The sequence below is a fragment of the Streptomyces sp. IMTB 2501 genome (assembly GCF_001953885.1).
In the GTDB taxonomy this organism is placed as follows: Bacteria; Actinomycetota; Actinomycetes; order Streptomycetales; family Streptomycetaceae; genus Streptomyces.
Window position 1 is genome coordinate 1 of sequence record NZ_MQUS01000048.1, and the last position, 49939, is coordinate 49939.

58 protein-coding genes, 1 tRNA gene and 2 pseudogenes are annotated in these 49939 nt (G+C 67.3%); 9 read left to right on the forward strand and 52 right to left on the reverse strand.

The window, feature by feature from the left end; translation table 11 throughout:
* Positions 1-212: 212 nt before the first annotated feature.
* From rpsK to AV521_RS43045, 33 genes are all read right to left on the reverse strand, one after another.
* On the reverse strand, positions 213-617 hold the full coding sequence (gene rpsK / locus AV521_RS42880; protein WP_003956432.1) for a 30S ribosomal protein S11: 405 nt from the start codon (positions 615-617) through the stop codon (positions 213-215).
* Positions 618-683: 66 nt separating this feature from the next.
* Positions 684-1064: a 30S ribosomal protein S13 gene (gene rpsM, locus AV521_RS42885; RefSeq protein ID WP_031167100.1), complete on the reverse strand. Its 381-nt coding sequence runs from the start codon at positions 1062-1064 to the stop codon at positions 684-686.
* A 191-nt stretch (positions 1065-1255) separates the two neighbouring features.
* Entirely contained in the window at positions 1256-1369 is a 114-nt protein-coding gene (rpmJ, locus tag AV521_RS42890) for a 50S ribosomal protein L36 (RefSeq protein ID WP_003998809.1), read from the reverse strand.
* Positions 1370-1428: 59 nt separating this feature from the next.
* Entirely contained in the window at positions 1429-1650 is a 222-nt protein-coding gene (gene infA / locus AV521_RS42895) for a translation initiation factor IF-1 (protein ID WP_003948620.1), read from the reverse strand.
* Positions 1651-1790: 140 nt separating this feature from the next.
* Positions 1791-2627, reverse strand: a complete 837-nt coding sequence (map, locus tag AV521_RS42900) for a type I methionyl aminopeptidase (protein WP_076097127.1) — start codon at positions 2625-2627, stop codon at positions 1791-1793.
* Positions 2628-2726: 99 nt separating this feature from the next.
* Positions 2727-3389, reverse strand: a complete 663-nt coding sequence (locus tag AV521_RS42905) for an adenylate kinase (protein ID WP_076097130.1) — start codon at positions 3387-3389, stop codon at positions 2727-2729.
* Positions 3389-4702, reverse strand: a complete 1314-nt coding sequence (gene secY / locus AV521_RS42910; protein ID WP_076097132.1) for a preprotein translocase subunit SecY — start codon at positions 4700-4702, stop codon at positions 3389-3391. The genes AV521_RS42905 and secY overlap by 1 nt, the downstream gene beginning before the upstream one ends.
* A 242-nt stretch (positions 4703-4944) precedes the next feature.
* Positions 4945-5400, reverse strand: a complete 456-nt coding sequence (rplO, locus tag AV521_RS42915) for a 50S ribosomal protein L15 (RefSeq protein WP_076097135.1) — start codon at positions 5398-5400, stop codon at positions 4945-4947.
* A 2-nt stretch (positions 5401-5402) separates the two neighbouring features.
* On the reverse strand, positions 5403-5585 hold the full coding sequence (rpmD, locus tag AV521_RS42920) for a 50S ribosomal protein L30 (protein WP_004984515.1): 183 nt from the start codon (positions 5583-5585) through the stop codon (positions 5403-5405).
* A gap of 2 nt (positions 5586-5587) precedes the next feature.
* Positions 5588-6193 (reverse strand): 30S ribosomal protein S5, encoded by a 606-nt coding sequence (gene rpsE, locus AV521_RS42925; protein ID WP_019753099.1) that lies wholly within the window; start codon positions 6191-6193, stop codon positions 5588-5590.
* Positions 6194-6229: 36 nt separating this feature from the next.
* Entirely contained in the window at positions 6230-6613 is a 384-nt protein-coding gene (gene rplR / locus AV521_RS42930) for a 50S ribosomal protein L18 (protein WP_014674380.1), read from the reverse strand.
* 3 nt (positions 6614-6616) lie between these two features.
* Positions 6617-7156, reverse strand: coding sequence for a 50S ribosomal protein L6 (gene rplF / locus AV521_RS42935; RefSeq protein WP_023547374.1), 540 nt, complete (start codon positions 7154-7156; stop codon positions 6617-6619).
* Between the two features lie 24 nt (positions 7157-7180).
* On the reverse strand, positions 7181-7579 hold the full coding sequence (gene rpsH / locus AV521_RS42940) for a 30S ribosomal protein S8 (RefSeq protein WP_004984520.1): 399 nt from the start codon (positions 7577-7579) through the stop codon (positions 7181-7183).
* A 214-nt stretch (positions 7580-7793) separates the two neighbouring features.
* Positions 7794-7979, reverse strand: coding sequence for a type Z 30S ribosomal protein S14 (locus AV521_RS42950; RefSeq protein WP_003948630.1), 186 nt, complete (start codon positions 7977-7979; stop codon positions 7794-7796).
* Positions 7980-7984: 5 nt separating this feature from the next.
* A complete protein-coding gene (rplE, locus tag AV521_RS42955; protein WP_061920719.1) occupies positions 7985-8542 on the reverse strand; it encodes a 50S ribosomal protein L5 in 558 nt (185 codons plus the stop codon).
* Positions 8542-8865, reverse strand: a complete 324-nt coding sequence (gene rplX / locus AV521_RS42960; RefSeq protein WP_076097138.1) for a 50S ribosomal protein L24 — start codon at positions 8863-8865, stop codon at positions 8542-8544. Before rplX ends, rplE begins: the two co-directional genes overlap by 1 nt.
* A gap of 2 nt (positions 8866-8867) precedes the next feature.
* Complete coding sequence (gene rplN / locus AV521_RS42965; protein ID WP_003998823.1) at positions 8868-9236, reverse strand: 50S ribosomal protein L14; 369 nt, start codon at positions 9234-9236, stop codon at positions 8868-8870.
* A gap of 130 nt (positions 9237-9366) precedes the next feature.
* Positions 9367-9651: a 30S ribosomal protein S17 gene (gene rpsQ / locus AV521_RS42970; RefSeq protein WP_018543912.1), complete on the reverse strand. Its 285-nt coding sequence runs from the start codon at positions 9649-9651 to the stop codon at positions 9367-9369.
* On the reverse strand, positions 9651-9875 hold the full coding sequence (rpmC, locus tag AV521_RS42975; RefSeq protein WP_023547377.1) for a 50S ribosomal protein L29: 225 nt from the start codon (positions 9873-9875) through the stop codon (positions 9651-9653). Before rpmC ends, rpsQ begins: the two co-directional genes overlap by 1 nt.
* The gene (gene rplP, locus AV521_RS42980) at positions 9875-10294 is read right to left on the reverse strand and encodes a 50S ribosomal protein L16 (RefSeq protein ID WP_030788270.1); all 420 of its coding nucleotides are present in this window, start codon (positions 10292-10294) and stop codon (positions 9875-9877) included. Before rplP ends, rpmC begins: the two co-directional genes overlap by 1 nt.
* 5 nt (positions 10295-10299) lie before the next feature.
* Positions 10300-11124, reverse strand: a complete 825-nt coding sequence (gene rpsC, locus AV521_RS42985; protein ID WP_067045333.1) for a 30S ribosomal protein S3 — start codon at positions 11122-11124, stop codon at positions 10300-10302.
* On the reverse strand, positions 11124-11471 hold the full coding sequence (rplV, locus tag AV521_RS42990) for a 50S ribosomal protein L22 (RefSeq protein WP_023547379.1): 348 nt from the start codon (positions 11469-11471) through the stop codon (positions 11124-11126). Before rplV ends, rpsC begins: the two co-directional genes overlap by 1 nt.
* Positions 11472-11516: 45 nt before the next feature.
* Complete coding sequence (gene rpsS / locus AV521_RS42995; RefSeq protein WP_076097140.1) at positions 11517-11798, reverse strand: 30S ribosomal protein S19; 282 nt, start codon at positions 11796-11798, stop codon at positions 11517-11519.
* Positions 11799-11810: 12 nt separating this feature from the next.
* Positions 11811-12647 carry a 50S ribosomal protein L2 gene (gene rplB, locus AV521_RS43000; RefSeq protein ID WP_018543909.1) on the reverse strand — a complete coding sequence of 279 codons (837 nt, stop codon included), beginning with the start codon at positions 12645-12647 and terminating at the stop codon, positions 11811-11813.
* A 40-nt stretch (positions 12648-12687) separates the two neighbouring features.
* The gene (gene rplW / locus AV521_RS43005) at positions 12688-13107 is read right to left on the reverse strand and encodes a 50S ribosomal protein L23 (protein WP_076097142.1); all 420 of its coding nucleotides are present in this window, start codon (positions 13105-13107) and stop codon (positions 12688-12690) included.
* Positions 13107-13760: a 50S ribosomal protein L4 gene (gene rplD / locus AV521_RS43010; protein WP_076097145.1), complete on the reverse strand. Its 654-nt coding sequence runs from the start codon at positions 13758-13760 to the stop codon at positions 13107-13109. Before rplD ends, rplW begins: the two co-directional genes overlap by 1 nt.
* An 8-nt stretch (positions 13761-13768) precedes the next feature.
* Positions 13769-14413 carry a 50S ribosomal protein L3 gene (rplC, locus tag AV521_RS43015; protein WP_067045344.1) on the reverse strand — a complete coding sequence of 215 codons (645 nt, stop codon included), beginning with the start codon at positions 14411-14413 and terminating at the stop codon, positions 13769-13771.
* Between the two features lie 16 nt (positions 14414-14429).
* Positions 14430-14738 carry a 30S ribosomal protein S10 gene (gene rpsJ / locus AV521_RS43020; RefSeq protein WP_003948644.1) on the reverse strand — a complete coding sequence of 103 codons (309 nt, stop codon included), beginning with the start codon at positions 14736-14738 and terminating at the stop codon, positions 14430-14432.
* Between the two features lie 454 nt (positions 14739-15192).
* The gene (locus tag AV521_RS43025; RefSeq protein WP_143658749.1) at positions 15193-15786 is read right to left on the reverse strand and encodes a hypothetical protein; all 594 of its coding nucleotides are present in this window, start codon (positions 15784-15786) and stop codon (positions 15193-15195) included.
* On the reverse strand, positions 15783-17570 hold the full coding sequence (locus AV521_RS43030) for an alpha/beta hydrolase (RefSeq protein WP_076097149.1): 1788 nt from the start codon (positions 17568-17570) through the stop codon (positions 15783-15785). The genes AV521_RS43025 and AV521_RS43030 overlap by 4 nt, the downstream gene beginning before the upstream one ends.
* 7 nt (positions 17571-17577) lie before the next feature.
* Positions 17578-18003, reverse strand: coding sequence for a hypothetical protein (locus AV521_RS43035; protein WP_079249697.1), 426 nt, complete (start codon positions 18001-18003; stop codon positions 17578-17580).
* Positions 18004-18116: 113 nt separating this feature from the next.
* A complete protein-coding gene (locus tag AV521_RS43040; protein WP_076097151.1) occupies positions 18117-18320 on the reverse strand; it encodes a DUF397 domain-containing protein in 204 nt (67 codons plus the stop codon).
* Complete coding sequence (locus AV521_RS43045; protein WP_076097153.1) at positions 18317-19165, reverse strand: helix-turn-helix transcriptional regulator; 849 nt, start codon at positions 19163-19165, stop codon at positions 18317-18319. Before AV521_RS43045 ends, AV521_RS43040 begins: the two co-directional genes overlap by 4 nt.
* A gap of 137 nt (positions 19166-19302) precedes the next feature.
* Between AV521_RS43045 and AV521_RS43050 the strand changes: the two genes are divergently transcribed.
* From AV521_RS43050 to AV521_RS49875, 3 genes and pseudogenes are all read left to right on the forward strand, one after another.
* The gene (locus AV521_RS43050) at positions 19303-19791 is read left to right on the forward strand and encodes an ATP-binding protein (protein WP_076097155.1); all 489 of its coding nucleotides are present in this window, start codon (positions 19303-19305) and stop codon (positions 19789-19791) included.
* A 198-nt stretch (positions 19792-19989) separates the two neighbouring features.
* A pseudogene (locus AV521_RS43055) lies at positions 19990-20870 on the forward strand (helix-turn-helix domain-containing protein).
* Between the two features lie 40 nt (positions 20871-20910).
* Positions 20911-21108, forward strand: a complete 198-nt coding sequence (locus AV521_RS49875) for a hypothetical protein (RefSeq protein ID WP_179023830.1) — start codon at positions 20911-20913, stop codon at positions 21106-21108.
* A 224-nt stretch (positions 21109-21332) separates the two neighbouring features.
* Here the strand turns inward: AV521_RS49875 and tuf are convergent, their stop codons facing one another.
* From tuf to rpsL, 4 genes are all read right to left on the reverse strand, one after another.
* Positions 21333-22526, reverse strand: a complete 1194-nt coding sequence (gene tuf, locus AV521_RS43065; RefSeq protein ID WP_076097159.1) for an elongation factor Tu — start codon at positions 22524-22526, stop codon at positions 21333-21335.
* Positions 22527-22680: 154 nt separating this feature from the next.
* Entirely contained in the window at positions 22681-24807 is a 2127-nt protein-coding gene (gene fusA / locus AV521_RS43070; protein ID WP_076097162.1) for an elongation factor G, read from the reverse strand.
* Between the two features lie 39 nt (positions 24808-24846).
* Complete coding sequence (gene rpsG, locus AV521_RS43075; protein ID WP_003998848.1) at positions 24847-25317, reverse strand: 30S ribosomal protein S7; 471 nt, start codon at positions 25315-25317, stop codon at positions 24847-24849.
* 2 nt (positions 25318-25319) lie between these two features.
* The gene (gene rpsL, locus AV521_RS43080) at positions 25320-25691 is read right to left on the reverse strand and encodes a 30S ribosomal protein S12 (protein WP_003948652.1); all 372 of its coding nucleotides are present in this window, start codon (positions 25689-25691) and stop codon (positions 25320-25322) included.
* Between the two features lie 607 nt (positions 25692-26298).
* On the opposite strand from rpsL, the gene AV521_RS52455 reads away from it, so the two are divergent.
* The 3 genes and pseudogenes from AV521_RS52455 to AV521_RS43100 all read left to right on the forward strand — a co-directional run bounded on the left by AV521_RS52455 (position 26299) and on the right by AV521_RS43100 (position 28287).
* Positions 26299-26529: a hypothetical protein gene (locus tag AV521_RS52455; protein ID WP_076097164.1), complete on the forward strand. Its 231-nt coding sequence runs from the start codon at positions 26299-26301 to the stop codon at positions 26527-26529.
* Positions 26530-27034: 505 nt separating this feature from the next.
* On the forward strand, positions 27035-27283 hold the full coding sequence (locus AV521_RS43095) for a hypothetical protein (protein ID WP_076097168.1): 249 nt from the start codon (positions 27035-27037) through the stop codon (positions 27281-27283).
* Between the two features lie 174 nt (positions 27284-27457).
* Positions 27458-28287: pseudogene (locus AV521_RS43100) on the forward strand (M48 family metalloprotease).
* 56 nt (positions 28288-28343) lie between these two features.
* Here AV521_RS43100 and AV521_RS43105 read toward each other — a convergent pair.
* The 10 genes from AV521_RS43105 to AV521_RS43155 form a co-directional block, all read right to left on the reverse strand.
* Entirely contained in the window at positions 28344-32243 is a 3900-nt protein-coding gene (locus tag AV521_RS43105) for a DNA-directed RNA polymerase subunit beta' (protein WP_076097171.1), read from the reverse strand.
* A 102-nt stretch (positions 32244-32345) separates the two neighbouring features.
* Complete coding sequence (gene rpoB, locus AV521_RS43110) at positions 32346-35834, reverse strand: DNA-directed RNA polymerase subunit beta (protein ID WP_076097174.1); 3489 nt, start codon at positions 35832-35834, stop codon at positions 32346-32348.
* Positions 35835-36429: 595 nt separating this feature from the next.
* Complete coding sequence (gene rplL / locus AV521_RS43120) at positions 36430-36819, reverse strand: 50S ribosomal protein L7/L12 (RefSeq protein WP_076097176.1); 390 nt, start codon at positions 36817-36819, stop codon at positions 36430-36432.
* A 116-nt stretch (positions 36820-36935) separates the two neighbouring features.
* Positions 36936-37466, reverse strand: coding sequence for a 50S ribosomal protein L10 (gene rplJ, locus AV521_RS43125; protein ID WP_076097178.1), 531 nt, complete (start codon positions 37464-37466; stop codon positions 36936-36938).
* A 314-nt stretch (positions 37467-37780) separates the two neighbouring features.
* Positions 37781-38743: a hypothetical protein gene (locus tag AV521_RS43130; RefSeq protein ID WP_076097180.1), complete on the reverse strand. Its 963-nt coding sequence runs from the start codon at positions 38741-38743 to the stop codon at positions 37781-37783.
* Between the two features lie 201 nt (positions 38744-38944).
* The gene (gene rplA, locus AV521_RS43135) at positions 38945-39670 is read right to left on the reverse strand and encodes a 50S ribosomal protein L1 (protein ID WP_023547414.1); all 726 of its coding nucleotides are present in this window, start codon (positions 39668-39670) and stop codon (positions 38945-38947) included.
* Between the two features lie 99 nt (positions 39671-39769).
* A complete protein-coding gene (rplK, locus tag AV521_RS43140) occupies positions 39770-40204 on the reverse strand; it encodes a 50S ribosomal protein L11 (RefSeq protein WP_023547415.1) in 435 nt (144 codons plus the stop codon).
* A 168-nt stretch (positions 40205-40372) separates the two neighbouring features.
* On the reverse strand, positions 40373-41242 hold the full coding sequence (nusG, locus tag AV521_RS43145; protein WP_076097182.1) for a transcription termination/antitermination protein NusG: 870 nt from the start codon (positions 41240-41242) through the stop codon (positions 40373-40375).
* An 80-nt stretch (positions 41243-41322) separates the two neighbouring features.
* Complete coding sequence (gene secE / locus AV521_RS43150) at positions 41323-41610, reverse strand: preprotein translocase subunit SecE (protein WP_023547417.1); 288 nt, start codon at positions 41608-41610, stop codon at positions 41323-41325.
* Positions 41611-41716: 106 nt separating this feature from the next.
* Positions 41717-41789: transfer RNA gene (locus tag AV521_RS43155), tRNA-Trp, on the reverse strand.
* 262 nt (positions 41790-42051) lie between these two features.
* On the opposite strand from AV521_RS43155, the gene AV521_RS43160 reads away from it, so the two are divergent.
* Positions 42052-43278, forward strand: coding sequence for a pyridoxal phosphate-dependent aminotransferase (locus AV521_RS43160; protein ID WP_076097184.1), 1227 nt, complete (start codon positions 42052-42054; stop codon positions 43276-43278).
* A gap of 133 nt (positions 43279-43411) precedes the next feature.
* Positions 43412-44452, forward strand: a complete 1041-nt coding sequence (locus AV521_RS43165; RefSeq protein WP_076097187.1) for an adenosine deaminase — start codon at positions 43412-43414, stop codon at positions 44450-44452.
* 120 nt (positions 44453-44572) lie between these two features.
* Here AV521_RS43165 and AV521_RS43170 read toward each other — a convergent pair whose 3' ends face one another.
* Positions 44573-45184: a TetR/AcrR family transcriptional regulator gene (locus AV521_RS43170; protein WP_076097188.1), complete on the reverse strand. Its 612-nt coding sequence runs from the start codon at positions 45182-45184 to the stop codon at positions 44573-44575.
* A 103-nt stretch (positions 45185-45287) separates the two neighbouring features.
* Between AV521_RS43170 and AV521_RS43175 the strand changes: the two genes are divergently transcribed.
* Positions 45288-45920 (forward strand): NAD(P)-dependent oxidoreductase, encoded by a 633-nt coding sequence (locus tag AV521_RS43175; protein WP_076097190.1) that lies wholly within the window; start codon positions 45288-45290, stop codon positions 45918-45920.
* A 19-nt stretch (positions 45921-45939) separates the two neighbouring features.
* On the opposite strand, the gene AV521_RS43180 is transcribed toward AV521_RS43175, so the two are convergent.
* The 4 genes from AV521_RS43180 to AV521_RS43195 all read right to left on the reverse strand — a co-directional run bounded on the left by AV521_RS43180 (position 45940) and on the right by AV521_RS43195 (position 49784).
* Positions 45940-46995 (reverse strand): UDP-N-acetylmuramate dehydrogenase, encoded by a 1056-nt coding sequence (locus AV521_RS43180; RefSeq protein WP_076097192.1) that lies wholly within the window; start codon positions 46993-46995, stop codon positions 45940-45942.
* Positions 46996-47146: 151 nt separating this feature from the next.
* Positions 47147-47527, reverse strand: a complete 381-nt coding sequence (locus AV521_RS43185) for a DUF3291 domain-containing protein (protein ID WP_076097198.1) — start codon at positions 47525-47527, stop codon at positions 47147-47149.
* A 68-nt stretch (positions 47528-47595) separates the two neighbouring features.
* Positions 47596-49131, reverse strand: a complete 1536-nt coding sequence (locus AV521_RS43190) for an MFS transporter (protein WP_076097194.1) — start codon at positions 49129-49131, stop codon at positions 47596-47598.
* An 83-nt stretch (positions 49132-49214) separates the two neighbouring features.
* Positions 49215-49784: a TetR/AcrR family transcriptional regulator gene (locus tag AV521_RS43195; RefSeq protein WP_079249698.1), complete on the reverse strand. Its 570-nt coding sequence runs from the start codon at positions 49782-49784 to the stop codon at positions 49215-49217.
* Positions 49785-49939 lie beyond the last annotated feature (155 nt).

Genomic DNA, 49939 nt, shown 5'->3' on the forward strand with positions numbered 1-49939 from the left:
GTCGACGACCTCTTCGGTCAACGAGGGACGCTGAGCGATCAGCATGTGTGGATCAGATCCTTCATTCGTGGACGCCCGCTATTTGACGTCCGACGGAAACCGCACCTGTGAAAAGTGCGGGTACTGCAAGGGTACGGGCGGTACGGCTCGGTTCACCTCCGCTTACGCGGAGAACAGAGCCGTACCGCCCGCAACCGGCGACCGGGGAAGCGTCAGACGCGGCGACGCTTCGGCGGACGGCAGCCGTTGTGCGGGGTCGGGGTGACGTCCTGGATGGAGCCGACCTCGAGGCCCGTGGCCTGCAGGGAGCGGATCGCGGTCTCACGACCGGAGCCCGGGCCCTTGACGAACACGTCGACCTTGCGCATGCCGTGCTCCTGGGCGCGGCGGGCGGCCGACTCGGCGGCCATCTGCGCGGCGAACGGCGTGGACTTCCGGGAGCCCTTGAAGCCGACGTGGCCGGCGGAGGCCCAGGAGATCACGTTGCCGGACGGGTCCGTGATCGAGACGATCGTGTTGTTGAACGTGCTCTTGATGTGCGCGTGGCCGTGAGCGACGTTCTTCTTTTCCTTGCGGCGCACCTTCTTGGCAGCGCCCTGACGACCCTTGGGGGGCATCTATAACTCCTACGGGAGGTGGTCGGTCCTACAGCGAAGACCGCTGGACGGCGAGTCCGCTGCGGACTACTTCTTGCCCGGCTTCTTCTTACCGGCGATGGCGCGACGCGGGCCCTTGCGGGTGCGAGCGTTGGTGCTGGTGCGCTGACCGCGGACGGGCAGACCGCGACGGTGACGGAGACCCTGGTAGCAGCCGATCTCGACCTTGCGGCGGATGTCGGCCTGGATCTCGCGACGGAGGTCACCCTCGGTCTTGATGTTGTTGTCGACGTACTCGCGGATCGCGACCAGCTGCTCTTCGGTCAGGTCACGAACACGGGTGTTCGGGTCGATGCCGGTCTCGGCCAGCGTCTGCTGGGAGAGCGTCCGGCCGATGCCGAACACGTAGGTGAGGGCGACCTCCACGCGCTTTTCGCGCGGGATGTCAACACCGGAAACGCGTGCCATTCAATGGCTCCTGGTGATCTTTCGGAGGTCTTCCGCAGAACCGGATCCCGGCCGCCGTACCAGGTACGAACCGGGTCCCCGGCCTCCGAACCGGGGGTGTCGAGCTGGATGGCTCGGATTCTGCGTATGAACAAATTCAGCTCGCGTCGCGCGAATCTCTGCGATAGAGGTGCAGAGGGTGTGGTCGTGCGTCAGCCCTGGCGCTGCTTGTGGCGCGGGTTCTCGCAAATGACCATGACCCGGCCGTGACGGCGGATCACCCTGCACTTGTCGCAGATCTTCTTGACGCTCGGCTTGACCTTCATGGGATTGAGGTTCTCCGGGTCAGTGCCACCACCCCGCCGGAACGGGATGCGGGCAAGATCTACTTGTACCGGTAGACGATCCGGCCACGCGTCAGGTCGTACGGAGACAACTCCACCACGACCCGGTCGTCAGGGAGGATACGGATGTAGTGCATACGCATCTTGCCGCTGATGTGTGCCAGGACCTGGTGGCCGTTCTGGAGCTCGACCTTGAACATGGCGTTCGGCAGAGACTCGACGACAGTGCCCTCGATCTCGATGGCACCTTGCTTCTTGGCCACGCTTCGCCCTTCGAATCGACTACCTTGATCGACTCTCCCGCGAGCATGCGGACATGCGGATGCACGAGAGCCGACGAGTCAGTCTACGTCGGCGTACCCGGAAAGGCGAATCGAGAGAGTCTGCCCCACTGGCGAGATCACTAAGCGAGCGGATCGGGAGCGGCGGTGATGCCGTACTCGGCCAGCTTGGCCTTGCCGCCGTCGGGCGCGGTCAGTACCAGCGGGCCCTCGGTGGTCAGGGCGACCGAGTGCTCCCAGTGGGAGGACCAGGTGCCGTCGGTGGTGATGACCGTCCAGTCGTCGGAGAGGACCTCGGTCTTCGCGGTGCCGAGGGAGACCATCGGCTCGATCGCGAGGCAGAAGCCGGGCACCAGCTTGGGGCCCTTGCCGCGGCGGCGGTCGACGTAGTTCAGCAGATGCGGGTCCATGTGCATCTCGGTGCCGATGCCGTGGCCGCCGTAGTCCTCGATGATCCCGTACTTGCCGCCGCCCGGCTTCGGCTGGCGGCGGATGTACGTCTCGACGGCGCGGGAGATGTCGACCAGACGGTTGCCCTGCTTCATGGCCGCGATACCGGCCCACATCGACTCTTCCGTCACCCGGGACAGCTCGATCAGCTCCGGAGCGTGACCGGAGCCCACGAACGCCGTGTAGGCGGCGTCGCCGTGCCAGCCGTCGATGATCGCGCCGCAGTCGATGGAGATGACGTCGCCGTCCTTGAGGACGACGTCGTCGGAGGGGATGCCATGGACGACCACGTCGTTGACCGACGTGCAGATCGTCGCGGGGAAGCCGCCGTAGCCCAGGAAGTTCGACCTCGCGCCGTTCTCGGCGAGGACCTTGCGGGCGACCTCGTCCAGGTCCTTGGTGGAGGCGCCGGGCACCGCCGCCTCCCGGGTGGCCGCGTGGATGGCGGCTACGACCAGGCCCGCCGCACGCATCTTGGCGATCTGCTCGGGGGTCTTGATCTGCACCATGGGGGCCTGCGCTCTCCGTCACTCACGTCGGCTGGTTTACCTGTACAACACTACGGCCGCGGCGCCCGGGGAGGGCACCGCGGCCGGAAGGGCCGGACTCTACTGCTCGGCCTTCTCGCGCTTGAGTGCCTCCAGCGCCCGCTGCGTGATCTCGTCCACGGGGCCCAGGGAGGAGATCGTCACGACCAGGCCCTGCGCCTTGTAGTAGTCGATGATCGGCTCGGTCTGCGTGTGGTAGACCTCCAGCCGCGTGCGGACGGTCTCCTCGCGGTCGTCGTCGCGCTGGTACAGCTCACCGCCGCAGACGTCGCACACGCCCTCTTTCTTCGCCGGGCTGTACGTCACATGGAAGACGTGCGACGAGTCGTTGCGGCAGATGCGCCGGCCGGCGATCCGCTTGACCACCTCGTCCTCCGGGACCTCCAGGTCCAGGACGGCGTCCAGCCTGATGGCCTCGGTCGTGAGCAGCTCGTCCAGCGCCTCGGCCTGCTCTACGTTCCGCGGGAAGCCGTCGAGCAGGAAGCCGTTCTCGGCGTCCGGCTGCTCCATGCGGTCCTTGGCCATCGCGATGGTGACCTCGTCCGGGACCAGGTTGCCGGCGTCCATGTAGGACTTCGCGAGCTTGCCCAGCTCGGTCTGCTGGCTGATGTTGGCCCGGAACAGGTCGCCCGTGGAGATGTGCGGGATGGCCAGCTCCTTGGCGAGCCGGACGGCTTGCGTTCCCTTACCGGCACCCGGCGGCCCGACGAGGACGATACGCATCAGCGGAGGAACCCTTCGTAATTGCGCTGCTGGAGCTGGCTCTCGATCTGCTTCACCGTCTCGAGACCGACACCCACGATGATCAGGATGCTGGTACCGCCGAACGGGAAGTTGTTCGTCGCCCCGAACCCGACCAACGCCATTGTTGGCACGAGAGCAATCAGACCCAGATACAGCGAACCCGGCCAGGTGATCCGGTTGAGCACATAGCTGAGGTACTCAGCGGTCGGTCGGCCAGCCCGGATGCCCGGGATGAAGCCACCATACTTCTTCATGTTGTCGGCGACTTCCTCGGGGTTGAAGGAGATCGCCACGTAGAAGAACGCGAAGAAAACGATGAGCAAGAAGTACAGAGTGATGTAAAGCGGGTGGTCGCCCTTGGTCAGGTTGTTCTGGATCCACTGCTTCCAGTTCGAATTACCGCCCGCGAACTGCGCCACCAGTGCCGGGATGTAGAGCAGCGACGAGGCGAAGATGACGGGAATCACACCCGCCTGGTTCACCTTGAGCGGGATGTACGTGGACGTACCACCGTAGGAACGACGGCCGATCATGCGCTTCGCGTACTGCACCGGGATACGGCGCTGGGCCTGCTCGACGAAGACCACGAGCGCGACCATGACCAGGCCGACCAGGATCACCGTGCCGAACTCGATCCAGCCGCCGGCCAGCGTGCCCTGCTTCTTGATCGCCCACAGAGCGGACGGGAAGGTCGCCGCGATCGAGATGAACATCAGGATCGACATGCCGTTGCCGATGCCGCGGTCGGTGATCAGCTCACCGAGCCACATGACGACACACGTACCGGCGGTCATGCAGACGACCATCGTGATCGTCGTGAAGATCGCCTGGTTCGGGACGATGCTCGACGCGACCGAGCACCCGTTGAAGAGCGCGCCGCTGCGGGCGGTGGCGACGAGGCCGGTGCCCTGGAGGATGGCGAGCGCCACGGTGAGGTAGCGGGTGTACTGCGTGATCTTCGCCGTGCCGGCCTGGCCCTCCTTCTTCAGGGCTTCCAGACGCGGGATGACCACGGTCAGCAGCTGAAGGATGATGCTGGCCGTGATGTACGGCATGATGCCGAGCGCGAAGACCGTGATCTGCAGCAGCGCGCCACCGCTGAACATGTTCACAAGGCCGAACAGGCCCTGGTTGGCCCCCGCCTCGCTCACACACTGCTGGACGGCCTTGTAGTTGACGCCGGGGATCGGGATGTGGGTACCGACGCGGTAGACCACGATGATGGCCAGCGTGAAGAGCAGCTTCTTGCGCAGGTCGGGCGTCCTGAACGCCCGGGCGAACGCGGTGAGCACGGTGCCTCCTGCGACCCCCGCGCAACTGCGTCAAGGGTGACGGTCTTGAGGTTCGACGAATGGACGAATGGATAACGGTCAACTGCCGCTCAGGGTGCCCCATGGGAAGCACCCGATGAAAGTAGGCAGTGCTGGCCACCTTACCGGCGAGAGCACCGCCCTAGGAACGACCAACCGGGGATACCCCTTTTGTGGGGTATCCCCGGTCGGGATCGTTCACGTCATCGAGGGACCTGAGGGGCTCAGATCAGCTCGGTGACCGTACCGCCGGCGGCGGTGATCTTCTCCTTGGCGGAGCCGGAGACGGCGTCGACCGTCACCTGCAGCGCCACGGAGATCTCGCCCTGGCCGAGGACCTTGACGAGGCTGTTCTTGCGAACGGCACCCTTGGCCACCAGACCCTCGACCGTGACCTCGCCACCCTCGGGGTAGAGCGCGGCCAGCTTGTCGAGGTTCACGACCTGGTACTCGGTCTTGAACGGGTTCTTGAAGCCCTTCAGCTTCGGGAGGCGCATGTGCAGCGGCATCTGGCCGCCCTCGAAGCGCTCCGGAACCTGGTAACGGGCCTTCGTACCCTTCGTACCACGACCGGCCGTCTTACCCTTCGACGCCTCACCACGACCGACACGGGTCTTGGCGGTCTTGGCGCCCGGGGCGGGACGGAGGTTGTGGATCTTCAGCGGGTTCTGCTCCGCCATGATCAGTCGACCTCCTCGACCGTCACGAGGTGGCGGACGGTGTGCACCATGCCGCGGAACTCGGGGCGGTCCTCCTTGACGACCACGTCGTTGACCTTCTTCAGGCCAAGCGAACGCAGGGTGTCACGGTGGTTCTGCTTGCTGCCGATGTAGGACTTGACCTGCGTAATCTTGAGCTGCGCCATGATTACGCACCCGCCCCGGCACGCGCACGAAGCAGGGCCGCGGGCGCGACGTCCTCGAGCGGCAGACCACGGCGGGCCGCGATCTCCTCGGGACGCTGCAGACCCTTCAGGGCCTCCACGGTCGCGTGCACGATGTTGATGGCGTTGTCGGAGCCGAGCGACTTCGACAGCACGTCGTGGATACCGGCGCACTCGAGCACGGCACGCACCGGACCACCGGCGATAACACCGGTACCCGGGGACGCGGGCTTGAGCAGCACGACGCCGGCAGCCTTCTCACCCTGGATCGGGTGCGGGATGGTGCCCTGGATCCGGGGGACCTTGAAGAAGTGCTTCTTGGCCTCCTCAACGCCCTTGGCGATGGCGGCCGGCACCTCCTTGGCCTTGCCGTAACCGACACCCACGGTGCCGTCACCGTCGCCCACCACGACCAGCGCGGTGAAGCTGAAGCGACGACCACCCTTCACAACCTTGGCGACGCGGTTGATCGCGACAACGCGCTCAACGTACGCGGTCTTCTCGGCGGCAGCAGCGCCGCCGTCACGGCCCTTCCGGTCCCGCCGCTCGCCGCCACCGGCACCGCTGCCGCGGCGCTGGGGTCCAGCCATTGGATTACCTCTCTCTTTCCGCTAGCTACAAGCGGCTCAGAACTTGAGCCCGGCTTCGCGGGCGGCGTCCGCCAGGGCGGCGATGCGCCCGGCGTACTGGTTGCCACCACGGTCGAACACGACGGCCTCGACACCGGCGGCCTTGGCACGCTCGGCGACCAGGGCACCGACCTGCTTGGCCTGCGCGGACTTGTCGGCCTCGCCACCACGGATCGACGCGTCCAGCGTGGACGCCGACGCCAGGGTGTGACCCTTCAGGTCGTCGATCACCTGCGCCACGATGTGGCGGTTGGAGCGGGTCACGACCAGACGGGGGCGCTCCGCCGTACCGGAGATCCGCTTGCGGATCCGGATGTGACGGCGCTTGATCGCGGCGCGCTTGTAGGCGTCGCCCTTGAGGATCTTCTGCCCGTATGCCATGGCTTACTTACCCGCCTTTCCGACCTTGCGGCGGATGACTTCGCCCTCGTACTTGACGCCCTTGGCCTTGTACGGGTCGGGCTTGCGCAGCTTGCGGATGTTGGCCGCAACCTCGCCGACCTTCTGCTTGTCGATGCCCTCGACCGAGAAACGGGTCGGGGTCTCCACCTTGAAGGTGATGCCCTCGGGGGCCTCGACCAGGATCGGGTGGCTGTAACCGAGAGCGAACTCCAGGTTCGAACCCTTGGCGGTCACTCGGTAACCGACACCGCTGATCTCGAGCTTCTTCACGTAACCCTGGGTCACGCCGGTGATCATGTTCGCCACCAGCGTGCGGGAGAGGCCGTGCAGGGCCTTGCTCTGACGCTCGTCGTTCGGGCGGGTCACCTGGAGGGTGCCGTCCTCGCCCTTAGCGATGTCGATCGGCGCGACAACGGTGTGGGTCAGCGAGCCCTTGGGGCCCTTGACCGAAACCGTACGGCCGTCGATGGTGACGTCCACGCCGGCGGGAACCGCGATGGGGAGCTTGCCGATGCGCGACATAGCTGTTTCCTCCGTTCCCTTCTGCTACCAGACGTAGGCGAGGACTTCCCCACCCACGCCCTTCTTGCCGGCCTGCTTGTCGGTGAGGAGCCCGTGGGACGTGGAGATGATCGCCACGCCGAGGCCGCCGAGCACCTTCGGCAGGTTGGTGGACTTCGCGTAAACCCGGAGACCGGGCTTGGAGATCCGCTTGATGCCCGCGATGGAGCGCTCACGGTTGGGGCCGAACTTCAGCTCCAGGACGAGGTTCTTGCCGACCTCGGCGTCCTCGACCTTCCAGCCCGTGATGAAGCCCTCCTGCTGGAGGATCTCCGCGATGTGCGACTTGATCTTCGAGTGCGGCATCGCCACGGAGTCGTGGTACGCCGAGTTCGCGTTCCGCAGACGCGTCAGCATGTCTGCGATCGGATCAGTCATGGTCATGAATTGGCCTTCGGCCTCTCTCGCCGGGGTTTCCTGGTGCGCCATCCCTCTCCCCGATCCGAGACGGGACGGGTGCGGCGCGGTGGACCTACGGCGTAGTAAGTCGTACGGGCGGCAGTCAGGCGCCCAACCCTCCAAGCCTAAGCCATGGAGAGGAGGGCGCCTGACACGCCCATTGCTTACCGAGAGCTTCAGGAATCCCTAATTACGGGGATTACCAGGAGCTCTTGGTCACGCCCGGCAGCTCGCCACGGTGAGCCATCTCACGAAGGCACACGCGGCAGAGGCCGAACTTGCGGTACACGGAGTGCGGACGGCCGCAGCGCTGGCAGCGGGTGTAGCCACGCACACCGAACTTGGGCTTGCGAGCAGCCTTGGCAATCAGAGCCTTCTTCGCCATCTCGCTCACGCCTCCTTGAACGGGAAGCCGAGGTGACGAAGGAGCGCGCGGCCCTCAGCGTCGTTGGTCGCCGTGGTGACCACGGTGATGTCCATGCCCCGGGTACGGTCGATCTTGTCCTGGTCGATCTCGTGGAACATGACCTGCTCCGTGAGACCGAAGGTGTAGTTGCCACGGCCGTCGAACTGCTTGGGGGACAGACCACGGAAGTCGCGGATGCGCGGCAGCGCGAGCGACAGGGTGCGGTCCAGGAACTCCCACATGCGGTCGCCACGGAGCGTGACGTGAGCACCGATCGGCTGGCCCTCACGCAGCTTGAACTGCGCGATGGACTTGCGGGCCTTGGTGACGGCCGGCTTCTGACCGGTGATGGTGGTCAGGTCGCGGATCGCGCCCTCGATCAGCTTCGAGTCACGGGCGGCGTCGCCGACACCCATGTTGACCACGATCTTGACGAGGCCGGGAACCTGCATGACGTTCTCGTACTTGAACTCGTCACGCAGCTTGCCCGCGATCTCCTCGCGGTACTTCTGCTTCAGACGCGGAGTGGTGGTGGTAGCCATCAGATGTCCTCACCCGTCCGCTTGGCAACGCGGATCTTGTTGCCTTCGTCGTCGAAGCGGTAACCGACACGCGTGACGACCTTCTGACCGTCCTTCTCAACGACCAGCTGGACGTTGGAGACGTGGATCGGCGCCTCGGTCGTGACGATGCCGCCGGCCTGGGAACCGCGAGCGGTCGGGCCGGCCTTGGTGTGCTTCTTGACCCGGTTGACACCCTCGACCAGGACACGCTCCTCGCGCGGGTAAGCGGCAATGACCTTGCCCTGCTTGCCCTTGTCCTTGCCGGTGATGACCTGGACCAGGTCGCCCTTCTTGATCTTCATGCTTACAGCACCTCCGGCGCGAGCGAGATGATCTTCATGAACTTCTTCTCGCGCAGCTCACGGCCGACCGGGCCGAAGATGCGGGTGCCGCGAGGGTCGCCGTCGTTCTTCAGAATGACGGCGGCGTTCTCGTCGAAGCGGATGTACGAGCCGTCCGGACGGCGGCGCTCCTTGACGGTGCGAACGATGACCGCCTTGACGACGTCACCCTTCTTCACGTTGCCACCGGGGATCGCGTCCTTGACGGTGGCGACGATGACGTCACCGATGCCCGCGTAGCGGCGACCGGAGCCACCGAGCACACGGATGCAAAGGATCTCCTTCGCACCAGTGTTGTCGGCGACACGCAGTCGCGACTCCTGCTGGATCACGTCTATCTCCTGTTTGTCTGCCGGTTCCCCGGGAGCCGCTCAGCGGAGCGGCTCCCGGAGCCTGGCGGAACTGTCCTGCGAGGGATGCCCCGCAGGAACGTACTTTTTGGAATTCCCTTGCGGGAATTACCTACTTGGCCTTCTCGAGGATCTCGACGACGCGCCAGCGCTTCGTCGCGGACAGCGGCCGGGTCTCCATGAGGAGGACACGGTCGCCGACACCCGCGGCGTTCTGCTCGTCGTGCGCCTTGAGCTTGTTCGTACGGCGGATGACCTTGCCGTACAGCGCGTGCTTGACGCGGTCCTCGACAGCGACGACGACGGTCTTGTCCATCTTGTCGCTGACGACCAGACCCTCACGGGTCTTGCGGAAGCCGCGGGCCTCTGCGTTCTCAGTCACGTTCTTCTCGCTCATCAGGCGTTCTCCACCGTTTCGATGCCCAGCTCACGCTCGCGCATCAGGGTGTAGATCCGCGCGATGTCCTTGCGGACCGCCTTCAGACGGCCGTGGTTCTCGAGCTGACCGGTCGCCGCCTGGAAGCGGAGGTTGAACAGCTCTTCCTTGGCCTCGCGGAGCTTCGCCAGAAGCTCCTCGTTGCCCAGCTCGCGCAGCTCGGACGCCTTGGTACCGACCGACATCACGCTTCACCTGCCTCGCGCTTGACGATGCGGCACTTCATCGGCAGCTTGTGGGCCGCACGAGTGAGAGCCTCACGCGCAATCTTCTCGTTCGGGTAGGACAGCTCGAACATGACCCGTCCCGGGTGCACATTCGCGATCCACCACTCCGGCGAACCCTTACCGGAACCCATGCGGGTCTCGGCCGGCTTCTTCGTGAGCGGGCGGTCCGGGTAGATGTTGATCCAGACCTTGCCGCCACGCTTGATGTGGCGGGTCATCGCGATACGGGCCGCCTCGATCTGGCGGTTGGTCACGTACGCCGGCGTGAGGGCCTGGATGCCGTACTCGCCGAACGCGACCGTGGTACCGCCCTTGGCCTCACCGCGACGCTTCGGGTGGTGCTGCTTGCGGTGCTTGACCCTACGGGGGATCAGCATGTCGGTCAGGCCTCCGTTCCGGTGCTCTCAGCCGGAGCCTCGGCCTTGGGAGCCTCGGCCTTGGGGGCCTCGGCGCCGGCAGCCTGCTGCGGCTTGCGACCGCGCCGCTCGCCACCGCGGCCACCACGGGCCGGGCGGTCGGCACCACCACGGGCCGGGCGGTTACCCGCACGGGCCGCAGCGTTCTCGGCGCGGACCTCGGCGATGTTCTTGACGTCGCCCTTGTAGATCCAGACCTTCACACCGATGCGGCCGAAGGTCGTCTTGGCCTCGAAGAAGCCGTAGTCCACGTTCGCGCGGAGCGTGTGCAGGGGCACACGGCCCTCGCGGTAGAACTCCGAGCGGGACATCTCGGCGCCGCCGAGGCGGCCACCGCACTGGATCTTGATGCCCTTGGCGCCGGCCTTCATCGCCGACTGCATGCTCTTGCGCATGGCACGGCGGAAGGAGACGCGGGAGGAGAGCTGCTCGGCAACGGCCTGGGCCACCAGCTGAGCGTCGGTCTCGGGGTTCTTGACCTCAAGGATGTTCAGCTGGACCTGCTTGCCCGTGAGCTTCTCGAGGTCGCCGCGGATGCGGTCGGCCTCGGCGCCACGGCGGCCGATGACGATGCCGGGACGGGCGGTGTGGATGTCCACACGCACGCGGTCACGGGTGCGCTCGATCTCAACCTTCGAGATACCGGCGCGCTCCATGCCGGACGTCATCATCCGACGGATGGCGACGTCTTCCTTGACGTAGTCCTTGTACAGCTTGTCGGCGTACCAACGCGACTTGAAGTCGGTCGTGACACCGAGCCGGAACCCGTGCGGGTTTACCTTCTGGCCCATTACCGGGTTCCTTCCTTGCTGCTGACGACCACGGTGATGTGGCTGGTCCGCTTGCGGATCCGGTAGGCACGGCCCTGGGCACGCGGACGGAACCGCTTCAGGGTCGGGCCCTCGTCGACGTAGGCCTCGGAAACGAAGAGGCTGTCGGCGTCGGTGTGGTCGTAGTTGTGCGCGGCGTTGGCAATGGCGCTGTCGAGCACCTTGCCGACCGGCACGGAGGCTGCCTGCGGAGCGAATCGCAGAACAGCCTGGGCCTCCGTGGCATCCATGCCACGGATGAGGTCCACCACACGGCGGGCCTTCATGGGCGTGACGCGGATGTACCGCGCCTGGGCCCTGGCTTCCATGGTTGTCCCTTCAGAGTTACTTACGTGTCTGAATGCGATCCGCTACTAGCGGCGCTTCGACTTCCGGTCTTCCTTGACGTGGCCCCGGAAGGTGCGGGTCGGCGAGAACTCGCCGAGCTTGTGGCCGACCATCGACTCGGTGACGAACACCGGGATGTGGGTCTTGCCGTTGTGCACCGCGAGGGTGTGGCCCAGCATGGCCGGGACGATCATCGAGCGGCGGGACCAGGTCTTGATGACGTTCTTGGTGCCGGCTTCGTTCTGGACATCCACCTTCTTCATCAGGTGGTCGTCGACGAAGGGCCCCTTCTTCAGGCTACGAGGCATCTCAACCCGTCCTTAGCGCTTCTTGTTCGTCTTGCGGCGGCGGACGATGTACTTGTTCGACGCCTTCTTGGGCGAACGAGTACGGCCTTCCTTCTTGCCCCACGGGGACACAGGGTGGCGACCACCGGAGGTCCGGCCCTCACCACCACCGTGCGGGTGGTCAACCGGGTTCATCACGACACCACGGACGGTCGGGCGAACGCCCAGCCACCGCTTACGGCCGGCCTTACCCCAGTTGATGTTGCTCTGCTCGGCGTTGCCGACCTCACCGACGGTGGCGCGGCAGCGGACGTCGACCAGGCGGATCTCGCCGGACGGCATGCGCAGGTGGGCGTAGGCGCCCTCCTTCGCGAGCAGCTGCACGGAGGCACCGGCGGAGCGGGCGAACTTGGCACCGCCACCGGGACGGAGCTCGATCGCGTGGATCGTGGTACCGACCGGGATGTTGCGGAGGGCCAGGTTGTTGCCCGGCTTGATGTCGGCCCCGGGACCGTTCTCGACGCGGTCACCCTGCTGCAGGTTGCGCGGGGCGAGGATGTAGCGCTTCTCGCCGTCGGCGTAGTGCAGCAGCGCGATGCGCGCGGTGCGGTTGGGGTCGTACTCGATGTGCGCGACCTTCGCCGGCACGCCGTCCTTGTCGTGACGACGGAAGTCGATCACTCGGTAGGCGCGCTTGTGTCCGCCACCCTGGTGGCGAACGGTCACACGACCGGCGTTGTTACGGCCGCCCTTGCTGTGCAGGGGGCGGACCAGCGACTTCTCCGGCGTGGACCGCGTGACCTCGACGAAGTCGGCGACGCTGGCGCCACGACGGCCCGGCGTAGTCGGCTTGTACTTGCGGATTCCCATTTCTCAGTCCTCGTCCGATATCGGACGATCCGGACCGCCCTTAGGCGGTCGGACCGCCGAAGATGTCGATACGGTCGCCCTCGGCGAGGGTCACGATCGCGCGCTTGCTGCCGGCACGCTGACCGAAACCGGTCTTCGTGCGCTTGCGCTTGCCCTGGCGGTTGATCGTGTTGACCCCGGTGACCTTGACGTCGAAGACCGCCTGGACGGCCTGCTTGATCTGGGTCTTGTTGGCGCCCGGGGCGACGACGAACGTGTACTTGTTGTCGTCGAGGAGCGCGTAGCTCTTCTCGGAGACGACCGGCTTGAGCAGCACGTCACGGGGGTCCGTGAAGGACTTGCTCAGCGGCGTCTCGACGGTGTTCTTGCCCTCGGTGGCGTGACGACGCGCCTTGGCGACGCGCGCGGCCTTGGCGGCCTTGGCGGCCTTCGAGGCGATAGCGGGGTGACGGATGGCCATCAGACCTCGCTCCCTTCGGTGTCGTTGGCCTTCGGGCCGGACACGAAGGACTCGAAAGCGGCCTGGGTGAAGACCACGTCGTCCGAGACGAGAACGTCGTACGTGTTCAGCTGGCCCGGCTCCAGGATGTGGACCTGGGGCAGGTTGCGGGCGGACAGCCACGCGGCCTCGTCGGCGCGGTCGACGACCAGGAGCAGGTTCTTGCGCTCCGAGATCTTGCCGAACAGCGACTTGGCGGCCTTGGTGCTGGGGGTCTCGCCCTCGACCACGCCGGAGACGACGTGGATGCGGTTGTGACGCGCCCGGTCGGTGAGGGCACCGCGCAGGGCGGCGGCCTTCATCTTCTTCGGGGTGCGCTGCGAGTAGTCACGCGGCTGCGGGCCGTGCACCACGCCACCACCGGCGAACTGCGGCGCGCGGGTCGAACCCTGACGGGCGCGACCGGTGCCCTTCTGGCGGTACGGCTTCTTGCCGCCACCACGGACCTCGCCACGGGTCTTCGTCTTGTGCGTGCCCTGACGGGCCGCGGCCAGCTGCGCGACGACGACCTGGTGGATCAGCGGAACGCTGACCTTGGCGTCGAAGATCTCCGCGGGGAGCTCGACGGAACCGGCCTTGTCGCCCGCCGGCGAAAGGATGTCAACAGTGCTCATCGGTTACCTCAGGCCCCCTTGGCCGCGGTGCGGACCAGGACGAGGCCGCCGTTCGGACCGGGAACCGCGCCCTTGATGAGCAGCAGACCCTTCTCCGCGTCAACGGCGTGGACGGTCAGGTTCTGGGTGGTGACCCGCTCGTTGCCCATGCGACCCGCCATGCGGAGGCCCTTGAACACGCGGCCCGGGGTGGCGCAGCCACCGATGGAACCGGGCGAGCGGTGCTTGCGCTGGGTGCCGTGCCCGGCGCCGAGGCCACGGAAGTTGTGGCGCTTCATGACACCGGCGAAGCCCTTGCCCTTGCTCTTGCCGGTGACGTCGACCTTCACGCCGGCCTCGAAGACCTCGGCGGTGATTTCCTGACCGAGCGTGTACTCGGCGGCATCGGCCGTCCGGATCTCGACGAGGTGACGACGGGGGGTGACGTCGGCCTTGGCGAAGTGGCCCTTGAGGGGCTTGTTCACCTTGCGCGGGTCGATCTCGCCGAAGGCGATCTGGACCGACTCGTAGCCGTCGACGTCGTTCGTACGCACCTGGGTGACGACGTTGGGGCCGGCCTTGACGACGGTGACCGGAACAACACGGTTGTTCTCGTCCCACACCTGCGTCATGCCGAGCTTCTCGCCCAGGATGCCCTTGATCTGCTTAGCCATTCTCAGCCCACCAGCCTCAGAGCTTGATCTCGATGTCGACACCGGCCGGGAGGTCGAGTCGCATCAGAGAGTCAACGGTCTTGGGGGTCGGGTCGAGAATGTCGATCAGGCGCTTGTGCGTGCGCATCTCGAAGTGCTCGCGCGAGTCCTTGTACTTGTGCGGCGACTTGATGACGCAGTACACGTTCTTCTCAGTGGGCAGCGGCACCGGGCCCGCGACCGACGCACCAGTGCGGGTCACCGTCTCGACGATCTTCTTCGCCGAGGAGTCGATGACCTCGTGGTCGTAGGCCTTGAGCCGGATGCGGATCTTCTGTCCCGCCATGGCTACTCAGTAGTCCTGTCTCTCTTGGCTCTGGAACCCGGCGGATTCCTTCTGCTGCCTTCGTTTCTCCGACCCACGCGGTCGGGCGTGTCGCGCTCCCGCTGACACAGATGCCCCTTGTTCGAACATCCCTGCGGGGAATGCGACGGCCCTTCCGGAACCGCGGACCGGGGACCTCGGGCCCACCGGGCGCCTGGTCGGTGCCGCGCCCACACTTCCCGGAAGATTCCCGTACGTCCGCCCCAGTGCTGCCCGAGGGCAGTTAGGGCGACGAGTACTGTGGGACTCGCTTCCGGTCCTCCCGGCGGGAGGCGCGCAGCATCAACACTCGACCGAGCAACTCGGACAGTCTGCCATATGGGCCGGGGGCTCCGCCAATCGAGCCGGAGAGAATACCCCTAGGGTGACGTAGGTCAAACGGGGGGCGGGACCGGGACGCGGATCCCCTCCGTGATCAGTACTGGGTGTTGAGGTCCGCGCCCTTGGGTGCGCGCCAGCAGCCGGAGACGACGTTCACCAGGATCTTCGGGTCCTTCTCATGGCCAGCCGTCGGACTCGACACCCAGAGTTCGACATTCACGGAGAAAGGTTCTGTCTCCGAGTCCGCTGTGAGTTCGAGCGTCTTGTCCTTGCTCTTGTTGGGGCCATACTGGACGATCTTCCACCCCTTGCCGGGGAGGCCTTTCTTGAGGCGCTCAAAGCCAGCCTTCAGCTCGCTCTCGGAGACGTCGTAGACGGACCAGGGATGAACGGTCTTGTACAGGTGCTCGGGATCCTGGTCGCAGGTCGCGATGCTGGGTCCCGGCTCGGTGACCTTGCCCGTCCGAATGTTGATCAGTTCGTAGATCTGGCTGGACACAGCCTTCGCCTTCTCCCGGGCCCTGTCCACATCCAGAGTGGTGGTCTTCGATCCGGCTGTCCCGTCTGACACGGAGTCTCCGCTGTGATCCATGGTGTTCGAACAACCTGTTCCGGTGAGGGAGAGGACGGCGCCGGCGACAACGATGCCGAGCCAAACCCGAAGGCGTCGACGCGAGAGGGGGATCAATTGTCCTCCTGGACCTTGTCATAGCGGCCGGCGACCACTGCCGCCTGGTTCTTGAGGCTCTGAGACCCCTCGTCCCAGTACCCGCTGTGACCGCTGGTGTTCACATCCATCCTGTGAGCTCCGAATGCCTCATCGGACGGGATCGTCTGGATGTAACCAGCGTTGTAGGGAATCCCGTGATAGGTGTCCACCCCCCACTTCCAGCCACCGAGGAAGTCCCTGCCGATGTATGGCACCGGATCGGAGCTGGCCGCCTCGGACCATACATGGTCCTTACCCACGCCCAGATCGCTCGCGTCACCCACCAGCATGCCCGGGCTGCCAGCGACCACGATGTCATCGGCTGCTATGTGGTGCTCCTTGGCGGCCACGCCGATCACGGTGGTCCCATAGCTGTGGCCGATGACGGTGGTGTGGCTCGCCTCTGGACCGCCCTGGGCAGTCTGCAGGCCGTCAAGGAAGTGGTTGAGGGTAGGCGCCGCGTTGTAGGCGTAGCTCGGTCGGGGGGAATCGGTGATGATGTCCTGTGGGGCGTCGTAGCCGATCCAGGTGATGGTGGAGGTCGACTCGCCGGGGGACATCGCGTTGGCTTCCTTCCATGTCCGTGCCATGCGCGCGATGTCACCTTGGGCCCCCGCCAGCCTCGCCGTCGTCCCCGGCACGTACACCGCAGTGTTGTCCGCCGTGTCCGGGTTGCCATTGGCCAGGATGACGTGGCCGTTGCCCTTGAGGTCGAAGCCCAGCACGTAGGCCGGCGGCAACCCGTCGATGCCGGTCTGGTCGAATCGGGACCGGACCGCGTCCATGCCCTTGAGCTGGTCCTTGTACTTGCTCCCGCCCAGGGCGTCCCACGTGCTCCATTCCGGGTTCGTGATGATCCCGGCCGCGGTGACGATCTGCTTTTCCGGCTCCGGGCCCAGCTGGTCGAGCTTGTGCTGGACGTCGGCATGGGCCTCGTCCAGCACGGTCCGGTTGGCCGAGTCGCGGATCACGCTCGGCAATCCGTCGAGCGCGCCGATCTCGGCGGGGTAGAGCGTCTGGTACTCCTCGCGCTGCTCCTGCGTGAGGCCGTCCCACCACTTCTTGTTGTCGGCCGGGGACTTGCCCTGCGGAATGCCGTCCTTGCTGAGATAGGTGCCGACCGTCTTCTGGACATCGCCCATGTCGTGGGCCTCGTCCATGAGCATGTCGTCCGTCACGGCCAGGCCGTCCGGCGCCTTCAGCTCGCGCAGGACCTTGGCATACCGGTTGTCGATCTCGATGGCGCTGTTCACCGCTTGCGAGATGCGTTCGGCGATGTCCTCGGCCTTGCCCTTGTTGGGGTCGCCGTTCGCCTCGCCCGCGCCGGGCAGCAAGGGGACAGGGGCTCCCGGCTTGGCGACTCCGGTACCCGAGGATGTGCCGGGGGCCATGGGAAGCACGGTGCTCTGCGGGTACTCGACCGAGCCGTCCCCATTGACCGTGAACTTGAGATCGGCCGCGTCGGCGAGGGCCTGCTTCAGCTTCCTCTGGGCACTGGACAGCTCCGAGGCGAGGCCGTTCAGGGTCGTGCGAACGAGACCGCATTCTGCGTGAAGATACTGGTAGTTACGACCCAACTGAGTCAGGTCCCGCTCTGCCGAGGTCTGCGCCTCGCCCTTCTGTGTGGTGTGGATCGGCCCCGACATCTCCTGGTCGACCCGGATACGGGCGGCGTCGGCCCGGTTGCTGACCTTGCCCCAACCGTCGGCGGCATCCTCGTACTCGTGGAACTTCGCATCACGCAGCTGCTGCCATGTGGGCATACCCGCCTCACCGCGCCCAATCCGGCTTGTTGCCGACATGGACCTTGTTCATCTTGCCGGCAACGGCAGGGTCGACCTCGCCGAAGACTCGGCCGGTCTTGGCGAGCGCACTGTGGAGGCGGTCGCATTCATTGCGCACCGAGGTCAGCCGCTTCTCCCAGGTGGGCAGGATCTCGTTCAGCGCGGCGGTGCTGGTGAAACCGTCGGTGCCGCCCTTGACGCCCTCATGGGCTGTCTTGAGGTCGGTGAGCCCCGAGTCGGTGGCGGTACGCAGGTCCTGCGCCACGCCGGATGCCTTGGTCCACGGCCCCTGCGACGCCTTCAGGTCAGGGCCCGACCCCCCGTCTCCCCCACCCGACGGGTCGGCCAGGTGGTCGATCTGCATCCGCTGGGCCGCCCCGGCCTTGAGCTGCTCCCACTCATCCCACGCCATCAGCAATTCCTCCCCCAGTCGTGACGGCGGTGCGCATGTGCCGTGACGAGACTCGTGCTGCCGCGGAGGTTCAGCTTATCGGCGCGACGGTGCGAGCACCTGAGTACGTGTACTCAACTCCCGCAGCCGGGCTGGACGCCCATGTACGTGACGAAAGAGATCCAGGCGGTTGGAGTGACGGCGAGCCGGGGGCCTTCGGTGTTCTTGGAGTCGCGGATGTGGATGGTGGTGGGGGCTACCGCCACCTCGATGCAGTCGCCGGGTTCGTTGCTGCTGCTGTAGCTGCTCTTGAACCAGCGGAGTTCGGCGGTGCTCATAGTCTCCCCAGCGCTTGCTCGATGAAGGCCTGTGACTCCCTCGGCGTGAGAGCCTGCGCCCGGATCATGCCATAGCGCAGCTCAAGGATCCGGAGATCCTTTGGGCTTGAGACCGGGCGGCCGTTGAACGCGCCGTCGGAACGTCCTATCGCCGTGCCGTCGGCGAACTTCAGTACCTCGACCAGGCCCGCCGCTCCGGCGTGCTCCTCCCGGTCGGTCGGCATGACCTGGAGCGTGACGTTCCTCAACTTGGCCACCTCCAAGAGGTGTTCGAGCTGTCGGCGCAGGACCATCTTCCCACCGTAGGGACGTTCGAGCGTCACCTGTTCCTGGACGAATCCGAGCGTCGGGGCGGGCTCCCGCCGCTCGAAGACGGCCTTGCGGGCCATGCGCGCGGCGGTTTCCCGCTCCACCACGTCTTCGTCGAGTGCGGGCTGCCTCATCTCGTACATCGCTCGCGCGTACTCGGGCGTCTGCAACAGGCCGTGAATGTTGTGGTTGCTGTACAGCAGCATCTCCACCGCCCGCCCCTCCAGCTCCGCCAGCTCCCGCACCTTCTTCGGATACCGAGCCTTCCGCATGTCCTCCATGAAGGCCCTCAAATGCCCCTGCGCCTTCAGGATCTGGTCTGCCCTGTCCAGGGACTCTGGCCGAGGAATACGCGCCCCGCGCTCGATCTTCCGAATCATGTCCTCGCCGTACCCGAGGGCAGCCGCCAGCTCGGGCACGCTCATCCCGGCCGCCTCGCGGCACACCTTGAGCAGGCGCCCCACCGCCTGCACCAGCGGCTCGATCTCGTCCCCCGGCTCGACGTCCCAACCCGCCTCGTCCACACCGTCGTTCATGACTCCTCCTCCGACGCGCACTCGTACCCGTACAACGCCCGAGACAGCCGAGACAGCCGAGACAAAGGCGGGACAGTCACCGGCCGTAAAGGACTTGTCGCTGATCCAGGGAAGCAGGATCCGCCACGCTGAGTGACATGAATCAGGAAACCGCCGCGCCCCCGGCCGAACTCCCCGGCCCCATCCCCAACTTCACGGTGCTGCTGTCCCCCACACCTCGCGGCGCCCGCCTCGCCCGCCTGCTCGCCACCGAACAACTCCGCACCTGGGGAGTCCCGTTGGACGCGGCGCAGCCCATCGTGGCCGAGCTGGCGGCCAACGCCGCGACCCACGGCAGGGTGCCCGGAAGGAGCTTCCGTCTCACGCTCTACGTCGTCGGCGGCACGCTCCGCATCGAGGTGACCGACACGCGCGGTGACCGCATGCCCCGGATCCATCTCCCCTCCGCAGACGGCGACTCGGGGCGGGGGCTGGTCGTCGTGGAGGCGTTGGCCGATCGCTGGGGCGTCGCGTCGGGCCGGACTCCGCGCAAGACCGTATGGGCCGAGATCACCGTCCCGGCGCCGGAACGCGACCGCCCGTGCTCCGGTGTGACGGGCGGTCTTTCCCAAGGAACACGAGGGTGAAAGAACCCGACCAAGCCCCACCCCTCCCGCCCGTGGCGCCGTCTCACACTCACTGGTGAACATCGCCAACTCGGCTGGATTTCCGGCCCGTTGCCTGCCTTACGCTCAGCGCAACACAACCCAGACATGCGACGGCCCTCGCCGGGACTGGCATCCCAGTGCGAGGGCCTGACCACCGAGGAAGTGAAGGCCTTCCCGATGGATACGCAGAACCCTAGCGTGCCCCCGCACGCCCAGTCCCGCCTTGCGGGCAACAAGCACCCGAACCGGGGCCCCGAAGTCGCGCACTCCGGCGGGCTCGTCCACGACCACACCCGCCACACCACCCGCTTCACGGTGATCGGCAACCACCTCACCCAGCACCGCGAGCTCTCCCTCCTCGCGATCGGCCTGGCCTGTCACATCCAGTCGCTGCCGAAGGGCGCCCGCGTCGACATCAAGACGCTCACCGCCCGTTTCCCCGAGGGCGCGACCCGCATCGCCGCCGCGCTGCGCGAGAGCGCCAACGCTTCCCCGGCGGTCGTATCGTCACCCGCACGATCTCCTGCAACCAGCCGGCGGCCCGGCACCACAAGGGCGAGAGCAAGGACGAGAGCAAGGGCGAGCCTGTGTGCTCCGTCCCCGGACGACCGGCAGCGGCAGCGAGCCCGAAGCAGCGGACGCCCCGCAAGCCCCTCCCCGACGTACCGCACCCCTCCTACTCCTCCCCCGCCCTCCTCCAGACCGCCACCGACCTCCTCGCGGGCTTGCGCAACCGCGATGCCCGCCTGCTCCTGTCGGCCCGCGACACGGCCCACCTCGCCGTCGGCGTCGCAGCCTGGCTGGAGCGCGACGTCAGCCCCACCGCCGTACGCCATGCCCTGACCAGTGATCTTCCGGCCGAGGGACTACGGCGCCCAGCCGCACTCCTGGCCCATCGCCTGGCCGCCCAACTGCCGCCCCCGCCCCCGTTCCGGGCACCGGCCGTCCCACCACCCGTTCGGCACCCGCTTCAGAACTGCGACAGCTGCGACCACGCCTTCCGCGCCCCGGAACCAGGCCTCTGCCCCGGCTGCCGAGTGGTCGGCGCACCTGTCTGACACCACGGAAGTCCTGAAGTCACCCCTTCCGCTGAAGACGATGGCGGCGGCCCTCCAGGACGTGTCGGAGGCCGACAAGATCAACAGCGTCGATCTCATCTTTGAAGGGTTTGACACGCTGCCCGCAGCAGAGGTCTGGAGGGAACCGGTGGCCTCGGACCTGAAGATCAAGGAGACGCACGTCCACCAGGAAGCCGGGCGGAAGACGTACTGCGCATCCTCGACAGGAATGGCGTAGAGGTCCCCGACGAGACTCGCGAACGCGTCATGTCGTGCCACGACCTGGATCTTCTCGGTGTCTGGTTCGACCGGGCGATCAAGGCCACCACGGCCTCGGAAGTCTTCACCGAGAGCGAGTAACAGGCCCGCGGAAACGTCGAAGAGGCCCGTACGACCGAAGTCGTACGGGCCTCTCCTCAGGTCAGAGACCTTCAGGTCAGGTGACCCTCAAGCAGGCGGAACCTACTTGACGATCTTGGTGACCTGGCCGGCGCCCACGGTGCGGCCACCCTCACGGATGGCGAACTTCAGGCCCTCTTCCATGGCGACGGGCTGGATGAGGTCCACCTTCATCTCGGTGTTGTCACCCGGCATGACCATCTCGGTGCCCTCGGGGAGGGTCACGACGCCGGTCACGTCCGTCGTACGGAAGTAGAACTGCGGACGGTAGTTGTTGAAGAACGGCGTGTGGCGGCCACCCTCGTCCTTGGAGAGGATGTAGGCCTGCGCCTCGAACTCGGTGTGCGGGGTGACCGAGCCCGGCTTGATGATGACCTGGCCGCGCTCGACGTCCTCGCGCTTGATGCCGCGGAGCAGCAGACCGACGTTCTCACCGGCCTGGCCCTCGTCGAGCAGCTTGCGGAACATCTCGATACCGGTGACCGTGGTGGTGGTCTTCTCGGTCTTGATGCCGATGATGTCGACGGTCTCGTTGACCTTCAGGACACCACGCTCGATACGGCCGGTGACGACCGTACCGCGACCGGTGATCGTGAAGACGTCCTCGATGGGCATGAGGAACGGCTTGTCGACGTCACGCTCGGGCTGCGGGATCGCCTCGTCGACGGCGGCCATCAGGTTCAGGACCGACTGGCCCCACTCCTTGTCGCCCTCAAGCGCCTTGAGCGCCGAGACCTTGACGACCGGAACGTCGTCGCCCGGGAACTCGTACTCGGAGAGGAGCTCACGGACCTCAAGCTCGACGAGCTCCAGGATCTCCTCGTCGTCCACCATGTCGGCCTTGTTCAGGGCGACGACGATGTACGGAACGCCGACCTGGCGGGCGAGGAGCACGTGCTCCTTCGTCTGCGGCATCGGGCCGTCGGTGGCGGCGACCACGAGGATGGCGCCGTCCATCTGCGCCGCACCCGTGATCATGTTCTTGATGTAGTCCGCGTGACCGGGGCAGTCGACGTGGGCGTAGTGACGCGTCTCGGTCTGGTACTCGACGTGCGCGATGGAGATGGTGATACCGCGCTGGCGCTCCTCAGGAGCCTTGTCGATCTGGTCGAAGGCCGAGGCCTCGTTCAGGTCCGGGTAAGCGTCGTGCAGCACCTTGGTAATGGCGGCCGTGAGGGTCGTCTTACCGTGGTCGATGTGACCGATGGTGCCGATGTTGACGTGGGGCTTAGTCCGCTCGAACTTCGCCTTCGCCACGGGGTCCTCCTGTGGAGTGGTTCTGAACGCCTTGCTTCATCGGCGCCAGGTGATCTTTGCTGGAAAGCCCGGGGCCGGGGGCATTCCCCCACGAATGCGGGTGAATGCCCCTGGCGGCTCCGGAGTCAAGCCTAAAGCGTGTGAACGCGGTGCGTTACTCGCCCTTGGCCTTCGCGATGATCTCCTCGGCGACGTTCCGCGGAACCTCGGCGTAGGAGTCGAACTGCATCGAGTAGCTTGCGCGACCCGACGTCTTGCTGCGGAGGTCGCCGACGTAGCCGAACATCTCCGACAGGGGCACGAGGCCCTTCACGACGCGGGCACCAGCCCGCTCCTCCATGGCCTGGATCTGGCCACGGCGGGAGTTGATGTCGCCGATGACCTCACCCATGTAGTCCTCGGGCGTGGTGACCTCGACGGCCATCATCGGCTCAAGGAGCACGGGCGAAGCCTTGCGCGCGGCCTCCTTGAAGGCCTGCGAACCGGCGATCTTGAAGGCGAGCTCGGAGGAGTCGACCTCGTGGTAGGCACCGTCGTGGAGGATGACGCGCACGCCGGTCATCTCGTAACCGGCGAGGATGCCGAACTGCATGGCCTCCTGCGCACCGGCGTCGACCGAAGGGATGTACTCCTTCGGGATACGACCACCGGTCACCTTGTTCACGAACTCGTACGAGGTGTCGCCACCCTCAAGCGGCTCGATGCCGATCTGCACCTTCGCGAACTGACCGGTACCACCGGTCTGCTTCTTGTGGGTGTAGTCGACGCGCTCGACGGCCTTGCGGATCGTCTCGCGGTAGGCCACCTGCGGCTTGCCGACGTTGGCCTCGACCTTGAACTCACGGCGCATACGGTCGACCAGCACCTCAAGGTGCAGCTCGCCCATACCACCGATGATGGTCTGGCCGGTCTCCTCGTCCGAGTGGACCTGGAAGGACGGGTCCTCCTCGGCCAGGCGCTGGATCGCGACGCCCAGCTTCTCCTGGTCGCCCTTCGACTTGGGCTCGATGGCGACCTGGATGACCGGCGCCGGGAAGTCCATGGACTCCAGGATGACCGGGTTCTTGTCGTCGGACAGCGTCTCACCGGTGGTGGTCTGCTTCAGGCCCATGACGGCGACGATGTCGCCGGCGCCCACCGACTCGATCTCCTCACGCTTGTTGGCGTGCATGCGGTAGATCTTGCCGATGCGCTCCTTCTTGCCCTTGACGGAGTTCAGCACCGAAGAGCCGGACTCCAGGCGGCCCGAGTAAACCCGGACGAAGGTGAGCTTGCCGAGGTGCGGGTCGCTCATGATCTTGAACGCCAGCGCCGAGAGGGGCTCCTCGTCGGACGGCTTGCGCTTGACGACGACCTCGGGGTCCTTGACGTCGTGGCCCTCGATGGCCTCGATGTCAACCGGGGAAGGCAGGTAGCGCACGACCGCGTCGAGCAGGGGCTGGACGCCCTTGTTCTTGAACGCGGTGCCGCAGAACACCGGGGTCACGGTGGTGCCGGTGCCCTTGCCGGACGCGATGGTGATACGACGGATCGCGGCGTACAGCTGCTCCACGGAAGGCTCCTCGCCCTCCAGGTACAGCTCCATGATCTCTTCGTCGTTCTCGGCCACGGCCTCAAGCAGCTTGCCGCGGTACTCCTCGGCAGCCTCGGTGTGCGTGTCCGGGATGTCGACGACGTCGTACATCTCGCCCTTGGTGGCCTCGGCGGACCAGACCAGGGCCTTCATCGTCACGAGGTCGACGACGCCCTTGAAGTCCGCCTCGGCACCGATCGGCAGCTGCATCACGATCGGCTGAGCGCCCAGGCGGTCAGTGATCATGTCGACACAGCGGTGGAACTCGGCACCGGTGCGGTCGAGCTTGTTGACGAAGCAGATGCGCGGGACGCCGTAGCGGTCCGCCTGACGCCACACGGTCTCGGACTGCGGCTCGACACCGGCGACGCCGTCGAACACCGTCACGGCACCGTCGAGCACGCGCAGGGAGCGCTCCACCTCGACGGTGAAGTCGACGTGACCCGGGGTGTCGATGATGTTGATGGTGTGGTCGACGTTCTCCAGCGGCCAGTGACAGGTGGTGGCAGCAGAGGTGATCGTGATGCCACGCTCCTGCTCCTGCTCCATCCAGTCCATGGTGGCAGCGCCGTCGTGGACCTCACCGATCTTGTACGACACACCGGTGTAGAACAGGATCCGCTCGGTGGTGGTCGTCTTGCCCGCGTCGATGTGGGCCATGATCCCGATGTTGCGGACCTTGGCCAGGTCAAGTGAAGTGGTAGCCATAAGGCTTCAGTCTTCTCTCGGTTCTCGATGGGGTAGCGACTACCAGCGGTAGTGCGCGAAGGCCTTGTTGGACTCGGCCATCTTGTGCGTGTCCTCGCGCTTCTTCACAGCGGCACCGAGGCCGTTGGACGCGTCGAGGAGCTCGTTGAGCAGACGCTCGGTCATGGTCTTCTCGCGACGGGCGCGGGAGTAACCGACCAGCCAGCGCAGCGCCAGGGTGTTGGCACGGCCGGGCTTGACCTCGACCGGGACCTGGTAGGTGGCGCCACCGACACGGCGGGACTTGACCTCCAGGGTCGGCTTGATGTTCTCGAGAGCGCGCTTCAGCGTGATGACCGGGTCGTTGCCGGTCTTCTCGCGCAGGCCCTCCATGGCGCCGTAGACGATGCGCTCGGCGGTGGAGCGCTTGCCGTTCAGCAGCACCTTGTTGATGAGCGACGTGACCAGAGGAGAACCGTAGACCGGGTCGATGATGACCGGGCGCTTCGGGGCGGGGCCCTTACGAGGCATTCTTACTTCTCCTTCTTGGCGCCGTAGCGGGAACGGGCCTGCTTGCGGTTCTTGACACCCTGGGTGTCGAGGGAGCCACGGATGATCTTGTAGCGAACACCCGGCAGGTCCTTCACACGGCCGCCGCGCACGAGCACGATGGAGTGCTCCTGCAGGTTGTGTCCCTCACCCGGAATGTAAGCGGTGACCTCGATCCCGCTGGTCAGACGCACACGCGCGACCTTACGCAGGGCCGAGTTCGGCTTCTTCGGGGTGGTCGTGAACACACGCGTGCAGACGCCACGACGCTGAGGGGAACCCTCGAGTGCGGGCGTCTTGTTCTTCTCGACCTTGTCCTGCCGGCCCTTGCGGACCAGCTGCTGGATCGTAGGCACTACTTCTCCGGTTTCTGTGTGCCGATGGGTACAGCTAACCTGGAACGTCGCCGACCCACGCGGTCGGGTGTGTCGAATCCCGCAAACCTTCGCCGCAAGGCGAAAAGGGCGCAGATTACGGTGGCCGGTCGCGGCTCGCCATGCGGTCTGAAGGCACGCACGAGAGCCAGGGCACACCCCAGGCACAAGGTCTGAGCGTACCTACCTCATTCGCTGTGGTCAAAACAAATGGGACCCGGCCGCCTCACCCTGCAAGCGATGTCAAGCCCCGGTACGCTACGTGATCTTCGATTCGACGATCCTGGCCGGTGAGCGACCATGTCCGGCCACCGCGGCCGATTGTCCGCCCGGATCCGGCTGCGCATCGCCCTCTCCTCCGGCTACGTCGCCGTCGACGAGCTGGACGGCTGGGGCTCGGACCTCAACCACGCGGTACGTCTGCTGGACGCCGGCTGCCTTCGCGATGCCTTGAGGCAGCGCGAGGACGACAGCGTCCTGTGCGTGTCGGGCAGTGTCTACCAGGGAGTGGTCCGCAGCGGCCCGCTCGGCGTCCGCGCCGACGGCTTCCACCGCACCACCGTCGACACGAAGGAGGGGCGACGGTGGCGTGGCGTGGCTGCACGGCACCCCGGCCCCGGCCGCAGCGCCCGCTTCCGACGCCCCGGCCCAGGACACACCGCCCACACCCGAGGCCGTCCCCGACGCCCCGACCGCGAGTCCGGCCGCCGGCACGGCGTCCAGCCGCACCAGCGTCGCCGGAGACCAGTACGGCGTCACCGGCGGCACCGTGCACGGCAGTGTCCGCTTCGACCTGCCAGGCCGCGGGGAGCGCCGATGAGCCAGGAGGAGACCGGCGCCGGCGCAGCGGCCGAGGAGCAGCCTCCGGACGACGAGCGGAAGGAGGAGAGCGAAAGCCAGGAGCGGCAGCGCCAGGAGGCTGGCGGCGCGGAAGGCGCTGATCCTGCACGGTCCGTCCTTCGTCATGACGCTCGACCGGCCCGCCTCCGCCACGCAGATCGGCCGTGACCAGTTCGGTGTCAGCGGAGGCACGGTCCACGGCGATGTGAACAACTACTTCGGCGGGCTCCCCGGGCGCCCCGAACACGCCTCCGGTGTGATCCGCCCGGAGGAGATCACCGAACTGTCGAACGTCTTCCGCGGCTGCGCGAGCGACGGTACGCAGCCTTGGCCAGCCGCCTTCACCGTCCGCGCTCCTCGACCAGCTGGACGGCCCGGACGGCTGTGTCCTGCTGGACTTCGCGCCCAGCCGGAGCAACCCCCTGCGCGAGGCGCACATACTCAGTCTGCGTGAGCGCCTGGAGCGCTCCAAGGGGTACCTGGTCATGACGGTCGAGCCGTCGGCGGCCCTGGACGACGTTCCGTTCGTACGGTGGGAGCGGCCCCCCACCGAGCAGATGCTGCACGCCCATGCCGCGCACCAGGTGGGCGAGGCGGCCTGGCAGGAACTGTGCGGCCGCGTCCCGGTGAAGGAGTTCCTGACCCGGCGCCACCAGCCGGCCGCGGTCAAGGAGTTCGCCCGGCGACTGCTGGACGTGCGCCGCGGTGCGAGCGGCGAGGAGGAACTGAACTGACGGCATATCGCGAGCAGGCCGTCGAGGCGCAGGTCGCCCGCTGGCTCACCGACGACCGGCGCGAGCCGCGCGACAAGGCGTTCCTGATCTCACTCGCCGTCTACCACAAGGCGCCGTACGCGGTGGCCGCCGAACTCGCCGACATGCCCTGCACCCGGCTGCAGTACACGGCCGATCCCCGCTCGTCGCCGGTCATCATGGTCTTCGGCAGCTCCCGCGAGGACCGGCTGCGGCTGGCCCACGCCGACGGCTACCGGTTCTTCGCCGCGTTCCGTGAGGAGAGCACGGCCCAGGTGCTGCTGGAGGCGGTGCGGAACCATGGCGCGCCGGCTGCTCGGTCTGCGCCACCCGACGCCGCACGAGGCGCGAGGTCACCGCCCGTGCCGGGGTGGACGGCGACGTCTACCAGTTGTGGGTGGAGGACGGCCCGGAGCTCAACGCCATGGCGACGGCCGGGCACGTCATCAGCGTGACCAGCCATTCCCTGCGCACGCTCCCGCCGTCCCGGCTCGCCGGCGTGCTCGCCCACGAGCTGGGCCATCACACCCGCGGACATGCCTGGGCCGTCCCTGCCGGCCTTCTGGTACGCGCTGCCCGGCCGGCTCGCCTGGCGTCTGCTGCTGCGGCTGGCGACGCGGGTGGACCGCCTGTCGACCGGGGCGACGGTGCTCGCGGTGGCCGTGCCCGGGGCGGCCGTGATCGCGCTGGCCACCGCGACGTACGGGCTTGTCTTCCTGCCGCCGACCACGCCGTACCTGGCGGCGGCCGTCTCCCGGCGCTCGGAACTGCGGGCCGACGAGCACGCGGCGGGCCTCGGCTTCGCTGCCCAGCTGATGGCGGTGCTCAGCGAAGAGCACGACCGGGAGGGCACACCGCGATCCGCTCGCCGGGTCCTCGGCAGCCCGCCCGGCGGGGAACCGCTGATCGCACGGTTGCCGGACTCCCATCCGGACGTCCACACCCGTCTGCAGCACCTCCAGGCCCGGCTGGAGCGGGGTCGCTGAAACGCCGAAGGGCGGCCACCCCGAGGGATGGCCGCCCTTCAACTCATGCTGCTCGCTTACTGGTTGTACGGACCGTAGTCGTAGTCCTCCAGCGGAACGGCCTGGCCGGAGCCGGTGCCGAACGGCGAGTAGTCGATGTCGTCGTAGCCGACGGCCGAGTACATCGCGGCCTTGGCCTCCTCGGTCGGCTCGACCCGGATGTTGCGGTAGCGGGACAGGCCCGTACCGGCCGGGATGAGCTTACCGATGATGACGTTCTCCTTGAGGCCGATGAGGCTGTCGGACTTGGCGTTGATCGCCGCGTCCGTCAGGACTCGGGTCGTCTCCTGGAAGGAGGCGGCCGACAGCCAGGATTCCGTCGCCAGCGAGGCCTTGGTGATACCCATCAGCTGCGGACGACCGGAGGCCGGGTGACCGCCCTCCTGGACCACACGACGGTTCTCGGTCTCGAACTTCGAGCGCTCGACCAGCTCGCCGGGCAGCAGCTCGGCGTCGCCGGACTCGATGATCGTCACGCGGCGGAGCATCTGCCGGATGATGATCTCGATGTGCTTGTCGTGGATCGACACACCCTGCGAGTTGTAGACCTTCTGGACCTCGCCGACCAGGTGGACCTGGACGGCACGCTGGCCCAGGATGCGCAGCACGTCGTGCGGGTTGGTGGCACCCACGGTGAGCTGCTGGCCCACCTCGACGTGCTCGCCCTCGCTGACCAGGACCTTCGCACGCTTGGAGATCGGGAAGGCCGTCTCGTCGCTGCCGTCGTCCGGCGTGACGATGATCTTCTTGGTCTTCTCGGTCTCCTCGATGCGGACGCGGCCGCTCGCCTCGGAGATCGGGGCGACACCCTTCGGGGTACGGGCCTCGAAGAGCTCGACGACACGCGGCAGACCCTGGGTGATGTCGTCACCGGCCACACCACCGGTGTGGAAGGTACGCATCGTCAGCTGGGTACCGGGCTCACCGATGGACTGGGCGGCGATGATGCCGACCGCCTCACCGATGTCGACCAGCTTGCCGGTGGCCAGCGAACGGCCGTAGCACATCGCGCAGGTGCCGACGTGCGACTCGCAGGTCAGGATCGAGCGGGTCTTGACCTCCTCGATGCCGTGGTGCACCAGCTGGTCGATGAGCACGTCACCGAGGTCCACGTTGGCCGGCGCGATCACCTTGCCGTCGATGACGACGTCCTCGGCGAGCATGCGGGCGTAGACGCTGGTCTCGACGTCCTCCGCCTTGCGCAGCACGCCGTCGGCGTCGCGCGAGGCGATCCGCAGCTTCAGACCGCGCTCGGTGCCGCAGTCCTCCTCGCGGATGATGACGTCCTGCGAGACGTCCACCAGACGACGGGTCAGGTAACCCGAGTCGGCGGTACGCAGGGCGGTGTCCGCCAGACCCTTACGGGCACCGTGGGTGGAGATGAAGTACTCCAGCACGGACAGACCCTCACGGAACGAGGCCTTGATCGGACGCGGGATCGTCTCGTTCTTCGCGTTCGACACCAGACCACGCATACCGGCAATCTGACGCATCTGCATCATGTTGCCTCGCGCACCCGAGTTCACCATCATCGAGACCGGGTTGGTCTTCGGGAAGTTCGCGTTCATCGCCTCGGCCACCTCGTTGGTCGCCTTGGTCCAGATCGCGATGAGCTCCTGGGTGCGCTCTTCCTTGGTGATCAGACCGCGCTCGTACTGCTTCTGGACCCTCTCGTCCTGGGCCTCGTAACCCTTGACGATCTCCTTCTTCGCGTCGGGGACGACGACGTCGGAGATGGCGACGGTGACGCCGGAACGGGTGGCCCAGTAGAAGCCGGCCGCCTTCAGGTTGTCGAGCGTCGCCGCCACGATGACCTTCGGGTAGCGCTCGGCGAGGTCGTTGACGATCTCGGAGAGCTGCTTCTTGCCGACCTCGTAGTCGACGAACGGGTAGTCCTCGGGCAGCAGCTCGTTGAAGAGCGCGCGGCCCAGCGTGGTGTTCAGCCGGAAGCTGTCACCCTGCTGCCACTCCGGCTCGCCCTCCTCGCGGACCGGCGGGGTCCAGCCGCGCGGCGGGATGGTGCCCACCGGGAAGCGGATGTCCACGCGCGACTGCAGCGAGAGCTCGCCGGCGTCGAACGCCATGATCGCCTCGGCCACGGACGCGAACGAGCGGCCCTCGCCCTTGACGTCCCGCATCTCGCCGTCGGTGGTGAGGAAGAACAGACCGAGGACCATGTCCTGGGTCGGCATCGTCACCGGACGGCCGTCGGCGGGCTTGAGGATGTTGTTCGAGGACAGCATCAGGATGCGGGCCTCGGCCTGCGCCTCCGCGGACAGCGGCAGGTGCACGGCCATCTGGTCACCGTCGAAGTCCGCGTTGAACGCGGTGCAGACGAGCGGGTGGATCTGGATGGCCTTGCCCTCGACCAGCTGCGGCTCGAAGGCCTGGATGCCGAGGCGGTGCAGGGTGGGAGCACGGTTCAGCAGCACCGGGTGCTCGGCGATGACCTCTTCGAGGACGTCGTACACGACGGTGCGGCCGCGCTCCACCATGCGCTTGGCGGACTTGATGTTCTGCGCGTGGTTCAGGTCGACCAGGCGCTTCATCACGAACGGCTTGAACAGCTCCAGCGCCATGGCCTTCGGCAGACCGCACTGGTGCAGCTTCAGCTGCGGGCCGACGACGATGACGGAACGCGCCGAGTAGTCGACTCGCTTACCGAGCAGGTTCTGACGGAAGCGGCCCTGCTTGCCCTTGAGCATGTCGGACAGCGACTTCAGCGGACGGTTGCCGGGGCCCGTGACCGGGCGACCACGACGGCCGTTGTCGAAGAGCGCGTCGACGGCCTCCTGGAGCATGCGCTTCTCGTTGTTCACGATGATCTCGGGCGCACCGAGGTCGAGAAGGCGCTTCAGGCGGTTGTTGCGGTTGATGACACGGCGGTACAGGTCGTTCAGGTCGGAGGTCGCGAAGCGGCCACCGTCCAGCTGCACCATCGGACGCAGGTCCGGCGGGATCACCGGGACGCAGTCCAGGACCATGCCCTTGGGGCTGTTGGACGTCTGCAGGAACGCGGAGACGACCTTCAGTCGCTTGAGGGCACGGGTCTTCTTCTGGCCCTTGCCGGTACGGATGATCTCGCGGAGACGCTCGGCCTCCTCCTCCAGGTCGAAGGACTCCAGGCGCTTCTGCAGCGCCGCGGCACCCATCGAACCGTCGAAGTACGTACCGAAGCGGTCCCGCAGCTCGCGGTAGAGCAGCTCGTCGCCCTCCAGGTCCTGGACCTTGAGGTTCTTGAACCGGTTCCACACCTCGTCGAGGCGGTCGATCTCGCGCTGCGCGCGGTCGCGCAGCTGCTTCATCTCGCGCTCGGCACCCTCGCGCACCTTGCGGCGCACATCGGCCTTGGCGCCCTCGGCCTCCAGCTCGGCCAGGTCGGCCTCTAGCTTCTTGGCGCGGGCCTCCAGGTCGGAGTCGCGGCGGTTCTCGATCTGCTGGCGCTCGACCGAGACATGCGCCTCCAGGGAGGGCAGGTCGCGGGTACGGCGCTCCTCGTCGACGTACGTGATCATGTACGCCGCGAAGTAGATGACCTTCTCCAGGTCCTTCGGGGCGAGGTCGAGCAGGTAGCCCAGGCGCGACGGGACGCCCTTGAAGTACCAGATGTGCGTGACGGGCGCGGCCAGCTCGATGTGGCCCATCCGCTCACGGCGCACCTTGGCGCGCGTGACCTCGACGCCACAGCGCTCGCAGATGATGCCCTTGAAGCGAACGCGCTTGTACTTGCCGCAGTAGCACTCCCAGTCCCGGGTCGGACCGAAGATCTTCTCGCAGAAGAGTCCGTCCTTTTCGGGCTTCAGGGTGCGGTAGTTGATCGTCTCGGGCTTCTTGACCTCACCGTGGCTCCACTGACGGATGTCGTCAGCGGTGGCCAGGCCGATCCGGAGCTCGTCGAAGAAGTTGACGTCGAGCACTATGCGTCAATCCCTCTCAGGGTCGTAAGTCTTTGGTCTGAAACGGGGGCCTGGGGGTCGGCGGGGGCCTCACTCATCGGCGAGGCCCCTGCCGGACTCCCGTCAGACCTCTTCGACGCTGCTCGGCTCGCGCCGCGACAGGTCGATACCGAGCTCCTCCGCAGCGCGGAAGACGTCCTCGTCGGTGTCACGCATCTCGATGGACATACCGTCGCTGGACAGCACCTCCACGTTCAGGCAGAGCGACTGCATCTCCTTGATGAGCACCTTGAAGGACTCGGGGATGCCGGGCTCGGGGATGTTCTCGCCCTTGACGATGGCCTCGTAGACCTTCACGCGGCCGGTGACGTCGTCGGACTTGATGGTCAGCAGTTCCTGGAGGGCGTACGCGGCGCCGTAGGCCTCAAGGGCCCACACCTCCATCTCACCGAAGCGCTGGCCACCGAACTGCGCCTTACCACCCAGCGGCTGCTGGGTGATCATCGAGTACGGACCGGTCGAACGCGCGTGCAGCTTGTCGTCGACCAGGTGGTGCAGCTTCAGGATGTACATGTAGCCGACCGAGATCGGGTCCGGGAACGGCTCACCGGAGCGGCCGTCGAACAGCCGCGCCTTGCCGGACGGGAGAACCATGCGCTCGCCGTCGCGGTTCGGGATGGTGTGCTGCAGCAGACCCGCCAGCTCGTCCTCGCGGGCACCGTCGAAGACCGGGGTCGCGACGTTGGTGCGCGGGTCGACCTGGTCGGCACCGATGGCCTGCAGGCGCTGGGCCCACTCGTCCGCGAGGCCGGAGACGTCCCAGCCGCGGCTGGCGAGCCAGCCGAGGTGGATCTCCAGGACCTGTCCCGGGTTCATTCGGGACGGCACACCCAGCGGGTTGAGGATGATGTCGACCGGAGTTCCGTCCTCAAGGAACGGCATGTCCTCGATGGGCAGGATCTTCGAGATGACACCCTTGTTGCCGTGACGGCCGGCGAGCTTGTCACCGTCGGTGATCTTGCGCTTCTGCGCGACGTAGACGCGGACCAGCTGGTTCACGCCCGGCGGCAGCTCGTCGCCCTCCTCGCGGTCGAAGACGCGCACGCCGATGACCTTGCCGGTCTCGCCGTGCGGCACCTTCAGCGAGGTGTCACGGACCTCACGGGCCTTCTCACCGAAGATCGCGCGCAGCAGGCGCTCCTCGGGGGTCAGCTCGGTCTCACCCTTCGGGGTCACCTTGCCGACGAGGATGTCGCCGGCGATGACCTCGGCACCGATGCGGATGATGCCGCGCTCGTCGAGGTCGGCGAGGACCTCCTCGGAGACGTTCGGGATGTCCCGGGTGATCTCCTCGGGGCCGAGCTTGGTGTCACGGGCGTCGACCTCGTGCTCCTCGATGTGGATCGAGGAGAGGACGTCGTCCTGCACGAGGCGCTGCGACAGGATGATCGCGTCCTCGTAGTTGTGACCCTCCCACGGCATGAACGCCACGAGCAGGTTCTTGCCGAGGGCCATCTCGCCGTTCTGGGTGGCCGGGCCGTCGGCGAGCACCTGGCCCGTGATGACGCGGTCGCCCTCGTTGACGATGACCTTCTGGTTGACCGAGGTGCCCTGGTTGGACCGGGAGAACTTGGCCAGGCGGTACGTGATGTACGTGCCGTCGTCGTTGGCGGTGGTGATGTAGTCCGCGGAGACCTCCTGGACCACACCGTCCTTCTCGGCCTTGACCACGTCGCCGGCGTCGACCGCGGAGCGGTACTCCATGCCGGTGCCGACGAGCGGCGCCTCCGACTTAATCAGCGGCACGGCCTGGCGCATCATGTTCGCGCCCATGAGGGCACGGTTGGCGTCGTCGTGCTCAAGGAAGGGGATCATGGCGGTCGCGACCGACACCATCTGGCGCGGCGAGACGTCCATGTAGTCCACGTCCTCGGGGGCGACGTAGTCGACCTCGCCGCCACGGCGACGGACCAGGACGCGGGCCTCGGCGAAACGCAGTTCGTCGGTCAGCGGCGCGTTGGCCTGCGCGATGACGAAGCGGTCCTCTTCGTCGGCGGTCAGGTAGTCCACCTCGTCGGTGACCACACCGTGCTCGTCGACCTTGCGGTACGGCGTCTCGATGAAACCGAACGCGTTGACCCGGCCGTAGGAGGCCAGCGAGCCGATCAGACCGATGTTCGGGCCTTCCGGCGTCTCGATCGGGCACATGCGGCCGTAGTGCGAGGGGTGCACGTCACGGACCTCGAAGCCGGCCCGCTCACGGGAGAGACCACCCGGGCCGAGGGCGTTCAGACGACGCTTGTGCGTCAGCCCCGACAGCGGGTTGTTCTGGTCCATGAACTGGGACAGCTGGCTGGTGCCGAAGAACTCCTTGATGGAGGCGACGACCGGCCGGATGTTGATCAGGGTCTGCGGCGTGATCGCCTCGACGTCCTGCGTGGTCATGCGCTCGCGCACGACACGCTCCATACGGGCGAGACCCGTACGGACCTGGTTCTGGATCAGCTCACCGACGCTGCGGATACGGCGGTTGCCGAAGTGGTCGATGTCGTCGGTCTCGACCATGATCGTACGACCGGACTCACCGGTCGTCTCGGCCTCACCGGCGTGCAGCTTCACCAGGTACTTGATGGTGGCGATGACGTCGTCGGTGGTGAGCACACCGGCGTCCAGCGGCTCGTCCGCACCGAGCTTCTTGTTGACCTTGTAGCGGCCGACCTTGGCGAGGTCGTAGCGCTTCGGGTTGAAGTACAGGTTCTCCAGGAGCGTCTGCGCGGCCTCACGCGTGGGGGGCTCGCCCGGACGCAGCTTGCGGTAGATGTCGAGCAGCGCGTCGTCCTGGCCCTGGGTGTGGTCCTTCTCCAGGGTGGCGCGCATGGACTCGTACTCGCCGAACTCCTCCAGGATCTGCTCGGTCGTCCAGCCGAGTGCCTTCAGAAGTACGGTGACCGACTGCTTGCGCTTGCGGTCGATACGCACACCGACCATGTCGCGCTTGTCGATCTCCATCTCCAGCCAGGCACCCCGGGACGGGATGATCTTGGCGGAGAAGATGTCCTTGTCGGACGTCTTGTCGATGGTGGAGTCGAAGTAGACACCGGGGGAGCGGACCAGCTGGGACACCACGACACGCTCGGTGCCGTTGATGACGAAGGTGCCCTTGTTCGTCATGAGCGGGAAGTCGCCCATGAAGACGGTCTGGGACTTGATCTCACCGGTCTCGTTGTTGGTGAACTCGGCGGTGACGAAGAGCGGGGCGGCGTACGTGAAGTCGCGCTCCTTGCACTCGTCGATGGAGTTCTTCGGCGGCTCGAAGCGGTGGTCCCGGAACGTCAGGGACATCGACCCGGAGAAGTCCTCGATCGGGGAGATCTCCTCGAAGATCTCCTCCAGACCGGACTTGGTGGGGACGTCCTGACCGTTCTCCAGAGCCTCCTCGACCCGACTCTGCCAGGCGGTGTTGCCGAGCAGCCAGTCGAAGCTCTCGGTCTGCAGCGCGAGCAGGTTCGGAACCTCAAGAGGCTCCTTGATCTTTGCAAAGGAGATGCGCAGCGGGGCGGTGCTGGCGCCGTTGTTCGTATTCGCGGTCGAGGCATTGCGCGAGGCGGCCAAGAGGGGGTCCTTCCGAGGGCTCGGACTCACTACGCGCGTGCCGGCCCCTCGCCCACACACAGAGACAGAAACCCCAGGTCAGGGGAGCTTCGGTCATCGGTGCTCGAGTGAGGGCAGACCCCTGGTGACGGGCAGGGGACAGCTAACAGGCAGCGCAAAGGGTCAGTGTAGCCACTTGGCACACTGATGTCCAGTGCGGGTTTGTCGAGACCCTCGCTGTGCTCACCGCTCTTGTCAACGCCCTCGGCATGCCTGCCCTCAACGCACGTTGATACTGCCCTCTTCGCCGTCGATCCATGCCTCGGATTCGGATCCTTGTGACGACGCGTCCTGAGAATTGCGCGCTGCGTGCGGTTCGTCAAGGCCCCCCAGCCCGAAGCGGACCGTCCGGAGACACGACGAAGATCACCATACCCCTCGCCGAGGCGAGTTCAAGGTAACCGTGGTCGGGCCCGCCGGATACGCCGAAGAGCGACCACCCGGATGGATGATCGCTCTTCGGTGCGTTCGCGTTACAGCCCTACGAGGCACTTTTCACGGCGCCAACGAGGCTGCTGTTCAGCGCGCGTTCGAGTCCGTGCGGACCCGGAAGGTCTTACTTGACCTCGACGGAGGCACCGGCGCCCTTGAGGGCCTCGGCGGCCTTGTCGGCGGCCTCCTTGTTGACCTTCTCGAGGACCGGCTTCGGGGTGCCGTCGACGAGGTCCTTGGCCTCCTTCAGACCCAGCGAGGTCAGCTCGCGCACGACCTTGATGACCTGGATCTTCTTGTCGCCGGCGCCGGTGAGGACGACGTCGAACTCGTCCTTCTCCTCCTCGGCCTCGGCAGCGGCGCCACCAGCGGCACCACCGGCGACGACGACCGGCGCGGCAGCGGCGGCGGTGACGTCGAACTTCTCCTCGAAGGCCTTCACGAACTCGGAGAGCTCGATGAGGGTCATCTCCTCGAACTGGGCAAGCAGCTCGTCCTGGGTGAGCTTCGCCATGATGGCGGTCCTTCCACTCAATCGGCAGGTGCCGGATGTACTGGGTAAGGCGGGCGTACGTCGGCCCGCTGCGACCCTCGCCGCGTCATGCGGCCAGGATCAGAAAGCGAGCCGAATTACTCGGCACCGCCCTGCTCGGCCTGCTTGGCGCGCAGCGCGTCCACGGTGCGGACGAGCTTCGACGGCAGCGCCTGGAAGACGGAGGCAGCCTGGGACTGCTTCGCCTTGAAGGCACCGGCCAGCTTGCTGAGCAGAACCTCGCGGGACTCGAGGTCCGCAAGCTTCTTGATCTCGTCGGCGGACAGCGCCTTGCCGTCAAGGACACCGCCCTTGATGACGAGATTCGGGTTCTCCTTGGCGAAGTCACGCAGACCCTTCGCCGACTCCACCGGGTCACCGGTGACGAAGGCGACGGCCGTCGGACCAGCGAAGAGCTGGTCGTCCAGCGTGATCCCGGCCTCGTTGGCCGCAATCTTGGTCAGCGTGTTCTTCACCACGGCGTACTGGGCGTTCTCACCGAGAGAACGGCGCAGCGTCTTGAGCTGCGCCACGGTAAGACCGCGGTACTCGGTCAGCACGGCGGCGTTCGAGTTGCGGAACTTGTCCGTCAGCTCGGCAACCGCGGCAGCCTTGTCGGGCCTCGCCATAGAGCCTCGGCCTCCTTCCGGGTGATTCGGACCGCGCGGACCCGAAGGAGGACTGGGCAAAACGAAACGCCCCGGCGCAGGCGCACGGGGCGGACTCGACCGGCCGTACACGCGCTCGGCGCGCACTCCGGGAGTTCTTCCACTGTCACCTGCGCGGGTCGCCCACTTTTCAGCGGATCCTTCGGCCACCGCGCCCTCGTTCAGAGCGCACGGCAACGACCAGCGGTCTTTGGCTTCTGGAAGAGAGTACGGGACCGGGGCGCCGCCGAGCAAATCGGGCTCTACGGCACCCCGGTCCCGCTATGTCATCGGGCTCAGGAGCTGGTGCCGGAGCCGCCCGCCACGGTGCCAGTGCCTGTGCCTCCGGACATGCCACCCGTCCTACCGCCGGTCATGCCGCCGGACTTCAGCAGGTTCGCGAAGTCGGTGGTGTCGCCGGCCGGGGGTGCCTCGGCGGAGACCTTCACGCCGTAGTCGCTGTAGTAGGCCGTGCTGGTCATCCTGCCGTTCGCCGTGTCGGCCTGCTCGGACTTCTTCACCAGCAGGTTCTGGTCGTTGATCCAGAGGTCGATGGTGTCGGTGGTGATGCCGGCCTGGCCGAGCTGCTTCTTCAGGGCATCCAGCTGGTCCGGGCTGAGGTCGCTGCTCCTGCTCGCGAGGTCGGCGACCTTCACCGTGCCCGAGTAGTGCGTGGTGTGGACGCCGGAGACCGACTCCTCCCCGACCTTCTTCACGTCACCGGAGGCCAGCAGCATCTTCACGGACTGGTTCGGCGTGGAGTTCTGCAGCTGGTCCTTCAGGTACGAGCCGGAGGCGCCGCCGAGCTTGGCCAGCTCGTCGTACGAGTACCTGATCCAGTGCTTGCCGCCCGTGTGCTGGGCGTAGGCGTCGCTCATGTGCGCGTAGTAGGCGTCCGGCAGATAACGGGCCTCCATCGACTGTGTGCCGGCCTGGCGCATCATGTCGGCCATCTTGCCGCCGGTGTAGGTGATGGTGAGGTTGCCCTTGAGGCCGTCGCCCCAGGTGAGCGCACCGTCCCCCGTCATCGCCATCAGCTCGCCGATGGACGTGGTGGAGCGCACCTTGGCCGAGTCCGCCTTGTCGGTGGACTGCTCGGCGGAGCGCAGCGCGGCGGCGATGGGGCTGACGTGGATGGCGCCCCCATCGGCCGCCTTGTCACCCTTCCCCGAGCCCGAGGAGCCGCAGGCGGCCACCCCGGTCAGCGCGGCGACCACCGCCACAGAGAGGGCCATCCGGCGTGCCGTCGTGCTCTTCATCGTGTCCTACCCCCATGCAAGTCGTGTGCCCGCACCGTAGCCCGGGCCACTGACAGTCGTGCGACAACGCGTACAACGGAACTTGTGCGACGAAGCTCGTACAAAGCTCGTACGAAAAAGGACGGGCCCTGCACCTGGAAGGTTGCAGGGCTCGCCCTTTGCTTACGCGTACCTGACGCGGCTACCGGGTGAGCGGGAGGCTCAGACGGCGGCCGGGTCCTCCTCGACGAGGAGGTTGCGGGTGCGGTTCGGGTCGACCGGGATGCCGGGGCCCATCGTGGTGGTGATGGCGGCCTTCTTGATGTAGCGACCCTTGGCGGCGGACGGCTTCAGACGGAGGATCTCCTCCAGCGCGGCGCCGTAGTTCTCCACCAGCTTGGCGTCGTCGAAGGACGCCTTGCCGATGATGAAGTGCAGGTTCGAGTGCTTGTCGACGCGGAACTCGATCTTGCCGCCCTTGATCTCGGTCACAGCCTTGGCGGTGTCCGGGGTCACGGTGCCGGTCTTCGGGTTCGGCATCAGACCACGCGGGCCGAGGACGCGGCCGAGGCGGCCGACCTTGCCCATGAGGTCCGGGGTGGCGACGACGGCGTCGAAGTCCAGACGGCCCTTCGCCACCTCGTCGATCAGCTCGTCGGCGCCGACGATGTCGGCGCCCGCGGCACGCGCGGCCTCGGCACGGTCACCGGTCGCGAAGACCAGGACCCGGGCGGTCTTACCGGTGCCGTGCGGGAGGTTCACGGTGCCACGGACCATCTGGTCGGCCTTGCGCGGGTCGACACCCAGACGGAAGGCGACCTCGACGGTGCCGTCGAACTTGGTCGTGGAGGTCTCCTTGGCGAGACGGACGGCCTCGAGCGGGGCGTACAGCTTCTCCCGGTCGACCTTGGCGTCCGCAGCGCGGAGAGCCTTGCTGCGCTTGCTCACAACTTGCTCCTGTGTGTTCTGAAAGGAGTCGTGGTCTCTGGGCCGAGCAGGCCCTGCCACGTGCGACCGGCTACGGCCGCATTACTGCTGGGGGTGGGTTCAGCCCTCGACCGTGACGCCCATGGAGCGCGCGGTGCCGGCGATGATCTTCGCGGCCGCGTCCAGGTCGTTCGCGTTGAGGTCGGGCATCTTGGTCTGGGCGATCTCGCGGACCTGCGCCTCGGTGATCTTGGCGACCTTGGTCTTGTGCGGCTCGCCGGAGCCCTTCTCGATGCCCGCGGCCTTGAGGATCATCTTCGCGGCCGGCGGCGTCTTGGTGACGAAGGTGAAGGAACGGTCCTCGTAGACCGTGATCTCCACCGGGATGACCCAACCGCGCTGCGACTCGGTCGCGGCGTTGTAGGCCTTGCAGAACTCCATGATGTTGACGCCGTGCTGACCCAGCGCCGGGCCGACCGGCGGGGCCGGGTTGGCGGCGCCGGCCTGGATCTGGAGCTTGATGAGCCCCGTGACCTTCTTCTTCTTGGGAGGCATTGCTCTCCGGGTCCTTTCATTCGGGTCCATGCCCGCGCGAGGATCGCGATCCTGACGCAGGCATACCGCACAACGATAACGGGTATGGATGCGCGGCCAAAAACCGAGCAGGTCAGACAAGCAGTGACAGCTCGTCTGACCTGGCCGGTGGCTTTATCGCCGAAGGCGTCAGTTCTTCTGGATCTGGTCGAAGGACAGCTCGACCGGCGTCTCCCGGCCGAAGATCTCCACCAGGCCCTTGACCTTCTTCGAGTCGGGATTGATCTCGTTGATGGTCGCCTGCAGCGTGGCGAACGGGCCGTCGGTGACGGTGACCGAGTCGCCGACCTCGAAGTCCAGCACCTGGACCTCGACCTTGCGCTGCGGGGCGGGCTTGCCCTCGGCCTCGGCGGCCTCGCGGGCGGCCTTCTCCTCGGCCTCCGGGGCGAGCATCTTGACGATCTCGTCCAGGGTCAGCGGGTACGGGTCGTAGGCGTTGCCGACGAAGCCGGTGACACCCGGGGTGTTGCGGACGACGCCCCAGGACTCGTTGGTCAGGTCCATGCGGACCAGGACGTAACCCGGCAGCTTGTTCTGCTTGATCGTCTTACGGTCGCCGTTCTTGATCTGGACGACCTCTTCCTGCGGCACCTCGGCCTGGAAGATGTAGTCCTCGACGTTCAGCGAGACGGCGCGCTGCTCAAGGTTGGTCTTCACGCGGTTCTCGTAACCGGCGTAGGTGTGGATGACGTACCACTCGCCGGGCAGGGTGCGCAGTTCCTCGCGCAGGGCCGCGACGGGGTCGACGGGCTCGGCCGGCTCCTCCTCGGCGGCCTCGGCGGGAGCCTCTTCGGCCTCGTCCTCGGCGGCCTCGTCGGCCTCTTCCTCGTCCTCGACGTTCAGGGCAGCCTCTTCGGCCGACTCCCCCGCCTCGGCCTCGGCAGCCTCGAACTCGTCCTGCTCGTCCGCGCCCTCGACGATGTCGAGCTCGTCGTCCACCATCTCGGCAGCGGTCCCGCGAGACTCGATGGCGTCGTCGTTCAGGTTCGGGTCAGACACGATGGCTGCTTCTTCCTGGATACATAGGGGTGGAACATGCGAAAACGGGCGCCGGTGCCACGGCGCCCTTCGCTCTTGGCTCAGCCGAAGACGTACTTGGCCGCGTGGTTGAGCCCATAGTCAATCACGGTCACCAGCGCGATCATGATGGCGACGAAGAAGATCACCACGGTGGTGTACGACGTCAGCTGGTTACGCGTCGGCCAGACGACCTTGCGAAGCTCCGCGATGATCTGGCGGTAGAAGGTGGCAAGGCGCTTCAGCGGGCCCTTCTTGGCACGCTTCCCACCCTTGCGGGCCTTCTTCTTCGACTCAAGCGCCTCGTCCTGGGCATCAGGCGTGTCGATGGAGCCCACGGCGTCCGTCATTCTGCCTCACCTGATTCCGGGTCGTGGCCGTGCCGCGCCCGGTCTGAGCCGCACGGCGGTGCAATCGCTGTACGTACATGCGCACACATCCTGGCGGTGTGTGTAGCAGGGCCGGAGGGACTTGAACCCCCAACCGCCGGTTTTGGAGACCGGTGCTCTACCAATTGAGCTACGACCCTTTGTGTGTCCCCCAACGTACCGCATCCGACCGGGTGCGCGGTGTGCACCGGTTTCGGCGGTGGCTGCTGAAGGCCAACGAGGTGAGAGTGTACGTGGTCCGGGGCCCGGCGTCGAACAGAAAGAGCCCGTCCGGGGCCACTTGACCAAAGATCGTCCTGGCCGGAGCCCGGATTCGGATCCGTGTTCATGCCTGGCCCCCTGGCTGTTCAGTCCGTGAAACCCGCGTGCCGGGGATGTTTCCGGTCTGGAACGATGGGTTCCATGAGCGCTGCAACCCCTCCCACCGAGCGCCGGGTCTCCGCCCGAGTCGGCGCGATCTCCGAGTCCGCCACCCTCGCCGTGGACGCCAAGGCCAAGGCCCTGAAGGCCGCCGGGCGTCCGGTGATCGGCTTCGGCGCCGGTGAGCCCGATTTCCCGACCCCGGACTACATCGTCGAGGCGGCCGTCGAGGCCTGCAAGAACCCCAAGTACCACCGCTACACCCCGGCCGGCGGTCTGCCCGAGCTGAAGGCCGCTCTCGCCGCGAAGACGCTGCGTGACTCCGGCTGGGAGCCCGACGTCTCGCAGATCCTCGTCACCAACGGCGGCAAGCAGGCCATCTACGAGGCGTTCGCCGCCATCCTCGACCCGGGCGACGAGGTCATCGTCCCGGCGCCGTACTGGACGACGTACCCGGAGTCGATCCGGCTCGCGGGCGGAGTCCCGGTGGAGGTGGTGGCCGACGAGACGACCGGCTACCGCGTCACGGTCGAGCAGCTGGAGGCGGCACGCACGGAGAAGACGAAGGTCGTGCTCTTCGTCTCCCCGTCCAACCCGACCGGCGCGGTCTACTCCGAGGCCGAGACCGAGGCGATCGGCCGCTGGGCCCTGGAGCACGGCCTGTGGGTGCTCACCGACGAGATCTATGAGCACCTGGTCTACGGCGATGCCTCCGCGGTGTCCCTGCCGGCGCTCTTCCCCGAGCTGCGCGACAAGTGCATCGTGGTCAACGGCGTGGCGAAGACGTACGCCATGACGGGCTGGCGCGTGGGATGGGTCATCGGCCCGAAGGACGTCGTCAAGGCCGCCACCAACCTGCAGTCGCACGCCACCTCGAACGTCTCCAACGTGGCCCAGGTGGCCGCCCTGGCCGCCGTCTCCGGTGACCTCGAGGCCGTGGCGAAGATGCGCGAGGCCTTCGACCGCCGCCGCAGGACCATGGTGCGGATGCTCAACGAGATCGACGGCGTGCTCTGCCCGGAGCCCGAGGGCGCGTTCTACGCCTACCCGTCGGTCAAGGCCCTGCTCGGCAAGGAGATCCGCGGCAAGCGCCCGCAGGACACGGTCGAGCTGGCCGCGCTGATCCTGGAGGAGGCCGAGGTCGCGGTCGTCCCGGGCGAGGCCTTCGGCACGCCGGGCTATCTGCGGCTGTCGTACGCGCTCGGTGACGAGGACCTCGTCGAGGGCGTGAGCCGCATGCAGAAGCTGCTGGCGGAGGCGCGGGACTAGTCCCCGTTTTTGCGCTCTACGCGCGCGTGCGGGCCGTTTCCCTTCGGGGAGGCGGCCCGCTTCTGTGTGCGAGCAAGACCACGTATGGGGAAACGGCTACCGGTGCGGCGGGTGTCTACGGCAGGATCCTGGGATGGAGCGTGTACGTGACCTCTCTGAGCTGCCGAAAGCCCATCTGCACCTGCACTTCACCGGTTCGATGCGACCGGGGACCGTCCTGGAACTGGCCGACAAGTACGGCGTACGACTGCCCGAGGCCCTGACGGAAGCGCTGACCAGCGGCGAACCGCCCAGGCTGCGGGCCACGGACGAACGGGGCTGGTTCCGTTTCCAGCGGCTGTACGACGCGGCGCGCTCCTGCCTGCGCGAACCGGAGGACATCCAGCGCCTGGTCCGGGAGGCCGCCGAGGAGGACCTGAGGGACGGCTCGGGCTGGCTGGAGATCCAGGTGGACCCGACGTCGTACGCGCCTAGGCTGGGCGGGCTGATCCCGGCGCTGGAGATCATCCTGGACGCGGTGGACACCGCCTCCCGGGAGACGGGGATCGGCATGCGTGTGCTGGTCGCCGCCAACCGTATGAAGCACCCGCTGGACGCCCGCACGCTGGCCCGGCTGGCGGTGCGGTACACGGACCGGGGCGTGGTCGGTTTCGGGCTCTCCAACGACGAGCGGCGGGGCATGGCGCGGGACTTCGACCGGGCCTTCCACATCGCGCGCGAGGGCGGTCTGCTGTCAGCCCCGCACGGCGGCGAGCTGACCGGCCCGGCCTCTGTGCGCGACTGCCTGGACGACCTGCACGCCTCGCGGATCGGGCACGGGGTGCGCGCGGCGGAGGACCCGCGGCTGCTGAAGCGGCTGGCCGACCGGGGCGTGACCTGCGAGGTGTGCCCGGCGTCGAACGTGGCGCTCGGCGTGTACGAGAAGCCTGAGGACGTGCCCCTGCGGACCCTCTTCGAGGCCGGCGTCCCGATGGCCCTCGGGGCCGACGACCCGCTGCTGTTCGGCTCCCGGCTGGCGGCTCAGTACGAGATCGCCCGGCACGCCCACGGCTTCTCGGACGCCGAACTCGCCGAACTGGCCCGCCAGTCGGTGCGGGCCTCGGCCGCTCCGGAGGACGTCAGGGCGCGACTGCTGGCCGGCGTCGACGACTGGCTGGCGCGCCCGGCCGTCTGAAGTGGCCGCGGGGCGGACAGGCCCGGAAGCCGGTCAGCACATGGCCGTGCCGGCGAAGACGTCTCGGGTCAGGACGCCGTGCCCGTGTCCGGATGTGTTTGTCATGCCCCGGCCTGATGCTCACGCGGAGCCCGGCGCGATCGAGATTCCGCCCAGCAGTGTCTTCGCGAGCCGCGCGGCGAATGTGTCGAGCGGCGGCCGCTCCCCCGTCTCGGTCGCGTCGTAGGCGAACGCGCGCTGCACACAGGCACCCAGCAGCAGCGAGGCGGCCGCGAGGGTGTCGGCGTCGGCGCGGACGCGGCCGAGGCCCTGTTCGGCGCGGAGGTAGGCGTCCAGGTCCTGGATCGGCCGGTGCGGGCCAGAGCCGAGCTTGCGCAGCGCGTCGAAGTGGCGCTGTTTGAGCTGGGTCTCGGCGTACAGGGAGGCGGCGATCGGGAAGCTCTGCTCGTAGAAGAGGGCGGCCTCGCGGGCGATCTCGGTCAGGTTGCCTTCCAGAGTGCCCTGACCCGGTTCGGCGGCGAGGCGGCCCAGCAGCGGGGTGAGCCGCGGCAGACGCTCGGTGAGCACCCGTACGAACAGCTCTTCCTTGCTCTCGAAGTACTTGTAGAGGGCCGCTTCGGAGCAGCCGGCCGCGCGGGCGATCTCCTTGGTGGTGGCGCGGGCGAGTCCCACGGTGAGCATCAGCTCGTGGGCGGCGTCGAGGATGCGGACACGCGCCGGCTTCGGCTCCATGGGTCGTCCAATCGGGCTTGACGGGTGGGTGAGTGCTTACCCACTCTAGGGGGAGCAGGGGTGAGTGAACACTCACCCACCCATCCCGAGTACGGGAGCACTCATGAACCTCACCGTTTTCGGCGCCACCGGCGGCATCGGCCGGGAGATCGTGCGTCAGGCGCTCGGCGCCGGCCACCGGGTGACCGCCGTGGTCCGCGATCCGGCGCGGCTCGACGTCACCGGGGACGCGCTGGAGGTGTTCCGCGCCGACCTGGCCGACCCCGAGGAGCTGCGCGCCGCCGTCCGGGGCCGGGACGCGGTCCTGTCCGGCCTGGGCGCGCGCAGCCGCAAGGACGCCGGCGTCGCCACCCGGCTGACCCGCACCGTCCTGCGCGCCATGGAGGCGGAGGGGGTACGACGGCTGCTCGTGGTCAGCGCCGCTCCCGTCGGCCCCGTTCCCGAGGGCGACGGCCCCCTGGACCGGGCCATGCGCGGCGTGGTGTCGGCCGTCCTGAAGGACGTCTACACCGACCTGCGCGGGATGGAGGCCGAACTGGCCCGCAGCAGCACCGACTGGACGTCCGTACGGCCGCCGCGCCTGCAGAACAAGCCGCTCACCGGCCGCTACCGCAGCGTCGTCGGCGGCTTCCCGCGCAAGGGCCGCTTCATCGCACGCGCGGACGTCGCGCACGCGATGCTGGCGATGATCGACGACGAGGGGACGGTGAAGCAGGGGGTGGGAGTGGCCTATTAGCCCGCCGCCGCTATGGGCGCTACAGGCTCACACCGACGGTCACCGGTTCGTTGACCAGGGTGACCCCGAAGGCCTCGCGGACCCCGGCGACCACCTCGCGAGCCAGCGCCAGCAGGTCCTCGGTGGTGGCGTCGCCCCGGTTGGTGAGGGCGAGGGTGTGCTTGGTGGAGATACGGGCGGGCCCGCTGCCGTAGCCCTTGGTGAAGCCCGCCTTGTCGATCAGCCAGGCCGCGGAGGTCTTCGTACGGCCCTCCCCCGCCGGGTAGGCGGGCGGCTCGACGCCCTCGCCCAGCCGCTCACGCACGCGCGCGTGGAACGCGGCGAACTGCCCGTCGGTGAGGATCGGGTTGGTGAAGAAGGACCCGGCGGACCAGGTGTCGTGGTCCTCGGCGTCGAGGACCATGCCTTTACCGGCCCGCAGCTTCAGCACGGTCGCGCGGGCGTCGGCCAGCGGCACCCGGTCGCCCGGCTCGACGCCGAGCGCGCGGGCCACCTCGGGGTACTTGACGGGCGCGGACCGCCCGCCCGCGTCCTCCAGCTCGAAGCGGACGCGCAGCACGACATGGCGCTCGGGGTCCGCCTTGAAGCGGCTGTGACGGTACGAGAAGGCGCACTCCTCGTTCGTCAGTGTGACGGTCTCGCCGGCGCGCCGGTCGTAGGCGACGACCTCGGTGAGGGTGGAGGAGATCTCCTGGCCATAGGCACCCACGTTCTGGATGGGGGTGGCGCCCGCGGATCCGGGGATGCCGGCCAGGCACTCGATCCCGGCGAGCCGGGCCTCGACCGTGCGGGCGACGGCGTCCGTCCACACCTCGCCGGCCGCCAGCTCCAGCGTCGTGCCGCGCAGTTCGACACCGCGCGTGGCGATGCGTACGGCGGTGCCGTCGAAGCCCTTGTCGCCGATGACCAGGTTCGATCCGCCGCCGATGACCAGCAGCGGCGTCCCGCTGTCGTCGGCCGCACGGACGGCGGCGATCACCTCGGCGTCGGTCACCGCGGTGACCAGCCGCGTCGCGGGACCGCCCAGCCGGAAGGTGGTCAGCGGGGCAAGAGGGGCGTCGTGGAGTACCTGCACGGGCCCAAGACTACGAGACGGCTCCGACAGCACCGTATCCGCGCGGGCGGCGGTCACCCGCTGCCCTGTGGGGACATACGCGCACGCGCGCGTGGACTCCACTCGAAGCCCACGCGCGCGTACGCGAAGTGAAGGACGGCCGTCCGGCGGTCTACGCGAGCCGCCGCTCCGCCTCCTCCCAGCTCACGGGCAGCTGGTCGCTGGAGGTCTGCCAGGTGGCGAACGCCGCGTCTCGCATGTTGGCGGCCAGGGCATGCGAGGTGGGCCGGTGGACGCCGGAGCGGGCGAATGCCTTCAGCGCGTCGGCGGACTCCCAGGCCGACAGCGTCCAGAAGGTCTTCCGCAGGGGCTGTGCCTTGAGGGAGGCCCCGTAGGCGCCGGGCGCCCGGCCGACCTGCCGCCACACGGCCGGCGTACGGACGAGGAAGCGGAGGGCGCCCCACAGGGTGCGGGTCTCGAAGCGCGAGGCGAAGACATGCACCTCGGCGTCCTGCGGCGGAGTGTTCGGCACGATCCAGGGAAGTGCGGGGATTCCGGGCATCGCGATCTCCTTGTGGCGAGGTTTCCGGACGAGTTCCGGGGCGAGGCTCCCGGCGGGCTTCAGCGGGCGGTGGTCTCCAGAGCGGCCGTCTGCGCAGCGGTGGTCGGCGAGGCCGCGGCGGGCGTCTCTGCTGCGGGAGCCTCGATGGCAGTGACCCCCGGACCGGTCGCGGACGTCCGCCCGTCCACCGCGGCGAGCCCGGCGGTCTTCCGTCGGGCCGGGATCACCAGGGCCGCGACCGCGGCGAGGGCGACCACCGCCGAGCCGGTGACCAGGGCGGGCCGCAGGCCGTCCACGAAGCTCTGCGCGCTCTCGTAGCCGCCCTGCGCGGAGAAGATCGACGACATCACCGCGATGCCGAGCGCACCGCCCACCTCGCGCAGCGCGTTGTTGGCGCCGGAGGCGATGCCCTGCTCCTGCGGACGGACGCTGGACATGACCAGGTTGGCGGCCGGCGCGAAGTAGAGGGCCATGCCGACCCCGCTGATGATCAAGGCGGGCAGCTGGGCGGCGTAGGAGGCGTCCGCGGTGGCCACGACGGCCATGCAGCCGAGACCGACGGCCTGGAGCAACAGGCCCGCGGCGACGACCGGCCGGCCGCCGATGCGGTCGGAGAGGATCCCGGCCACCGGCGCGACGAGCATCGGCATGCCGGTCCAGGGCAGCATCCTCAGACCAGCCTCGGTGGGCGAGTAGCCGAGCACTCCCTGCATGTACTGGCTGAGCAGGAAGATCGAGCCGAACATGCCGACGAACATCAGCAGGCTGGCCGCGTTGATCCCGGAGAAGGCGCGGGAACGGAACAGCCGCATGGGGAGCATGGGGTTCTTGTTGTGGATGCCGTGGTGCACGAAACCCGCGAGCAGCGCGGCGCCGGCGGACAGCGCGGTGAGCACCACGGCGTCGGTCCAGCCGTCGGCGGGCCCGCGGACCAGGCCGTACACGATCCCGAAGAGTCCGCCACTGGCGAGCAGGGTGCCGGGCACGTCGAGGGGGGCTCCGGTGCCGTAGGACTCGGCGAGGCGCAGACGGGCGAGCGGCAGCGTGATCAGGCCGAGCGGGACGTTGAGCCAGAAGATCCAGTGCCAGGAGACGTGTTCGGTGAGACTGCCGCCGATGAGCGGTCCGGAGGCGACGGCGAGCCCGTTGACGGCGCCCCAGATGCCGTACACGGTCCCGCGTTTGGCGGCGGGTACGGCCGCGGTCAGCAGGGTGAGCGTGAGCGGCATCATCACGGCCGCGCCGACGCCCTGGACCGCGCGGGCGGCGATCAGGGAGCCGATGCCGGGTGCCATGGCCGCGGCGGCGGAGGCGGCGGTGAAGACGGCGAGGCCGGCCGTGAAGAGCCTGCGGCGCCCGAAGCGGTCGCCGAGCGCGGCGCCGAACATCAGCAGCACGGCGAAGGTGAGCGTGTAGGCGCTCACGGTCCACTCGAGGTCGTCCAGCGCGCCGCCGAGATCCTTGCGGATGGAGGGCAGGGCCGTGGTGACGACGAGGTTGTCGAGGGCCGCCATGAATCCGGCGACGCTGGTGATGACGAGAGCCCAGGCTGCGCTTCCGCGCCGCGCGCTGCTTTGCACTGTCCGATCCGACATCTCTCCCCCAGAGAGCATTTCTAGTTAGTTATTGATGACTAACTTGTTTGGGCATGAAAGAGGCGGGCCACCGCCTCGATGAGCTACTTCTCCAGCCGCCCGGTGATCCGGGCCGACGGATACATTCCCTGCCAGACCCGGTGTTCGGGCGGAAACCCCATGGCAGCCAGGGTGTTGATGAGCATTCCGTACGCCAGGAACGTCGTGGTCTCGCCGTCGTCGGCCCCCAGCGGCAGATGAACCGTGTCCCAGAGCCTCATCCAGGCGGCCCGCACGGCCTCACCGAACTCGTGGTCGCCCTCCGCCTCGGCCGCCGCAACCGTGATGTACGTCTGCATCTGCATCTGGAGCTTCTCGGGCTGCTCCGTGATCAGTCGCACATAGGCGTTGGCCATGGCATGCAGAGCCTCCTCCCCCTCCAGCCCTTCGGCCGCCTCCTCGAAGACCCGGCACGTGTCCTCCACGCACCGCAGCGACGCGGCGGCGAAGATCGCCTTCTTGCCCGCGAAGAGCCGGAAGAGATATGGCTGCGAGACACCCACACGGGTCGCGATCGCTTCCGTGGACGTGCCGTAGAAGCCCTTCCGTGCGAACTCCTCGATCGCCGCGCGAATGACGCTCTCGCGCCGCTCCTCTGCGCTCATCCTGACCATGCGCGTAAGTTAGTACTCAATCACTAACTTGGCAAGCCCTCCGGCCGCAGACGCATGTAAGGGGCGCCCCACCATGGAGGACACCCCTTACCTCAGCACTGCGCGCAAGCCGTCAGGCCAGTCGTACGACCGCCCGGGACATGCCCAGCACCTTC

Coding starts and splice junctions, on each gene's coding strand:
- rpsK (WP_003956432.1), bottom strand. CDS start 617: ATGCCCCCCAAGGGTCGTCAGGGCGCTGCCAAGAAGGTGCGCCGCAAG.
- rpsM (WP_031167100.1), bottom strand. CDS start 1,064: ATGGCACGCGTTTCCGGTGTTGACATCCCGCGCGAAAAGCGCGTGGAG.
- rpmJ (WP_003998809.1), bottom strand. CDS start 1,369: ATGAAGGTCAAGCCGAGCGTCAAGAAGATCTGCGACAAGTGCAGGGTG.
- map (WP_076097127.1), bottom strand. CDS start 2,627: ATGGTGCAGATCAAGACCCCCGAGCAGATCGCCAAGATGCGTGCGGCG.
- AV521_RS42905 (WP_076097130.1), bottom strand. CDS start 3,389: ATGCGTATCGTCCTCGTCGGGCCGCCGGGTGCCGGTAAGGGAACGCAA.
- rplO (WP_076097135.1), bottom strand. CDS start 5,400: ATGGCGGAGCAGAACCCGCTGAAGATCCACAACCTCCGTCCCGCCCCG.
- rpmD (WP_004984515.1), bottom strand. CDS start 5,585: ATGGCGCAGCTCAAGATTACGCAGGTCAAGTCCTACATCGGCAGCAAG.
- rpsE (WP_019753099.1), bottom strand. CDS start 6,193: ATGGCTGGACCCCAGCGCCGCGGCAGCGGTGCCGGTGGCGGCGAGCGG.
- rplR (WP_014674380.1), bottom strand. CDS start 6,613: ATGGCATACGGGCAGAAGATCCTCAAGGGCGACGCCTACAAGCGCGCC.
- rplF (WP_023547374.1), bottom strand. CDS start 7,156: ATGTCGCGCATCGGCAAGCTCCCCATCGCGGTTCCCGCCGGCGTGGAC.
- rpsH (WP_004984520.1), bottom strand. CDS start 7,579: ATGACCATGACTGATCCGATCGCAGACATGCTGACGCGTCTGCGGAAC.
- AV521_RS42950 (WP_003948630.1), bottom strand. CDS start 7,979: ATGGCGAAGAAGGCTCTGATTGCCAAGGCTGCTCGCAAGCCCAAGTTC.
- rplE (WP_061920719.1), bottom strand. CDS start 8,542: ATGGCTACCACCACCACTCCGCGTCTGAAGCAGAAGTACCGCGAGGAG.
- rplX (WP_076097138.1), bottom strand. CDS start 8,865: ATGAAGATCAAGAAGGGCGACCTGGTCCAGGTCATCACCGGCAAGGAC.
- rpsQ (WP_018543912.1), bottom strand. CDS start 9,651: ATGAGCGAGAAGAACGTGACTGAGAACGCAGAGGCCCGCGGCTTCCGC.
- rpmC (WP_023547377.1), bottom strand. CDS start 9,875: ATGTCGGTCGGTACCAAGGCGTCCGAGCTGCGCGAGCTGGGCAACGAG.
- rplP (WP_030788270.1), bottom strand. CDS start 10,294: ATGCTGATCCCCCGTAGGGTCAAGCACCGCAAGCAGCACCACCCGAAG.
- rpsC (WP_067045333.1), bottom strand. CDS start 11,124: ATGGGCCAGAAGGTAAACCCGCACGGGTTCCGGCTCGGTGTCACGACC.
- rplV (WP_023547379.1), bottom strand. CDS start 11,471: ATGGAAGCCAGGGCCCAGGCGCGGTACATCCGCGTCACGCCCATGAAG.
- rpsS (WP_076097140.1), bottom strand. CDS start 11,798: ATGCCTCGTAGCCTGAAGAAGGGGCCCTTCGTCGACGACCACCTGATG.
- rplB (WP_018543909.1), bottom strand. CDS start 12,647: ATGGGAATCCGCAAGTACAAGCCGACTACGCCGGGCCGTCGTGGCGCC.
- rplW (WP_076097142.1), bottom strand. CDS start 13,107: ATGGCCATCCGTCACCCCGCTATCGCCTCGAAGGCCGCCAAGGCCGCC.
- rplD (WP_076097145.1), bottom strand. CDS start 13,760: ATGAGCACTGTTGACATCCTTTCGCCGGCGGGCGACAAGGCCGGTTCC.
- rplC (WP_067045344.1), bottom strand. CDS start 14,413: ATGGCTAAGCAGATCAAGGGCATCCTGGGCGAGAAGCTCGGCATGACG.
- rpsJ (WP_003948644.1), bottom strand. CDS start 14,738: ATGGCGGGACAGAAGATCCGCATCCGGCTCAAGGCCTACGACCACGAG.
- AV521_RS43030 (WP_076097149.1), bottom strand. CDS start 17,570: ATGCCCACATGGCAGCAGCTGCGTGATGCGAAGTTCCACGAGTACGAG.
- AV521_RS43035 (WP_079249697.1), bottom strand. CDS start 18,003: ATGGCGTGGGATGAGTGGGAGCAGCTCAAGGCCGGGGCGGCCCAGCGG.
- AV521_RS43040 (WP_076097151.1), bottom strand. CDS start 18,320: ATGAGCACCGCCGAACTCCGCTGGTTCAAGAGCAGCTACAGCAGCAGC.
- AV521_RS43045 (WP_076097153.1), bottom strand. CDS start 19,165: ATGAACGACGGTGTGGACGAGGCGGGTTGGGACGTCGAGCCGGGGGAC.
- AV521_RS43050 (WP_076097155.1), top strand. CDS start 19,303: ATGAATCAGGAAACCGCCGCGCCCCCGGCCGAACTCCCCGGCCCCATC.
- AV521_RS49875 (WP_179023830.1), top strand. CDS start 20,911: ATGGCGGCGGCCCTCCAGGACGTGTCGGAGGCCGACAAGATCAACAGC.
- fusA (WP_076097162.1), bottom strand. CDS start 24,807: ATGGCTACCACTTCACTTGACCTGGCCAAGGTCCGCAACATCGGGATC.
- rpsG (WP_003998848.1), bottom strand. CDS start 25,317: ATGCCTCGTAAGGGCCCCGCCCCGAAGCGCCCGGTCATCATCGACCCG.
- AV521_RS43095 (WP_076097168.1), top strand. CDS start 27,035: ATGACGGTCGAGCCGTCGGCGGCCCTGGACGACGTTCCGTTCGTACGG.
- rplL (WP_076097176.1), bottom strand. CDS start 36,819: ATGGCGAAGCTCACCCAGGACGAGCTGCTTGCCCAGTTCGAGGAGATG.
- rplJ (WP_076097178.1), bottom strand. CDS start 37,466: ATGGCGAGGCCCGACAAGGCTGCCGCGGTTGCCGAGCTGACGGACAAG.
- AV521_RS43130 (WP_076097180.1), bottom strand. CDS start 38,743: ATGAAGAGCACGACGGCACGCCGGATGGCCCTCTCTGTGGCGGTGGTC.
- rplK (WP_023547415.1), bottom strand. CDS start 40,204: ATGCCTCCCAAGAAGAAGAAGGTCACGGGGCTCATCAAGCTCCAGATC.
- secE (WP_023547417.1), bottom strand. CDS start 41,610: ATGACGGACGCCGTGGGCTCCATCGACACGCCTGATGCCCAGGACGAG.
- AV521_RS43160 (WP_076097184.1), top strand. CDS start 42,052: ATGAGCGCTGCAACCCCTCCCACCGAGCGCCGGGTCTCCGCCCGAGTC.
- AV521_RS43165 (WP_076097187.1), top strand. CDS start 43,412: ATGGAGCGTGTACGTGACCTCTCTGAGCTGCCGAAAGCCCATCTGCAC.
- AV521_RS43170 (WP_076097188.1), bottom strand. CDS start 45,184: ATGGAGCCGAAGCCGGCGCGTGTCCGCATCCTCGACGCCGCCCACGAG.
- AV521_RS43175 (WP_076097190.1), top strand. CDS start 45,288: ATGAACCTCACCGTTTTCGGCGCCACCGGCGGCATCGGCCGGGAGATC.
- AV521_RS43190 (WP_076097194.1), bottom strand. CDS start 49,131: ATGTCGGATCGGACAGTGCAAAGCAGCGCGCGGCGCGGAAGCGCAGCC.
- AV521_RS43195 (WP_079249698.1), bottom strand. CDS start 49,784: ATGGTCAGGATGAGCGCAGAGGAGCGGCGCGAGAGCGTCATTCGCGCG.